Origin of the sequence: Brevibacterium sp. R8603A2, from assembly GCF_023072605.1 — a bacterium.
Classification (GTDB): domain Bacteria; phylum Actinomycetota; class Actinomycetes; order Actinomycetales; family Brevibacteriaceae; genus Brevibacterium; species Brevibacterium pityocampae.
Map to the genome: position 1 here is coordinate 55884 of NZ_JALLGN010000001.1, position 57671 is coordinate 113554.

The window sequence follows — 57671 nt, forward strand, 5'->3', positions numbered from 1 at the left end:
CACAGGAAACCCATGGACGCCGCCGACATCATCGCCGCCGAGGTCCGCGATCTCATCCGGACCCGTGGCATCGACCCGCGCACCGAGCCCTCCCAGACCCGTGAGCTCGTCCTCCAGGTCATTCACGACTACGACGAGCGCACCCTCGCCGGCTCACTCCCCCTGCTGGCGAACCCCGAGGAGACCGGGCGGCGGATATTCGATGAGGTCTCCGGGTTCGGAGTGCTCCAGAAATACCTCGACGACCCCGAGGTCGAAGAGATATGGATCAACGCACCTCAGGGCGTGTTCATCAGCCGGCGCGGCGTCAGCGAACTCACCCCGACACTGCTCACCGAGGCCGAGGTCACCGACCTCATCGAGCGCATGCTCCGCACCTCCGGGCGGCGCGTCGACCTGTCGAGCCCCTTCGTCGACGCCACCCTCCCCGACGGATCCCGGCTCCACGTCGTCCTCCCCGACATCACGCGCACGCACCCGGCGGTGAACATCCGCAAGTTCATCACCCGTACGCGCAGCCTGCACGACCTGGTGGCCAACGGCACACTGCCGGCCAATGCAGCCGCCTTCCTCGACGCGGCAGTGATCGCGGGGGCCAACATCGTGGTCTCGGGTGCGACCCAGGCGGGCAAGACCACCATGCTCAATGCGCTCACCGGGTCGATCCCGGCCCGCGAGCGCGTCATCACCTGCGAGGAGGTGTTCGAGCTCGCTGTCCCCGCCCGCGACTGGGTGGCGATGCAATGCCGCCAGCCCTCCCTCGAGGGCACGGGTGAGATCACTCTCCGCCAGCTCGTCAAGGAGGCGCTGCGGATGCGGCCCAGCCGCCTCATCGTCGGCGAGGTCCGCGAGGCCGAATGCTTCGACCTGCTCGTCGCGATGAACAGCGGCCTGCCCGGAATGGGGTCGATCCACGCGAACTCGGCCCGCTCCGCGGTCACCAAGCTCTGCACCCTGCCGCTCCTCGCCGGGCCGAACATCGGCTCGACGTTCGTCACCCCGACCGTCGCCGGCAGCATCGACCTCGTCGTCCACCTCCGCCTCGACCGCGACGGGCAACGACGCGTCGAGGAGATCGCCGCGATCCCCGGCGGACTCGAGGCCGGGGTCGTCGAGCTCGAGAACGTCTTCCACACCGATCACGACGGTGCGCTCGTCCGCGGGCCCGGCTTCACCCACCTCGGCGACCGCTTCGCCGCCGTCGGCAAGGACATCCATAGCATCCTGGAAGCCGCATGAGCACCTCGCTGGCGGCGGCGCTGTGCGGACTCGGCATCGGCTGCGGACTGTTCCTCATCTGGTGGTCGATGTGGGTCACCCCACCCCGCACGACTCCTCGGCCCCGGTTCCTCGTCGAGCTCGACGAGGCGCTCACCGTCGCCGGCTTCCCGCGCGCCTCCCCCGGTCACCTCCTCGTCGTCTCGCTCGCCACCGGCGGCGCGGTGCTCCTCCTCGCCCACCTCTTCACGGGTGCGGTGAGCATCAGCGCCTGCTTCGGCCTGTTCGCCGGGCTCGCACCGCTCATGATCGTGCGCCAGCGGGCCCGCGCCCGCCAGGTCGAGCGGCGGACGCTGTGGCCGGAGGCCATCGACCACCTCCACTCCGGGATCCGCGCCGGCCTGTCGCTGCCGGAGGCCATCAGCGGCTTGAGCGTCCGCGGTCCCGAACAGCTGCGCCCGCTGTTCACCGTGTTCGCCCAGGAGTACCGGGCCACCGGGTCGTTCGCCCTCTCGCTCGATCGCTTCAAGATCGCGTGCGCGGACCCCGTGGCGGACCGCATCGTCGCCGCCCTCGCCGTCACCCGTGAGGTCGGCGGCACCGATCTCGGAGTCATGCTCAAGACGCTGAGCCAGTTCGTCCGGGACGACTCCCGCACCCGCGCGGAGCTCCAGGCGCGGCAGAGCTGGACCGTCACCGGGGCACGTCTGGCCGTCGCCGCGCCGTGGGTCGTGCTCGCGCTCCTCGCCAGCCGCCCGCAGACCACCGCCGCATACAACACGCCGGCAGGGGCGACGCTGCTCCTCGTCGGCCTCGTCGTCTCCCTGGCCGCCTACACCGTGATGAAGCGGATCGGTCGCCTCCCGGCCGAACCGCGGGTCCTGAGGTGACTGATGGAGCACCTCAACCCCTTCAATCCCGCAGCCGTCATCGGCACCGGCCTGGTGCTCGGCCTGTCGCTCGCGTTCTTCGTGCTCAATCTTCCCGTGTTCCGCAGGCCGACCCTCGATGACCGCGTGGGCCCCTATCTGCGCGACCGCCCCCGCGTCGCCGAGCTCTACGGTCCCCCTGTCCCCACCGACGCCGGGATCCGGGGTGTCGCCCGCTCCGCCGTGCGGCGCCTCGGCCGCTGGCTGTCATCGCGACTGACCGTGGACGCGAGCGTCACTGCCCGCCTCGCTCGACTGGGCCGGAACGAGACGGTCGAGCGGTTCCGGGCGCTGCAGCTGCTCCTCGTCGCGGCCGGTCTGGTCGTCGGATCGGGGCTCGCGACCGTCGTCGCCGTCGGACGCGGATTCAATCCCGTGGCCTTCATCCTCATCGTCGCCATCTGCGGGTTGGGTGGGCACTTCGCCAACGACTGGCTTCTCACCCGCCGCGTCCAGCAGCGCGAGGCCCGGATCCTCGCCGAGTTCCCGACGATCGCCGAGCTCCTCGCCCTGTCGATCACCGCCGGCGAGGGCACCGTCGACGCGCTCGAGCGCTCGTGCCGGAGCACGACCGGGGAGCTCAGCGAGGAGCTCCGACTCACCCTCGCCGAGGCGCGGACCGGCACCCCGCTCGTCGAGGCTCTCGACAACCTCGGCAAGCGCACGAGCATCCCGAGCATCGTCCAGTTCGTCGATGGCATCGCCGTCGCGATCTCCCGCGGCACCCCACTCGCCGAGGTGCTCCGGGCGCAGGCAGCCGACGTCCGGGACGAGGGCCGCCGACACCTCATGGAGCTCAGTGGGAAGAAGGAGGTCGGGATGCTCGTGCCGGTTGTCCTCTTCGTCCTCCCGATCACCGTCCTGTTCGCCGTGTTCCCCTCCCTCGCCGTTCTCGAGCTCACGGGATGAGGTGACCTGTTCCTCTGCACACGCCCGCGACCCGATCGACTGAGCCCAGAGCAACTGAAACTGCGCCACCCGAGAACCGACCATCTGAGACCCGGTCGCCGCAGACCGGTCCCCCCCTTGAGAAAGGTACCCACCATGACCACGAGGATCTTCACCCGTCTGTTCCTGTTCCTCACTGCCCTCGTCGCGCTCGATGATCGCGCGCCCGGCTCCCGCCGAGCGGCACGCAGCGATCGCGGCGACGTGCCCGGTTGGGTTCTCATCACGATGATGACCGCCGCTCTCGTGGTCGCCCTCTGGGCGCTCGCCGGCGAAGCGTTCACCTCGATGTTCCAGGACTCCATGGACAAGGTCCGCAGCGCCGGCTGAACCATGAAGAACCTCAGTTCCTGCCCACTGACCCGGTGGCAGCGGTGGCCGGGCAGCGGCAATTCCCGAACAGCCGGCATTCCGCGAACAGTCGACAGTTCCCGAGCAGCCAGCAAAGCCCGGGCCGCCGGCTCGGCCCGAACCCCCGGCATACCCCGACCTGCCGGCACCTGCCGCGAACGCCACCGGGCCGGTTCGGGGATCCGACTCGCTGTGCGTCCCGAGTTCGGTCCGGAGTCCCGTCCCGAGCCCCGTCGCGGTTCCCGCTCGGCCGCGCGCCCCGATGCCGGTTCCGCCGTTGCGGAGTTCGTCATGGTGAGCGGATTGCTGAGCCTGGTCTTCGTCTCGGTGCTCCAGCTGTGCATCGCCGTGCACGTGCGCAACACGGTGACGGACTCCGCCGTCGCGGGGGCACGCCAGGCTGCTCTCGCCGACCAGGAGCCGGCCGACGGCGCACGCCTCGCCCGGGCCCTCATCACCGCGGGGATCGGGGATGGCTATGCACAGGACATCGAGGTCACCGAGTCCGCAGTCTCCGGGACGAACATCGTCACCGTCACGGTGACGACCCCGATCCCGGTGCTCGGACTCCTTGGACCGCAGGGCGTGTGGGAGCTCAGCGGCCGCGCGATCGCCGAGGACATCGAGGGCTGAGACGTGCCGACACAGCGACTCCCCCGGACCCGTGCGGCAGTGGTATCCGACCGCGGGTCGGCGCCCATCGAGTTCATCTTCGCCTCGGTCGTCCTCCTCATTCCCCTCGTCTACCTCGTGCTCTCGCTCGGCCAGGTGCAGGCCGGGTCCTACGCCACCCAGACGACGGCGATCAATGCCGCCCGGGCCGCCGCGCGCTACCCCGATTCCGCTGGCGCCCGGGCCGAGGCGATGGCGCGCCTCCATTTCGAGGACTTCGGTGTCGAGGATGCGCGCTGGGCGATCCGCCTCGAATGCAGCGGACCCTGTGACGAGGCCGGCTCGACGGTCACCGCGCACGTCGAGACCCGGGTCCCGGTCCTCGGTCTGCCCGCACTGTTCGGCCGCGATTCGGCCCCGCACGTCACCGTGCGCGCCGCGCACTCCGACATCGTGTCCCCGTATACGGCGTCTCCGAACGCTGCGTCTCCGAACACTGAGTCACCGAACACTGAGTCACCGAATGCTGGGTCCCCCAGTGCTGGGTTCGCGAAAGCTGGGTTCGCGAACGCTGGGTCGCCGAGCTCCGTGGATGCGGACCGGTGATCGCAATGCGCCGGTGGAGGAACTTTTCCGGGTTGCGTTCCCGTGGGCTGCGCACATCCGGGCAGGCTGTTCGCAGGCACGCCGGTGCAGTGCGGAAGCAGCGGCTCGGGACCGCGCTGTGCTCCGATGAGGGTTCGATCATGCCGCTGGCCGTGGGATTCACGACGATCGCGCTCGTCCTCGTCATCCTCGGCGCCGTGATCACCGACATCTACCTCGCGCATCGCAAGCTCTACGCGCTCGCGGACTCGGCGGCGCTCGCGGCCGCCGACTCGTTCGAGCCGGACTACGGTTCGGACCCGGCGATCATCTTCACCGATGTAGCCGTGCAGCGAGAAGCCGAGAGCTACCTCGACCGCGCGCAGGTGTCGTCCCGCTTCCGCGGTCTCGACGTCCAGGGCGAATCGCCGGACGACCGCAGTGTGGAGATCGTGCTCTCCGCGCGCTATCGCCCCGCGCTCGTCTCCCCGTTCGTGCCCCGCGGTATCGAGCTGACCGCCACCGCTCGCGCCCGAGGCGCCCTCCGGGAGGGATGACGACCGACCTCGTCGGCTCGAGCCCACCTCGGCGTACGAAAGTGTGGACGGCCCGAGCCGCATCGGGGTCATTCCGCTGTGGACAGCGTGCCGCTGTCCACAGGCTCTTCTTCGGCCTGGCCGCTGCAGGACCCCGACCATAGCCTCGGCGTATGCCCTCTTTGCTCGTCCACCTGCTCACCGGTTTCGATGCCCGAATCCTTCGAGTGGCTGCCCCCGGAGAGCATTCGGCACGGGCCGTGCTCTCGGCCCTGCTCGCCGCGGTCGACGATGCGACGGAGCCGGGCGCACACGCACCCGGCACATCGGGAGCCGGCGCCCATCCGCCCGCAGAGGAACACTTCCTACCCGCGCATCCGAACCCCGAGGCCGCGCCCTTCGCCCGCCCATCCACCATCATCGACGTCTCCGACTGCCGCCCGCGCGGGTGCACGGGCGACCCGCCGACCCTCGACGACACCTGGCAGACTTGGTGTGCACGCGCCACCGCAGTCCTCATCGATCCCGAACCCGGAAGCCGAGGCGACCGGCTGGCGGGCACCGGCGGAAACAGCGGCACTCTCGTGGAATACTCGGCAGGTCCCGATTCAGGGTTCGCCCACGCGCTCCCGCCCGGCACCTGGAGCCTCGGGCGGACGTGCGACGCCGACCGCCCTCTTGCCGACCCCTTCCTCAGCCGCACCCCGCTGCTCATGGGAAACGGCCCCGGCGGGATCACGCTGGGCACGTGCGGCGGGGTCGAACGAACCGTCGCCGTCGACCCCGCCGGCCCGCAGTCGTTCCGACTCGGCAGCACCCGGGTGTCGATCCATCCCTCCGGCCCACCGTCTCCGCCGGGACCAGTGACCCTGCACGGACCCGAGCCGCCGGAGGTCCGACCTCCCGAGCCGCCCTCGTGGATCTTCTACCTCCTGCCGCTCGTCCTGGGAATCGTCCTCGTCCTCGTCACCGGAATGTGGTGGTTCCTGCTGTTCACCCTGTCCGGCCCGCTCACCGCCGGCGTGCGCTGGCGCATGGAGACCCGCCGGTGGAAGCGGGAATCGGCAGAATCCGTCGTGAAGTTCCGCCGAGCGCTCACCGATCACGCGGCCGAGGTGACTGCGAGGATCGACATTGCGACCAGCACCGCTGCAGCGACGCCCCTGGAATCCGGGCTCGTCGTCCTCGGTTACGGTCGGGCTCTGAGCCCTGACACCCTGGCCGGTCTCCCCGGCGTCGACAGGGCCGACCGCAGAACTGATCGCCGGTCCACGCCGCCGGGGATCGCGCGTCTCCTCGACCGGTTGTCGGTGCCGGTCGCCGTGATCGACGGGTCCACGGGAGCCGTCACCGAGGCTGTCGGTTCACAGGTCGATCGACGGTCCCGCGACCGCCACGCGGACACGACATTCGACCGTGATACGGCCGGCAAGGGCGCGGAGAACACAGTGCCGGGCCGAAACCGTGCGGGTCGCCGCCGCGCGGACCATGGAGCGACAGGCAGAGATGCGGCGGGCGATGATTCGGCGGCCGTTGGCTCAGTCGGCAGTCCCCCGGTGGGCCGGGGATCGGTGCACCCCGTCCTCGAGGACTGTGCACTGCTGTTCGACCCGAGCGCAGTCGACCTCGACGTCAGCGGAGTGCCGGAGGTCGTCGGCGACGTCGTACGCGCCGTCGTCGCGAGTGCCCGCGCTCTCGGACTGCCGGTGGCGTTCGCCGACAGCTCGGTCGCCGAGGTGTTCCCCGAGCTCACCGGGTACGGCGTCGACGTAGCCGCAGCCGATGGCTCGGCAGATCGGGTCGCCGGTTCCGGCATTACCATCGAGTTGGCGCCACGGATTCCTGCAGCGGTGCCGTCGGGATCCTCGACGGACCCCCTTGCGCCTGATGACCGAGCCAGGCGACCTCGCGTAACGGGCACCCGAGCCGGCTCCCCCACAGCGATGCTCGACGAAGCCCGCATGACATCGCTAGACAGCACAGAATCGCCTGTGCTTCCTGCGGTTCCCGCTCCGGTTCCGGCCCCGGCTCCGGTTCCGCACCGCCGAGATGATGACGACGGCCAGATCACCGTGTCCATCCGCTGCCCCGCTTCCACGGCGAGCCTCGGTGAGTCCGGGCGGTTCACCTCTCGTGCGACACCGCCTGGTGAGGTGGTGCCGCGATGGCGGATCGACTGCACGACTCCCCTGTCGACCGCCGAACTCTCCCTGGTCGATGCGCCGCGTCCGCGCCGCCACCCGGTCCCGCTCGGCGGAGCCATCGAGCTGCGACGCCTGCGCCCCGAGCGATTCCTCCAGCTCGTTCCCCCGCCCGCGGCTCCGGTCGGAGCTGTTCCCGCGTCCCGCACCCTCGACGAACTCCTTGCCGAGCTCTCTGCAGACCATGGCCACGAGCAATCGGATCCGGAGGCCGGCGCCTCAGGAGCCGGCGGGAGGCCGGCCATCGCCGACACATTCCTCATTCGCGGTCCGCGTGGGTCGACGGATTCCCGCGCCGGCCTCAGATCGTCACCCAGCGACTGGAGAAGCGCTTGGGGCTCGGTCCACGACTCCACGGCACGCAGAGATACGGCACGCAGCGGTACCGTGCCCAGGGGTTCCGTACCCGGAGGTTCCGTGCCCAGTGGGCCATCATCCACCGGATCGGCACCCACCGGGGCGACGCGGGTGCCGCTGGGATCCACGTCGACCGGAGCCCTGCTCGTCGACCTCGTCGAGGACGGCCCGCATGCACTCGTGGCCGGGACGACCGGCAGCGGCAAGTCGGTGCTGCTCCAGACCTGGGTCGCCGCGCTGTCCGCCGTGCTCTCCCCGGACGAACTGCGTTTCGTCCTCATCGACTTCAAGGGCGGAGCGGCGTTCGCACCGTTCGCCGAGCTCGCCCACGTCGATGCCGTCGTCGACAATCTCGAACCGACCCAGGCGATGCGTGCGCTCCGAAGTCTGCGGGCGGAGATCCTGCGACGAGAGGCCCTGCTCGCCGAGCAGCGGTGCCCCGACATCGATGCCCTCAACGCTGCGATCCAGCACTCCGACGACCGCACCGCGCTGCCCCGCATCGTCGTCGTCATCGATGAGTTCCAGGCTCTCATCCAGGACAATCCCGCCGGAGTGGAGATGATCGAATCGCTCACCGCGCTCGGCCGTTCCCTGGGCATCCACCTCATCCTCGCCACTCAACGGCCCTCCGGCATCGTCACCTCACGCATGAAGGCCAACATCTCCCTGCGCCTCGCCCTGCGCGTGCGCGACTCCGCCGACTCGATCGAGGTGATCGGAACCGACGCCGCCGCGCACCTGCGGCCCGACGACCCCGGTGCTGCACTCCTCAGCCGCACGGGGCCGCCCGAGCTGTTCAGGGCCGCGCAGGTCACCGTGTCCCCGGCTCAGCACCCGCCGGCCCCGCCGAGGGTGGATTGGACTGCTCTGCTCGGCCGGCGGGCGACGACCCGCAGCCCGGCGCCGCGCGACACGATGTCCGGTTCCGCCGCGCTGCCCGCCCCCGGACCGACGACGGGAGCCGCGCTCACCGTCCCTGCGCTCGTCTCGGTCTCGCAGCACTTCATCGCCGGATCCACCGGCCGCACTCGGCGGCGGATCGTCCTGCCGCCGATGCCCGTATCGCATGCCGCGCTGTCATCCACCGACCTCGGACTCCTCGACTTCCCGGACGAGAACCGGACGGCGCGCTGGATATGGGATCCCGTTCGGGACGGATCCGTGATCATCACCGGCGGGCGCGGTCGCGGCACGAGCACGGCGGTGCAGTCGTTCGCTGCGGCAGCGGTGAGCACCGGCAGCCGCGTCGTGCTCCTCACCCGGGGCCGTCGCGACCGGACCGTCGAGGAGATCCTCGACACCAGGAACCACGAAGACGGCGCGGAGCCCGGTGAGCTCATCGTGGCCGATCACGCCGAGGTGTGGGCCGTCGAGTACCTCCTGGGGCTCCTCGAGACCGATGACGACCCGCGGCCCAGGATGATCTGCATCGACGATTTCGATGCGCTGCTCCGGACGCTCGAGGGCACCCGCAGGCTCTCGCGCCTGGAAGCGCTGCTGACGTCGGGTGCCGGGCGGTCCCCGACGGCGTTCGTCATCGCGGCCGGCCGGCGGATCCTCCATTCACCCATCGCCGCGCGGGCCCGAACGCGTGTGATCTTCCCGCCGGCCGATCCGCAGGAGACCGCGCACCTCGGACTCCAGACTCGGAGGTTCTCCGGAGCCTGGCCTCCCGGGCGCGCAGTCGTCCTGGGTCCCGTTTCGTCCTCAACCGGCCCGCAGGGGGCCGATGTCCAGCTCTCGCACACATGCTCTGACCGCGTTCCGCCTGTCCCGGGCACCTCGATCGGGGCGGAGGGACACCACCGCGACGACACGGAGTGCCGCGGGGCCGGGTGCGATGCCGATCGAGCAGTGCCGATCCGCAGTGGCTCGCCTCGTGTTCGGGTGTCGGTGATCGATGCAGGTGACTTCGGTCGCAACAGCGACGTGGACCACTGGGTGCACCGGTCGGCACGACGCCGTACGAGCGGTGCCGATCCGCATCGATCTGAGAGTTCGGCGACCGGGGCTGCTGGGATCATCGGCGCAGAGCCGGGCCGCGCCGCGAGCAGCGGTGTGGAGATCGGCGTCGGGCCGTGCGGTGAGGCCGTGACGTGGGTCCCGGACATCGATGGTCCGGTGCTCAGTGTGCGCACCACCGCGGCCCTGACGCCGTTGCTCGTCACCGGTGTGGAGCAGGCGTGGCACGCAGCCGAGGTGAGGCAGACGCTCCTCGCCGTGCTCGAGGCGCACCTCACGGATCCATCGGACCTCACCACAGCCCTGACGGCTCCGGCATGCGTCATCGGCTGGCCGCTCCAGCACACGCCGGGCTACTCGTCACCGCTCGCACGGGTCCCGGGGCTCGGCCCGATGCTCGTCATCGGTGCCCGCACCGCCGGGGAGCTCGCCGAGGTCGGATTGCGCGACCTCCCAGCGGGCCCCGGCGGTCAGACGCGCGGCTGGTACGTCACGGCAGAGCGCGCGATCCCCGTCGATGTCACCCGTCTGCTCGACCGCACCTGAACCGGGGTGTTCCGTACCCGGATCGGCCGGTGATCGAGCTCACTCCGACCCGAGGGTCACGTACGTCTGCAGGACCCGTGCCTGGCCCGCCTCGAGCAGGCCGTCGACGAGGGCGCTGAGCACCGGCATCTCGCTCGTCACCTCGAGTGCGACCGGGGTGTCGACGCTGAGCCGGGCGAGCAGCACCGCCGCATCCCCGAGCGCCGCCTGGAAGGCTGGGTCATCGGACGCATCCATGGAACCGTCGCCCACTGTGTCGGCCTGGGCGTCGTACATCGATCCGAGCGTGAGCTCGGTGGGCGGCAGCTCGGCAGTCGGCGACTCGGAGACCGGTGCCCCCGCATCCGCGGCAGTGTCGGTCTCCGGCCGGGCGTAGGACACCGCGAAGGTCGTCACCTCGCGGTCCTTCCCCGACTCTGCCTTCCCGGAACCCGCCGCGCGCAGCAGCGCCGCCCCGTGGGCGCCGGCGGCCTCGGAGAGGAACCGGGTATTGACCTGGCCGATCGTCATCTCGGCCGCGGGATCCGCGCGATTGACACCCGTGTACCACTCGCCGAACGCCCGGGTCAGCGCCACCGAACCGGTCGCCGTGACTTCGAAGTCCTCGAGCCGGTCCGCACCCAGGCTGCCGAGCGCACCCGGCGCCACCTCGACCACGCGCGTGGTGAACAGCGGCGAGAACCCGACTGCCTGCGCCGCCGCCTCGCCCGCGGCTCCGGGTTCCACCCGGGCGCGCAGCGGCAGGTCCGCGACCACGGTGCCGGCGGCCCGCTCCCGCACGGCGGCGAGCAGATCCCGGCCCACACCTCGGCGGCGCTCTGATTCCGCGACCTCGACATGCACCCAGGCGCGCTCCGGGTGGGCCGGTGATTCGGCGATCGCGGCGGCCCCGACGAGGATGTCGCTCGCACCGTCGGACGGGCCGGAGCCGGAACCCGCCCGCGAACCGGAACCCTCTCCCGCCTCGGAGTCGGCCAGCGTCGCGACGACGCAGCGCGAGACCGGGGATTCGGAGTCGGCGCGGAAGAGATTGCGCACCACGTGGCCGGCCGGGGTCGAGGCGTCGTGGAACACCTCGTTGAGGGCGAGGTCGTCGCCGGGCGCGAACGGACGGATCGTCATCGAGTCACCTTCATCGTGGCGGGTGTGGAGTGGATCAGCAGTGGGCCGCCGACCTTTCGGTAGTGTCGTCCCATGACCGAATCTCAGCTTAGCGATTCCGCGCCCACCGAGCGCACAGACATCGAGTCCACCGGCATCGGGCCCGACGATGCCGGATCCGATGCCACCGGGTCCGATGCCACCGAGCCCAGCGCCCTCGCGGCCCGCGCCGCCGCCGTCATCAATGAGGCAGCTGGGGTCGACTCCCATGACATCGCGCTCGTGCTCGGCTCCGGGTGGGGCCAGGCCGCCGACCTCATCGGCGAGACGATCTCCGAGCTCCCCGCCGCCGAGGTCCCCGGCTTCCACTCCCCCGTCGTCGCCGGCCACGGCGGCACGCTGCGCAGCGTGCGAGTGGGCGACACCGGGAAGACCGCGCTCGTGCTCGGCGCCCGCACCCACTTCTACGAGGACCGCGGCGTCCGCGCCGTCGCCCATGGAGTGCGCACCGCCGCCGCAGCCGGCTGCTCCACTCTCGTCCTCACCAACGGGTGCGGCGGGCTCAACCCCGACTGGGCACCCGGCACCCCGGTCCTCATCTCCGACCACCTCAACCTCACCGCGGCGAGCCCACTCGAGGGCGCGACCTTCGTCGACCTCACCGACCTCTACTCCTCCCGCCTGCGCGGAGTCGCCCGTGAGATCGACCCGAGCCTCGACGAGGGCGTGTACGCCCAGTTCCGCGGCCCCCACTACGAGACCCCGGCCGAGGTGCGCATGGCGCGCATCATGGGCGCCGACCTGGTGGGCATGTCGACCGCGCTCGAGGCGATCGCCGCCCGTGAGGCCGGACTCGAGATCCTCGGCATCTCGCTCGTGACAAACCTCGCGGCCGGTGTGTCCGATGAGCCGCTGTCCCACGCCGAGGTCATCGAGGCCGGGCAGGCTGCCGGTCCGCGCATCTCCGATCTGCTCGCTCGGATCGTCGAGCGGATCGCCCGTGAGCAGGCCGCACACACGGCCGACGGTGATGCCTGAGATGGCGCGGGTGGCCGACCGCTTCAGCAGCGGCTTCGACGCACAGGTGGTGCGCGACTGGATCGCCGACGACCCGGACCCCGTCACGCGCGCCGAGCTGCAGGACCTCCTCGAGGCGGCCGTCGGGACCGCGGGGACGACGACGGCCGACGCCGGAGACGGGCCTGCTCCTTCGGAACCCGTCTCCTCGGATTCTGCTGACCCGGCCGCCGAGGCTCCGGGCCCAGGTGCTCCGGGCCCAGGTGCTCCCGACGCCGCCACCCAGGCCCGCGCCGAGCTCGAGGACCGGTTCCTCGCTCCGCTGAGCTTCGGCACCGCCGGCCTGCGCGGCGCGATCGCCGCCGGACCCAACCGAATGAACCGCGCCGTGGTGATCCGGGCTGCCGCCGGCGTGTCCCACTTCCTCCGCGACACACTGGGCGAGGGCTTCACCGTCGTCATCGGTTGCGACGCCCGCCACGGCTCCGCAGATTTCGCGCGCGACACCGCCGCCGTGGTGACTGCGGCCGGCGGGCGCGCGATCCTGCTCCCCGCCCAGCTGCCCACTCCCGTGCTCGCACTCGCCGTCAACCACCTCGGCGCCGATGCCGGCGTCATGGTCACCGCGAGCCACAACCCGCCGGCCGACAACGGCTACAAGGTGTACCTCGGCGAAGCGCCGCTGGCCGCGGTGCTCAGCGGCACCGAGGACCCGGAGGTCATCCGGGCGGGCGCCGGAGCGCAGATCGTGCCGCCCTTCGACGCACTCATCGCCGAGGCGATCGCAGCGGTCCCGTCGGTCGCCGAGACGCCGCGCGCGGAGTCCGGGTGGGAGATGGCCGGAGAGGAGATCGTCGAGGAGTACCTGGCGCACATCGACGCGCTCGGCGAGCGCCGGCAGACGCCGGTGCGGATCGTCATGACATCGCTCCACGGTGTCGGCGGGCAGACCGCGCTGAGGGCCCTCGAACGCTGCGGCTTCACCGATGTCCACGTCGTCGGATCCCAGGCGGACCCCGATCCCGAGTTCCCGACAGTCGCGTTCCCCAACCCCGAGGAGCACGGTGCGCTCGACGCGGCGCTCGACCTCGCAGCGCAGGTCGACGCCGACCTCATCATCGCCCACGACCCGGATGCCGACCGGTTCAGCGCCGCGATCCCGGTCGCAGAGCACGCACAGCACACAGGCTCGTCGCCGGGCCCAGCGCACGGAGACCCGACGACTCCGGCGCCGCTGCCGGCAGATTCCTCACCTACGGCCCCGAACGCTCCGGAGACCGCTGTGCGGACGTACCGGCAGCTCACCGGGGACGAGGTGGGACTCCTGCTCGGCGAACGGATCGCCTCGCGGGTCGACGTGGGTGGAGCCGCGGCGGTGCTGGCGAACTCGATCGTGAGCTCACAGGCGCTCAGCGCCGTCGCCGCAGCCCACGGACTCACGCATGCCAACACCCTGACCGGTTTCAAGTGGATCTCGCGGGTGCCCGGACTGGTGTTCGGCTACGAGGAGGCACTCGGGTACTGCGTCGCCCCACAGGCCGTGCGCGACAAGGACGGCATCTCGGCCTCGATCGTGTTCGCCGGACTGGTCTCCGAACTCGCCGGTGCAGGCTCCACGGTGGAGGCGGAGCTCGCTCGGATCCGACAGCGCGATGGCGTCTTCCTCACCGCCCCGGTCACCTTCCGCATGCAGGACACGGTGCTCATCGCCGAGGCGATGGAGCGGGTCCGCACGTCTCCGCCCGAGGTGCTCGCAGACTCACCCGTGACGCGCGTGGTCGATATGGCCGAAGGACTCGACGCGCTGCCGCCGACCGACGGGGTCGCGATCTTCACCGCCTCCGGAGGCCGCGTGATCATCCGCCCCTCCGGGACCGAGCCCAAGCTCAAGTGCTATCTCGAGGTCACCGGCAGCGGTGGGGCTCGTGAAGGCGCCGAGGGTGGTGCCGATCCCGTGGCGCACGCCCGTTCCGCGCTCGATGAGCTCATCACCGCCGTGCAGGAGTACCTCGGGCTCTGACACGCCGGGGGGGGCTCCTGTATACCTGCGGCCCGGTCATATTCTGCGCCGCTGTTGCACGTGGGGCTCTGTTGCACCTGGGGCTCTGTCGCACCTGGGGCTCTGTCGCACCTGGGATTCTGTCGCACCTGGGGCGCTGCCACAGTCGGGACTCTGTCGAGTCGCTCCGGTAGGGAGACGCCTCGGCAGGAAGCCGCGCGCCCGGTTACGTTCGGAGATCCACCGGCCGTGCCTGCGGGCGCCCGGCCACGCACCATCACTGTGCCCATCACCGCATACACTGTACCCAGGAGGAATTCGAACATCATTGCCCATACCCCCTTCACTTCTGGTATACGTTCTATTATGATTAGAACATAGCGAAAGGAACGAGGCAATGGCGATCGGATCAACCCACGGGTTCGACTACCGTCTTTTCGCCGCGTGCGCGGCAGCCGACACTGAGGACCGTCCATCGGAATACTCGGTCTCCGCCGACCCTGCTCGCTTCGCCGCGCCCGGAGACCTCCGCGACCTCCAGGCACTGCTCGCTGGTGACGCGATGTTCGAGGGTCCTGACCTGTTCGAGGGATCTGGTCCAGTCGACTCCGGCTCTCCGCACGCGCCTTGGCAGGAGGACGTCCACTCTCCGTGGCAGCCTGAGGACGGCCGCAGCGGTGCAGCTCTGTTCGCGGAGTCTGCTGTCCATTTCGACCGGCTCCACGAGCGCGTGGCCCAGGTGTCCCGGTTGCGGGATGTCGCTGCTCTCGAAGAGCTCGTCGCGGTCGCCCAGGCCTCGCTCGGATACCTCGCGACGACGCACAACCCGGACGAGGTACGCACGCTGTTCGGACTGCTCGGCGATCGGCGCCGCCGCCCCGCCACTGCAGCGACCGGGTCTGTCCCGGGATCGGCTCAGCACCCTGGATCGGAAGTGCACCCGGAATCAGCATGGACTCCCGGCTCGGCCCAGCATCCGGAATCAACTTGGTCTCCGGAGCCGTCGCAAGGTGCGGCTTCATCGCAGCACGCGTCATCGCCGTTCCGGGCGGAGGTGCGTGCGGCGCTCAAGGACGGGTTCGATATCGCACTTGCACAGCGCCTGAGCATGACGACCGCGCAGGCGACCAGCGCCGCCGCGGACAGCCTCCTCGCCTATTTCGGTCTGCCGCTCATGCGCCATGCCGTTCTCGTCGGCGAGTCGACGTGGGTCAAGCTGCGCACCACGATGAAGAAGGCGCGCGATCTGCCGCTGGCGCTCGTCCGTCGTCTCGATGAGTACGCAGTCGGCCGCCCACACGACCTCACACCGCATCGGCTGGGGATCCTCCTCGACAGGCAGGCCGCGCTGCTCGCCGGGCGCGACCACCTCGAGAAGGAGCGTGCGCGCCACCGGACAGTGCGGATCGACCGGTGGCGCGACGGGACCGCCAGACTCACGCTCACCGGACCCGTCACCGCCCTCGATGCCCTGTACCAGCGCACACGCGCAATGGCGAAGGCGATCTCGCTCAATCACGCCGATGCGTTCGGCCTCGACCGCAGTCGCCAGGCGATCGTCGACGCTCGCGCGCTCCACGAACTCATGTTCGACATCATCACGCGGGCCACCCCGACCATCGATGTCACCGTCGTCGAACTCGATGGCCCGGCGCCGAACGTCACCCCGCCCGTCACCGTTTCGTCTGCTGACACGTCGTCTTCACAATCGTCTTCGCAGTCGTCCAATGCACATGCGTCGTTCGGGGGTACCTCGGGTTCCAGCGCCTCGGGTTCCAGCACCTCTGGTTCTAGGACCGCAGGTTCCGGCGCCACGGATTCCAACACCGCAGGTTCCAGCACCTCGGGTTCCAGCACCACCTCGGCAGAGCCGACGTTCGCAGGCACCTCGCGTTCCGGCTCCTCAGGTTCCGGCGCCACGGATTCCAACACAGCGGGTTCCGGCACCTCGCCTGCCAGCGGCGCCCGAACCGGTCCGGCGCTTTCCGGGGACGCACCCGCTGATTGCGCGCGCGACATCCCTCAGTCCAGCCATGCACCATCGAATGATTCCCCGTCGTCGAGCGATACGAACGACTCGGATCACTCGCCGCCGACGGCAGATGAAGCGCGCACGCACCGCCATACGGCCTCGAGAACTCGACGGATGAAGCGCTTGCGCGGGCTCAGTGAGATCCCCGACCTCGGTGAGACCGAGAACGCCTACATCTACTCCGTCACCCTCACGTGCCCCACACATGAGGAATGGCTGCGCCGACAGGCTGCGGTCACCGTCACCGTGCCCGTGATGTCCCTGCTGGACGAATGGAGCTCGGTCGACGAGTCGAACCTGCCCGCGGAGCTCGACGGTACGTGCCCGATCCCGGCGGAGACCGCCCGAGACATCGTTGCTCGCGCTCCCCACCTCGAGCGGCTGCTCACCGACCCCGTCGACGGCACCGTGCTGCCGATCGCCGCCACGAAGTACTGCATCCCGGATGCTCTCCGCCGCACCACCCGGTCGCGTTGGCGGACGTGCGCGGCACCCGGTTGCGATGTGTCCGCCCAGCACTGCGAGATTGACCATGTGGTTCCGTTCGATCACGACGACCCCGGTTCCGGTGGACTCACGGTGGTCGAGAACCTCCAGCCGCTGTGCAAGCACCATCACGACATGAAGACCCGCAGCCGGCTCCTCGCCGAAGCCCATGTGGACCGAACGGTGTGGCGAGCGTCCGGCGCGGACACGACGGCCACCCGTCCTCTGCCCGACCCGGTCGGGTCCGAACACGCAGCCCACTTCGAGGCGCACGATCCATGGACCTGGATCGACGACTATGAGTGGCCCGGATGAGCCCCTCCCGCCTGCGACCTCATGACTACCGCGCAGCTCGGGAGGATTCGGGTGAGCTGGAAAGGGGGCCCGACACAACGCCTCGACTGAGCACCCCGACAAAGTGCTCGGCCAGCCCCTGATACCGTGTGGTCCGCCTGCCGGGTACGCGAACTACCGGGTACCCGAACTGCCGCGTCGAGAATCTACTCCGACTGCCGCGGGATCACTCCATCCCATCGAGCACCGCCCTCGAACCGGACAGACCCAGCCGGGAGGCTCCCGCCGCGATCATCGCCTCGGCGGCTTCCGCATCGCGGATGCCTCCGGAGGCCTTGACCCCCAGGCGGTCTCCCACAGTCTTCCGCATGAGTTCGACGGCGTGCACGCTCGCACCCCCGGCCGGGTGGAACCCGGTCGAGGTCTTGACGAAGTCGGCTCCCGCAGCCTCGGACCGACGGCACGCCTCGACGATCTCCTCGTCAGTGAGCGCCGCCGACTCGATGATGACCTTGACGAGCGCTCCACCGGAGGCCTCGACGACGGCCCGGATGTCCGCCTCGACCCCGTCGAAGCCCCCGGCCTTCGCCAGGCCCAGGTTGATCACCATGTCGACCTCGTCGGCGCCGTCGGCCACGGCCCGCTTCGCTTCTGCCGCTTTGACCTCGGACGCGTGCGCACCGGATGGGAAACCGCACACCGTCGCGACCACGAGGTCACCGGTGTCTGCGAGCGGCAGCCGGCTCGGCGACACGCACACTGCCAGAACGCCGAGGTCACGGGCCTCGGCGACGAGCGCGGCGACGTCCGCAGCCGTGCTCTCCGGCTTGAGCAGCGTGTGGTCGATGAGGGCGGCGGCATCAGCGCGAGAGGTCATGGTGTTCTCCATTCGGTTCGGTTCTCAGTGGTGAAGTTCATGGGGTGAAGCTCGGGCCGTCCAGCTCGAGCAGGTGTTCGGAAGGAGCCGTTCAGCAGGCGGGACTCGTCAGGAACCGTCCAGCTCGAGCAGGTGTTCGGCAGGAGCCGTTCGGCAGGCGGGACTCGGCAGAAGAGTTTCGACAGGCTGTACTCGGTAGCCGGCATTCGGCAGGAGACGTTCGGCAATACGCGTTCGACAGCCGGCGTTCACCGGAGCGACGCTCGACGAGCGGCGTCCGCCAGGTGCATCCGCCTGTCGCCCACAACGGAGCTTGCAGCTCATCAGCCCTGCCCGTCCGTCCTGTTCATGCGTCCTGCTCATGCGCCCTGCTGCCCGTCCGCTCAGCTCATGCGCTCAACTCATCCGCCCTGCCCGTTCGCTCAGCCGATGCGCTCGAGGACGATCGATGCGGCTGCGGCGTCGGCACCCTCCGCAGCCGGTTCGACGACGATCGCCCCGGCGAGCGATTCCTCGGCGCGGGCGAAGCGGGCCGGTTCGTCGGTATGGAGGGTGAGGATCGGCTGCCCCTTGCGCACGGCCTCGCCCGGCTTCACGTGGATCTCGATGCCGGCTCCGGCCTGCACCGGGTCCTCCTTCTTCGCGCGTCCGGCTCCCAGGCGCCACGACGCCATCCCGACGGCCAGCGCATCGAGCTCCATGAGGACCCCGTCGGACTCGGCAACCACCTCCGAGGTCTCCTTCGCCCGCGGCAGATCGGCATCCGGATCGCCGCCCTGGCGCTCGATCATCGTCTTCCACACATCCATCGCGCGGCCGTCCGTGAGCGCGGCGCGCACATCGACATCGTTCGCCCCCGCCAGGCGGAGCATCTCCTCGGCGAGCGCCACGGTGAGGTCGACGACATCGGCGGGCCCGCCGCCGGCGAGCACCTCGACGGCTTCTCGCACCTCGAGTGCGTTGCCCACCGTCAGACCGAGCGGCGTGGACATGTCGGTGAGCAACGCGCTCGTCCGCACCCCGGCGTTGCGGCCGAGCGTCACCATGGTCTCGGCCAGGCGCTTCGCCGAGGCGTGATCCTTCATGAATGCCCCGGAACCGACTTTGACGTCGAGGACGAGGGAACCGGTGCCCTCGGCGATCTTCTTCGACATGATCGACGAGGCGATGAGCGGGATCGCCTCCACCGTCGAGGTGATGTCGCGCAGGGCGTAGAGCTTCTTGTCGGCCGGAGCCAGACCCGCGCCGGCCGCGCAGATCACTGCTCCCGGATCGCGCAGCATCGCGAGCATCTCGTCATTGCTCAGGTCGGCGCGCCAGCCGGGGATCGCCCCGAGCTTGTCGAGCGTGCCGCCGGTGTGGCCGAGACCGCGGCCGGAGAGCTGCGGCACCGCCACCCCGAACACGGCGACGAGGGGTGCGAGCGGCAGGGTGATCTTGTCGCCGACCCCGCCGGTGGAATGCTTGTCGGCGGTGGGGCGGTCGAGCCCGGAGAAGTCCATGGTCTCCCCCGAGGCGATCATCGCGTGGGTCCAGGCGCCGATCTCCTCGTCGGTCATGCCGTTGAGGAAGATCGCCATCGCGAGCGCGGACATCTGCTCATCGGCGACGACGCCGCGGGTGTAGGCGTCGATCACCCAGTCGATCTGAGCGGGGCTCAGCACCTGGTCGTCGCGCTTGGTCCGAATGACATCGACGGCGTCGAAGGCCTCGAGCGGGGTGGAGTTCGGCATGCTTCCTTCCGTGGTGCGTGGTGATGGCAGGTGTCGGTCCGGCGGATCCTCAGCCGCGGCGGCCGGTGAGCGGCGTGTCCGGTTGATCGTGATGGTCGGCGGGCTGTGATGGTCCGGTCTCCGGGTCGGCCCCGGGTCGGAGACCGGCTGGCCTCGGGTGGGTCCGCGTCACAGACCCTCGTGCCCCGAACGGGGCCGCGGCACCGAGGCCGAGGTGGCACTGGCACCAGTCTGCCCCATCGCCTGGCCGCGAGTCGTGCAGGACGTCTGCGAGTGCGGTCATCACCGGTTCGGATCGCACCTCACCCGCTGGTTCCTGCGCGTCGCGCTATACCTCCGCGAGCACAGCACCGCACATCCTGCACGTCATTCTGCACGTCACTTCCGGCGCAGCTCGTAGTCGGTGAGGTGGTCCGGGCCGAACGCCTCGGGCAGCACTGCGGACATCGGCAGGTGCCCGCTCGGCATCGCGAGCACGAGGTCCGGGCCGCCGAACTCGTAGAGGAGCTGGCGGCAGCGACCGCACGGCACGAGCTTCTCCCCCGCGCCGTCGACGCACGCGAACGCGACGAGCCGTCCGCCCCCCGAGCGCGCGAGGTCGGACACGAGCCCGCACTCGGCGCACAGCCCTACGCCGTAGGACGCGTTCTCGACGTTGCAGCCGGTCACCACGCGCCCATCGTCGACGAGTGCCGCCGCACCCACCGGGTAGCCGGAGTACGGCACGTACGCCCGGGTGACGGCGTCGCGCGCCGCGTCCTGCAGACGGGCCCACACCTCGGCGGGGAACTCACGCATCAGATGCCTCCTTCGATGTCATTGGCTGAAGCCACCGGCTGTAGTCACCGGCTGTAGCCACCAGCTGAAGTCATTGGCTTAAGCCACCAGCTGAAGTCATTGGCTGTAGTCACCAGCTCAAGTCACTGGCTGATGTACGGCTTGCCCTCGGCGGCGGGTGCGCGGACGCGGCCGACGAAGCCGGCGACGGCGAGCACCGTGACGACGTAGGGCAGCATGAGCAGCAGCTGCGAGGGCACCGGGGTGCCGATCGCGGACAGCACGTTCGCGAGGTTCTTCGAGAAGCCGAACAGGAGCGCTGCGAACAGCGCGCCCATCGGGTTCCACTTGCCCAGGATCATCGCGGCGAGCGCGATGTACCCCTGCCCGGCCGACATTTCCTTGCCGAACGCCAGCCCGGAGCCGATGGTGAAGAACGCACCGCCCAGACCGGCGATCGCGCCGGCGAGCAGAGTGTTGAGCACGCGGTTGCGGTTGACGTTGATGCCCACGGTGTCCGCGGCCTTGGGGTGCTCGCCGATCGCCCGCATCCGCAGCCCCCACTTCGAGCGGAAGATGAAGATCTGCAGCGCGACGACGACGACGTACATGAGGTAGACGAGGATGTTCTGGTTGAACAGCACCGGCCCGATCACCGGGATGTCCGACAGCAGCGGGATCGGCAGGTTGGGCAGCTGCTGGCGCGCGTTCCACGTCGCCGGATCCTGCGTGAGCACGGTGGAGAACAGGAAGCTCGTCACACCGACGACGAGCACGTTGAGCACGACGCCGATGATGATCTGGTCCACCCAGTAGCGCACCGCGAAGAACGTCAGCACCACGGCCACCAGAGCGCCCGCGATCGGTGCGGCGAACAACCCCGCGTACGGGTTCTGCAGCGCCGAGGCGACGACCGCTGCGAGGAATGCGCCGGCGAGCAGCTGGCCCTCGATCGCGATGTTGATGATGCCCGAGCGCTCCCCCACGAGACCGCACATCGCGCCGAAGATCAGCGGCACCGACAGCGCGAGCGCCCCGGCGAGGAGCGCCGTCACCGGCATCCGCCCCGCCCCGGCGGCGGACCAGGTGAGGAACGCGAACACGAACACGATGCCGAACAGGAGCGGGAACCATACGCCGAGGCGCCGGCGGGTGAACGTCGCCCAGATCGACACCGCCGCCAAGACGACGAGCACGAGGCCGAGCGCCACGCAGGTCGCCCTCGACGGCACCGGGAGCGGCGGGATGGTGAAGAAGTCGTTGCGCGAGGCGAAGGTGAACGTCGTCTGCTTGCCGCCGCCGGCGAGCAGGCCGAACACCAGGAGCGAGGCGAGGGCGAGCACCGAGTAGACGACGGGGTACTTCCACGCCCGCTGCTTCACGGGTGCTGCTGCCGGTGCCGCCGCGCCGCCCGGGCCGGAGCTCGGGTCGGGGGGCTGCGGGGTCCTGTCGGGTGCGACGGTGCTCATGCTGCCACCTTCTTCGCCGGGGTCGGGAGTCGGAAGATCGTACGGACGAGGGGCGGGGCCGCGATGAGCAGCACGATGATCGACTGCACGACGAGCACGATGTCGATCGGGGTGCCGGTCTGCGACTGCATGAGGTAGCCGCCGGCCTTGAACGCGCCGAACAGCAGGCCGGCGAGGAACGTGCCGAGCGGCCGTGACCGGCCGAGCAGCGCCACCGTGATCGCGTCGAAGCCGATGGTGCCGGCCACACCCCCGGTGAGCTTGCCCTCGGTGCCGAGCACCTGGGCGGCCCCGCCGAGGCCGGCGAGCGCGCCGGCGATGATCATCACGAGGATCGTCACCCGGCTCACGGAGATGCCCGCGGTCCGGGCGGCGTCCGGGTTCTCGCCGACGGCCCGGAACTCGAACCCGAGCGTCGAGCGCTCGAGCAGCCACCACACGAACAGCGTGGCGAGGATCGCGACGACGAATCCCAGGTGGAGGCGGAACGGATCGGGCAGCAGCGGCGGCAGCGCTGCGGTGTCGAATATCGTACGCGAGGCCGGGTTCGCCGAGCTCGTCGCCTTGAACCAGCTCTGCGTGAGCAGGTACGACAGCAGGTAGCCCGCGATCGAGTTGAGCATGATCGTGACGATGACCTCGTTCGCGCCGGTGCGCGCCTTGAGGACACCGGCGATGCCGGCCCAGATCGCCCCGCCGAGCGCGGCCATGACGAGCGCGAACAGGAAGTGGATGACCGGCGGCAGGCCGAGCGCGTAGCCGAAGTAGCCGGCGAACATCGCGCCGAGCACCACCTGGCCCTGGCCACCGATGTTGAACAGGCCCGAGCGGAAGCCGAGTGCGATGCCGAGGCCGGCGAGGATGAGCGGGGTCGCGGCGACGAGCGACTCGGTGAACGGGCGCACCGCCCGCACCAGGCTGCGCGCCTCCCAGTCGAAGATCGAGCCGCGCAGCAGCGCCATGTACGCCTCGGACACCGTCTGCCAGGCCACGATGAAGAAGTCTCCGGGCCGGGCGAAGAAGTAGCCGAGCGTGGCCTGCACGTCGGGATCCGCTGCGGCGATGAGCACGCCGCCGAGCGCGAGCGCCACGACCACCGACAGCACGGAGACGAGCCAGGACCCGGACATGATGTCGCGCAGCACCGAGTTCGCCGCAGGGGTTCCCCCCGCAGCCGGGGTCCCGCCCGCGGCGGGGGTGCCGCCCGCAGCCGAGGTGTCGGCCGGCTGCTCCTGCCCCGTCACCGAGGTCTCCGTTCCGGGAGCCTCGCTCGGGTTCGTGCCGTTCGTCATGGAAGATCTCCCTCGGCTGCCTGGGATACGGTCGTCACGGCCGAGCCGTCGGCCACGCGGGCGAGCGCCTCGTCCTCGGGCACACCGGCCATCATGAGGCCGAGCGCGTCGCGCGGGGTGTCGGCCGGCACGATGCCGACGATCCTCCCGCGGTACATCACGGCGATCCGGTCGGCGAGGTTGAGCACCTCGTCGAGCTCGGTCGACACGATGATGCACGGGGTGCCGGCGTCGCGCTCGGCGATGATGCGCTTGTGGACGAACTCGATCGATCCGACGTCGAGTCCGCGGGTGGGCTGGCTGGCGACGAGCAGGCTGAGCTCGCGGCCGAGCTCCCGGCTGAGCACGACCTTCTGCTGGTTGCCGCCGGACAGGGTGGAGATCGGGTCGTCGATGCTCGTGAGCCGGATGTCGAACTCCTCGACCTTCTCGAGCGCCTTCTCACGGATCACCGCGGGCTTGAGCGCCAGGCCGCTGGCATAGGGAGGGCGGTCGTACTGGTCGAGGATCATGTTCTCCCGGATCGAGAACCCGGCGATCACGCCGTCGCTCGACCGGTCCTCGGGCACGAATCCGATCCCGGAGGCCAGGCGCGCTTTCACGGAATCGCCGCCGAGCCTGCGGCCGTCGAGCGAGATCGTGCCGGAGTGCGGTTCACGCAGGCCGATGATCGCCTCGGCGAGCTCCGTCTGACCGTTGCCCTGGACGCCGGCGACAGCGAGGATCTCCCCCTGCCGGACCCCGAAGCTCAGATCGTCGACGACGACGAACCCGGCTTTGTCGAGCACGGTGAGGCCCTCGACGCGGAAGGTCTCGTCCTGGGGCCGGGCGGGCTCCTTGTCGGTGGTGAGGTGGACGTCGCGGCCGACCATGAGCCCGGCGAGCTCGGACTCGCTCGACTCCGGGGACGCCTCGCCCACCACGGCTCCGCGGCGGATCACGGTGATCTTGTCGGCCACCGCGCGGACCTCGCGGAGCTTGTGGGTGATGAAGACGATCGAGGTGCCCTGTTCGCGCAGCTGCTTCATGATCTCGATGAGCTCGTCGGTCTCCTGCGGGGTGAGCACGGCGGTGGGCTCGTCGAGGATGAGGATCTCCGCGTCTCGGGAGAGCGCCTTGATGATCTCCACCCGCTGCTGGGCGCCGACGGGCAGGTCCTCGATGATCGCGTCGGGGTCGATGTCGAACCCGAAGCGCTCGGAGATCGTGCGCACCGTCTCCCGGGCCGAGGCGAGATCGAGCAGACCCATGCCCTTCGTGGGCTCGTAGCCGAGCGCCAGGGATTCGGCGACAGTGAACACCGGGACGAGCATGAAGTGCTGGTGGACCATGCCGATGCCGGCGGCCACGGCATCGCCGGGGCCGGAGAAGGTCACGGGCCGGTCGTCGATGAGGATCTGTCCGCCGTCGGGCCGGTAGAGGCCGTAGAGGACGTTCATCAGCGTCGACTTGCCCGCGCCGTTCTCGCCCAGGAGGGCGTGGATCTCACCGGGTTCGACGACGAGGCCGATGTCGCGGTTGGCCACCAGCGGCCCGAACCGCTTGGTGATCCCGGAAAGCTCGAGCTTCACGTCAGCGTCTCCTCATGCAGGCCCCCGAGGACCGTCTCTCTCGTCCGGCAGCGCTCGTGCGCTGCGTCTCTCTCATGTGCACCAGTTCTCGGAACCAGCAGTCCGCACGTCCCGCCTGTCCATCCGCCTGCCCATGCTCGCCGCACAGGACTCACGGCAGCGGACTCACGGCAGCGAACTCACTGCGGTGCCCTGAACTGCATAGGCGTGTACCCGGAACTGCAGCACCCGAATTCTGCCACGAACACGGCGGGCACCGTGGCATTCATCACCACGGTACCCGCCCTGGTCGTCAGGTCGAACCCGCCGCTGCGAGCTCCGCCGGCTCAGGCCTGCGGGGCGTTCGGCGACTCGACGGTGATCTCGCCGTCGATGATCTGCTGCTTGAGCTCCTCGACCTTCTGCTTGACCTCCTCGGGCACCTCGCCCTCGAAGTCGTGGTACGGAGCCAGGCCGACTCCCTCGTTCGACAGGTCTCCGACGTACGGCGCGGCCTCGAACTCGTCGTTCATGGCCTGTTCGACGGTGTCGTGGACGGCCTGCGAGATCTGCTTCATCACCGAGGTGAGGATGATGTCGCCGTACTCCGTGGACTCGTATCCGTCGGAGTCGACCCAGATGATCTTCGTGCCCTCGGACTCCTTGGCCGCGGCGGCGGCGCCGAGTCCCACGGGACCGGCCACCGGCATGATGATGTCGGCGTCCTGGGAGATGAACTGCTCGGTCAGGGTCTGGCCCTGGCCCTGGTTCTCGAAGTCGCCGGAGAACGAGCCCTCCTGGCCCTCCTTGTCCCAGCCGAGCAGGGTGACCTGCTCGTCCTCGCCGGCCTCCTCGTTGTACTTGTCGACGCCGTCGGCGAAGCCGTCCATGAACACGGTGACGGACGGGATCTGGATGCCGCCGAAGGTCGCGACGGTCTTGGACTCGGAGGTCGCCGCTGCGAGGTAGCCGGCCAGGTAGGCCGCCTCGGCGGTGTTGAAGACGAGCGGCTTGGCGTTCTCGAGCTCGACCGGGTTGCCGTCGGCGTCGGCGAAGGTCGAGTCGATGAGGCCGAAGTGCAGGTCCGGGTTGGCCTCCGCGGCCTCCTGGATCGCATCCTCGAGGAGGAAGCCGACACCGAAGGTCAGGCTGCAGTTCTGCTGGACCATGTTGTCGACGTTCGGTCCGAAGTCGGAGTCGGACTGCGATTCGGCGAGCGCCTCCTCGATCCCGAACTCCTCCACGGCGCTGTCGAGGCCCTCGCGGCCCGACTGGTTGAAGGACTTGTCGTCCCAGCCGCCGGCGTCGGAGACGAGGCATGCTTTGAAATCGGTGTCGCCGCCCTCCCCTCCGGCGGACTCCTCGGGTGCCTGTCCGCAGGCGGACAGCACGAGTGCGGTTGCGGCGGCCATCGCGGCGGCCGGTGCCAGGTAGGTGCGCTTCACGAGAATCTCCCAACGATGAGGCGGAGCCGGAGGGAGCTGGATGCTCCCATGATGCTGCACAGTGCCGCGCGGTGCGCCACGGTGCCGGTTGCTCCGTTACGGTGCTCGAACAGTGCCGCAGGTGCCCCGGACGCCCTCGCAGCAATCCCGATGGGGCGTGCCGGCGGAGCCAGCGGTGATGCCGCCGCTCAGACTACCCGCGTTCATCTGCCGCACCCGAGGGATTCACAGCGGATTCGAATTCCGATATGAAACCGCAATCTGCGGTCCGTGGCTACCATGATCCACATGCTCCCCGATCCCCTTCTCGAACTCTTCGAAGCCGATACCGCAGAGCTTCCCCCGGCACAGCGCGCCCGCCACGCCCGGATCGCCTCGCTCGTCCACGCCGACCAGGTGCAGGCGATGACGGTGCGCACGGCGTCCGCCCGGTTCGCCCACGCCCATCAGCTCAACCTCATCGACTTCCAGGTGCTCCAGACGGTGGTCGCCTCGCGCGGTGCCGACCGCACCGCGACACCCGGCTCGATCTCCGAGCAGCTGTCGCTGTCGGCCTCGACGCTCACCTCGATCCTCGAGCGGCTCGTGGCCCGCGGTCTGCTCGTGCGCGAGCGCGACTCGGCGGATCGCCGTCGCATCTCCGTGTACTACACCGAGGACTCCGCGCGACTCGTCATGGACTACTACCGGCACCTCACCGCGGCCTACGACCAGGCCTACGGCGATCTCGACGATGCGGAGACCCGCTCCAGGGTTGAGTTCCTCTCCGTCCTCACCGAATGCCACGAGCGGGTCGCCGAACAGATCGACACCGAGACACCGGCCCGCAGCGCATGAGCCGCCGAGTGGCCGTGGTGCTCGGTGATTGAGCCGCAGTCGCGCGCCCGGCGCAGGATCGGCCGTTTCGGCCGCTCACTCGCCCGCGGCACCCGCACCGACGCCGCCTCACCTCCCGGGGCCGAGGTGGTCGCCGGCGCCTGCGTGCTCATCACCGGTGCCGCCCGCGGGATGGGTGAGATCTACGCCCGGAAGGCCGTCGCCCAGGGTGCGCGCGCTGTGGCGCTGTGGGACATCGACGGGCCCCGGGCCGAGGCGCTCGCCCGGGAGCTCTCGACCGCGCCCGGCACCGAGGTCCGTGCGTTCGTCGTCGACATCTCCGACCTCGATGCGATCCGCGCCGGCGTCGCCGCCGTCGAGAGCACCCTCGGCGCGCCGGACATCCTCGTCAACAATGCCGGGATCGTGCGCGGCGCGCCGTTCTGGGAGCACGATCCCGAGCGCGACATCGAGGGCACCATGCGCGTCAACGCGCTCGCCCCGATGTGGCTGACCCGGGAGGTGCTGCCGGTGATGATGGCCGATCGGGGACGCGCGAAGCGGATCCTGACCATCGCCTCGGCCGCGGGCACCCTGCCGAATCCGAACATGAGTGTGTACGCCGCCTCGAAGTGGGCGGCGATCGGGTGGAGCGAGTCGATGCGCCTCGAGCTCGCGCGGGCCGGCCACCGGCACATCGCGGTGACGACCTTCTGCCCGAGCTACGTGTCCACCGGAATGTTCGCGGGCGCCCGCGGGCCGCTCCTGACCCCGATCATGACCCCGGAAGAGGCGGCGGCCGCCGCCTGGAACGGGATGCTCGCAGGCACCCCGGTGGTGAACCGGCCGTGGACGGTCAAGCTCGCGATGGCCTACCGCGGGGTGCTGCCGACCCGCGCCTGGGACTTCGTCGCCGACCGCGTCTTCCATGTCTACTCATCGATGGACCGCTTCACCGGCCGCCAGGAGGCGGGTCCGGCGAAGAGTGGCCCGGCACACGGTCCGGAATCACCGAGGATCAGCCGATAGCTCGCGGCTCCTGCTGCGCGCCCGCCCGGGGAGCGCTCGGCACGCCGCTGCTGCCGCCGGTCGAGCAGAGATCCGATGCCGCGGAACCCGAGGTCCCACAGCCATTCCACCGGCCCACGCGCGAAGTGCTTCAGCCACAGCATGCTCAGCCCGATGAGGAAGGCCGAGAGCAGCACGTAGACCACCATCGTCCACAGCGTCATGGAGCCCTCGTCGAGCCGCGCGGCCAGTCCGAAGCTCCAGTCGTAGAAGATGATCGAGGCGAGCAGGTTCTGCAGGATGTAGCAGGTGAGCGCCATCCGCCCCACCGCGGCGAGCGGCGTGCCGATCCACCCGGCCCGCGTGCGGTTGGCGTAGAAGGCGGCGACCGCGGCGAGCAGCCCGAAGGCGACCGCGGTCGAGGTGATGAAGCGGGTGATGCCCGAGGCGTGGTCGGCGGCGAAGATCCGCACCGCCCAGTCGATCGGCAGACCAATGCCGAAGGCGAGCAGCATCGTCCGCTTCCGCAGCCGGTGCCCTTGCTCCTCGAAGATTCCCGCACGGAAGATGTGGGCACCGACGAGGAACAGTCCGATCCCATGAGGAACATCACGGGAATCTCGCCACGGCCGCCGATGAAGCCCACCACCCGCTCGTGGACCATCGCCCAGTAGCTGTCCGTGCTCCCAAGCGCCGATGCGTCGGCACCGCCGCCGGCCTGCTCGAGACCGGCGCGTCCCGCCGGCCCGGCGGCCTCCCGGAGGGACTCGGGGTCGTCGGGATCGACCCCCATGAGGAACGGCAGGCCGGACATGAGCAGCTGGACGGCGAGGATCGCCATCACGTGCGCGGCGAGTCCGGCGTTCATCCAGATCTTCTGCGCCCGAGGGCCGGTGATCATGATCGCCGACACCGCGAGCGCGGTGAGCTCGTAGCCCATGAGGACGTCGAACTCGAAGATGAAGATGTAGTTGAGCAGGCCGTCGAGCACGAGGATGGCGGCGCGCCACGGGTATCGACCGGGCCAGCCGGTGCCGCGGCGGATCGCCGACTGCCGCTGGATCTCGAGTCCGATGCCGAACATGATCGTCAGCAGCCCGATGAACTTCCCGTCGGTGACGAGGGTGATCGTGGTGTCGAAGAACCCGGGCGGGCCGACGGGATCCGCTCAGGCCGGGCCGGCCGCAGAGGGGACCGGATCGTCGAGGCGCGCCCCCGAGCCGGAGAAGATCCAGATGTTGGTGAGCAGCGTGCCGAGGATCGCGATGCCGCGGAGCACGTCGAGCGCCGGGAGCCGCCGCCGCGCTGTGGCGGGGTGGGGAGCTGTGGATTCGGAAGCTGTGGGTTCGGGAGAGGTGTCCGTGGGCGCGGCAGTCGCGGCGGCACGCGCGGAATCACCAGGGCGTCGTGTCATGCCCATATGTTACTCAGCAGTATCTTCGGGAATCCTGTGCACGGGAACCCGCTGCCGAGCTCCGATGACCGCAGTGCAGGCATCCGCGGACACTCCACCTGAGGAACCCGCGCCCCGGGAACCCGTGCCGGCGGCATCGGGGTCCGAGGCGCTCAGGCCTCGAGCTCCTCGGACAGCTCGAGCCATTCGAGCTCGAGCTCGTCCTTCTCCTCGGCCGCAGCACCGCGCTTCGCCGTGAGTTCGGCGAGCCCGGTGAAGTCGCTCTGGTCGTGCGCGGCGAGCTCGGCGTCGAGCGCCTCGATGCTCGCATCGAGCTTGTCGATGCGCCGGCCGAGCGCCTGCACCTCCTTGCCGAGCCGCCGCCGCTCGGCCGCGCTGAGCCCGGACCCACCGCCTCCGGACCCGTTGCCTCCGGACCCGTTGCCCGAGGTCGCTCCCGCGGAACCGCCCGAGGCGCCCGCCACCGCACTCATCACCGAACCCGCGCCCCCGTTCGGGGAACCGCCGTTCGTGGCACCGCTGCCCGTGCCGCCGTCCGGGCGACCGGACAGCGCCGGATCGGCGTCGAGCCGGAGGTACTCGTCGATGCCGCCGGGCAGGTGGCGCACCGTGCGGTTGCGCACCGCGAACTGGTGGTCGGTGACGCGCTCCATGAAGTACCGGTCGTGGGAGATCACCAGGAGGGTGCCCGGCCAGGTGTCGAGGAGGTCCTCGACCGCGGCGAGCATGTCGGTGTCCATGTCGTTGGTCGGCTCGTCGAGGATGAGGACGTTGGGCTCGTCGAGGAGGATGAGGAGGAGCTGGAGGCGGCGCTGCTGGCCGCCGGACAGATCCTTGACCCGTGACTGCAGCACGGTGCCGAGGCCGAGCTTCTCGAGCAGCTGGCTGGGCGTGAGCTCGCCCCCGGCGGCCTGGTAGGTCGAGCGCTTCCGCGCGAGGATCTCCCGCACCCGGTCATCGGCGAGAGCGTCGAGGTCGCGGAGCTGCTGGTCGAGGACCGCGACCTTCACGGTCTTGCCGCGCTTGACCCGCCCCTCGGTCGGCTCGATCTCCCCGGTGAGCACCTTGACGAGGGTCGACTTGCCCGCGCCGTTGGCCCCGAGCAGGCCGTAGCGGTCACCGGGTCCGATGATCCAGTCGAGGCCGGAGAGCACGGGTTCCCCGGCGGACGGATGTTCCCCGGCGGGCCCGGGTTCGCCGGTGGACGCACGTTCCCCGGCGGGCGCATCGTTCCCGGCGGATGCTTCGTCCCCGGTAGATGGCTCGCCCCCACCGGAGACCGGACCGCCGCCCGCGTCCGGGTATGCGACGCCGAGGTCGTGCATCTCGAACACGTCCTTGCCGAGCCGCGAGGTCGCCATCGACACGAGCTCGACGGTGTCGCGCACCGGGGGCTCGGCGGCGATGAGCGCATTGGCCGCATCGATCCGGAACTTCGGCTTCGAGGTGCGCGCCGGCGCCCCGCGTCGCAGCCAGGCGAGCTCCTTGCGCATGAGGTTCTGCCGCTTGGCCTCGACCGCGGCGGCCTGCCGGTCCCGCTCGACGCGCTGGAGGACGTAGGCGGCGTACCCGCCCTCGAAGGCGTCGACCGTCGCGTCGTGGACCTCCCAGGTCATCGTCGAGACCTCGTCGAGGAACCACCGGTCGTGGGTGACGACGAGGAGCGCGCCCTGGCCGGCCGGCCAGCGGCGGCGGATGTGCTCGGCGAGCCAGCGGACACCGGTGATGTCGAGGTGGTTCGTCGGCTCGTCGAGCATGATGATGTCCCACTCCCCGGCGAGCAGGCGGGCGAGCGCCACGCGGCGACGCTGTCCGCCGGACAGCTCGCCCACCGTGGCACCGAGGTCGATGTCGCGCAGCAGCCCGGTCATGACGTCGCGGACCGCCGGCTGCGAGGCCCATTCGTGCTCCTCCGCGTCGCCGACGACGGAGGTCCGCACATCGAGCGTCGGGTCGAGGACGTCGGCCTGCTCGAGGTAGCCCACCCGGGTGCCGCCGCGCGCCGTCACGCGTCCGGAGTCCGGGTCGAGCACGCCGGCGAGGATCCGCATGAGCGTCGACTTGCCGTCGCCGTTGCGGCCGACGATCCCGATCCGGTCGCCGGCGCTGATCCCCAGCGTCACCTCATCGAGGATCGTGCGATTGGGGTACGACAGGCTCACGGACTCGCAGCCGAGCAGGTGCATGGGACTCCTTCTGTGGGGGCGCCTCAAGCTTAGAGGAGGCCCGCGGGCCGGCACTCATTCCCCCGGCCCGGTCCCCAGGGCGGGCGCTCACTCCCGCATGGGCCCTCACTCCAGTGCCGGCCTTCACTCCAGCGCGGCGAGAGCAACGGACCAGGCGTCCTCGAGATGGGCGGTCCCCTGCTCCGCGACGCCGAACCTCTCCCAGGCCTCCCGGTCGACCCGGTAGCGCGCAGGCCCGGTGAACTCGACTCGGCCGTCCTCACCCAGCAGCCCCAGCCCCGAAATCCCGACTCAGAAGTCCCGGCTGAGCCAGTCGATGAGGTCCGGCCAGATCGCCTCGCCGGTGCCGCGTCGCAGCAGCCCGTGGTGGCCCAGGCGCGGCACGCCGAGCTCGGCGGGGGCATAGGTGCGCCGTTCGACGCTCGCTCGGTGCAGCGGTGCGAGGAGCGCGTCCATCTGGTCGGGACTGGCCCACAGGTCGTCGTCGGCACCGATCGCGAGCACCTCGGCCTCGACCGCCCCGGCACGTTCCCGGGCATGCATCGTGGGGTCGTCGTAGAAGTATCCGGGCAGCCGGGTCCAGCGGCCCCATTCGAGCATCGCCCCGGCGGGGATGTCCTCCCCGAGGCCGAGGCGCCTGCCGGGCATGTAGCCGAGCGTCCGGCACAGCACCGGGCCGACGACGGTGAGCAGCGCACCCACGCGGAGCCGCTCGCGCCGCTTCGCGATCCGCTGTGTCGCCGCCACGTGCGCGGACACGACGGCGAAGCGGGACACCGATTCGAGCCCGTGGCCGAGCACCATCGCGTGGCCGCCGATGCTGTGGCCGACGGCTGCGTGCGGCAGGTCCGGGAAGCGCTCCCGGCACCAGGCAGCGGCGGCGGGGACGTCCTCGCTCATCCAGTCGCGCATCCGCATTCCGGGGTGGTCGCGCGGATCCCCGGACTCCCCCGTACCCCGGTAGTCGTAGGCCATGGCGATGATGCCGGAGGCGGCGATGCAGGAGGCGAACGCGCGGTAGTACCGGCGCGGGGTCGCGGTCGCGGGATGGATCATGATGACCCCGCGCGGCGCGCCCACCGGGTGCCAGACGGTGCCGGAGATCCGATCGGGCCCGACGGGGAAGCCGATGTCCTCCGTCGTCTCGGGCCCGCGGATCTCGATATCGCCGCCCTCGGCGGTGCGGTCGCCGGCGGTGCGGTCGTCAGGCGTGCGGTCCATGGCCCCGAACCTATCCCAACCTACCGATGAGTACACATCGTCGCGCGTATCCTCGTGCGCCCGGATATCGCGCGCCCCAGGCTGTCACGCCGCGGCGGGCGGCGGGACGAGGTGGGCGCCGCCGGCCGGGCCGGTGGTGCGCACGACCTGGCGGACGCCGCGGCTCGCCTCGAGGAGAACGGCGATCTCGAGCGCGTGCGTGTGATCACGGGCGAGGAATCCGACCGTCGGGCCGGAGCCGGACACGAGGGCGCGCAGCGCTCCTGCCCGCACTCCGGTCTCCATGATGTCGGCGATGCCGGGCAGGAGGTCGATCGCGGCCTCGGTCATGTCGTTGTGGAGGACTCCGGCGAGCGCCTCGGGATCCGCGGTGCCGAGTGCGCGGAGCACCTCGGCGGGGTCGACGGCGCTGTGGGCGCCCACGCCGGTGACGTCGCCGGTCCTGTCGCCGTCGCCTGCCCCCGCGTGCTCGCCGCACGTCACCGGCCCCGCATCGCCGCGGGCGGCGCGGATCTCATCGAGGCGACGGTACACCTCGGGCGTGGACAGCCGACCGGTGGAGGTGGCGAGCACCCAGTGGAACTCGCCGCGCCCGAGCACCGGGGTCAGCTCGTCGCCGCGGCCGGTGCCGAGCGCGGTGCCGCCGCGCAGCGCGAAGGGCACGTCCGCGCCGAGCTCGCGGGCGACGCTGTGGATGAGCTCCTTGTCGGTGCATCCGACGAGGTGGGCGTAGGCGACGAGGGCGGCCGCTGCATCAGCAGAGCCGCCGCCCATCCCTCCGGCCACCGGCACGTTCTTCTCGATCGCGACCTCGACGGGCACCTCGACCCCGGTCGCCTCGGCGAGGGCGAGGACAGCCGCCAGCCCGAGGTTCGAGGCGTCGAGCGGCACGGTGGTGTCGGCGTACCGCCCGGTCAGGGTCACCGAGTGCTCCGCGGCGGGGATGAGGGTGACGGTCTCCGCGAGGTCGAGGGACTGGAACACCGTGACGAGGGAGTGGTAGCCGTCGTCCTCAAGCGGACCGACGGAGAGGAAGGCGTTGATCTTGCCGTAGGCGCGCGCCCTCACGGGGGCCGGACCGTCGACCGAGCCATCGAACGGGCCATCGAACGGGCCGCCGGCCGACCCGAACGGCGGGCCGGGTCCCGTATCCGGATTCGGGTTCGGGCTCACATCGGGGCTCACACAGTCTCCTTCGCCGCGGCGAGTGCCACGTAGTCGTCGATGTCGAGGACCTCGCCGCGCGCCCGCGGGTCGATCCCGGCCGCGCGCAGGATCTCCTCGGCCCGGGCGGGGCTGCCGGCCCACCCGGAGAGCGCGGCGCGCAGGGTCTTGCGGCGCTGCGCGAAGGCGGCGTCGATCGCGGCGAACACCGACTCGCGGGACGGTGCCCCGCGGTGGGCTCCGTCGGACCCGCGCTGATCCCCGGCTCCGTCTCCACCGGCAGGATCTGCACCTGCAGGATCTGCACCTGCAGGATTCCCGCTAACAGGATCTGCACCTGCTGGATCTCCACCGGTGCGGCGGCCATCGGCGTGGCGCTCGATCCGGACGAGGCCGGAGTCGACGTTGGGGGCCGGCCAGAACACGTTCGTGCCGATCGAGCCGGCGCGGCTCACCGTCCCGTACCAGCGCGCCTTGACGCTCGGCACGCCGTAGGTGCGGGAGCCGGGCTCGGCCGCGAGCCGGTCGGCGACCTCGGCCTGGACCATGACGAGCACGGTGCGGATCGTCGGGAAGGTCTCGAGGAAGTGGAGCAGCACGGGGACGGCGACGTTGTAGGGCAGGTTCGCGACGAGCGCGGCGGGCGGACCGAGCTCCGGGGACTCCGGCAGCTCGGTGACGCGCAGCGCATCGGCGACGACGAGGTCGAAGGGGGCGTCGTCCCCGCAGCGCTCGGCGACGGTCCGCGGCAGCCGCGAGGCGAGGAGCTCGTCGATCTCGACGGCGATGACATGGTGGCCGGCATCGAGCAGGCCGAGCGTGAGCGAACCCAGGCCGGGGCCCACCTCGGCGACGGTGCACGGTTCGCTCAGGCCGGCGGCGGACACGATCATGCGCACGGTGTTGGGGTCGATGACGAAGTTCTGGCCGCGCTGCTTCGTGGGTCGCAGCTGCAGCTCCGCGGCCATGGCCCGGATGTCGCGTGCGCTGAGCAAGGTGGTCACGTCTCCCACCCTAGACGAACGGTCCCGAGGCGCAGCCGAGCGCAGGAGACCGGCGACCGAGGGCACTCGGGCAGAGGCCCTCGGCCGACAGGCGCGGTCCTCTAGGCTGAGGGGATGGATGCACGCACGCTGGCCCGCCTGCTCGAGCCCGAGGTGTTCGCCCGCCTCGCCGAGATCGACTACCGGCCCTCCGACGAGCTCGCGCTCGCCGCGCGCCTGCGCAAGGAGGGCCTGGAACCCGAGGCCGCCACCGCGCTCCTCGCACAGGCGGCCCTGCGGGTCGAGGCGGAGGGGAAGTTCGGGCCGTTCGCCTCGGACATGCTCTTCACCCGCGATGGTCTCGCCCAGGCGACCCGGCTGCCGGTCGCCGCCCACCATGCCCGCCGGATGCTCGCTGTCGAGCCGACCCGGCTCGCCGACCTCGGCTGCGGACTCGGCGCGGACACCATGGCGTTCGCCGGGATGGACAGCACCATCGAAGCCGTCGAGGCGGTCGAGGCCGACGAGGTCACCGCTGCGATCGCGACCTTCAACCTCCGCCACCTCGACACCGTCACGGTGACGCACGGCCTGGCGGAGGACCACGACCTCGAGCACGTCGACGCGCTGTGGCTCGACCCGGCGCGCCGCGTCCTGCCCGGCGGGAAGCCCGGTGGGAAGGCCGGTGGGACGTCCAGTGGGAAGTCCGGTGGGAAGTCGGTCAGCGGCACGGCAGGTGCCGGTGCCGGTGCCGGGAAGGGCACCACGGACGCGCACGGCTCCACCCGCCGGATCTCCGATCCCGAGGCGTTCTCCCCCTCGCTCACCTGGGCGTTCGACGCCGCGTCCCGGGTCAGGGCGGCCGGCATCAAGCTCGGGCCGGCGCTCGACCACGCGCTCGTCCCCGACGGCTGGGAGGCCCAGTGGGTGTCCCACGACGGCGACGTCGTCGAGGTCGCGCTCTACGCCGGGGACGCCGTGCTCCGCCCCGGGCGCAACGCCCTCGTGCTGCACCCGCAGGGCCCGGTCCAGGTGCACGAGTCCGAGGTGCCGGTCGACGACGAGGACGGGATCGGGGACCTCGGCTCCTACCTCTTCGAGCCCGATGGGGCACTCGTGCGCGCCGGGCTCGTCACCGCCCTGTGCGAGCCGCTGGACGCGCGCCGGATCTCGAGGCCGATCGCCTACCTCACCGGGGACCGGGTGCCGACCGGAGCCGCGGCCAAGCTCGTGCGGACCTACCGGATCCGCGAGGTGCTGCCGGCCGGGCTCAAGCCGCTGCGCGCCGCGCTCGTGGCCCGCGGCATCGGCCGCGTGGTCATCAAGAAGCGCGGCGCCGACATCGTCCCCGAACAGGTGCGCCGCCGCCTCAAGCTGCCCACCGGCGAACCCGCCACGCTCGTGTTCACGCGGATCGGCGAGCACCACGTCGTGCTGCTCACCGATCCGGTCGCGCCGAAGCTCTGAAGCATCCGCAGTCCTCAGGCGCCCACGGCAGCCGGCAGATCTGGAGGCCGGCAGATGAGGCCGGCAGATCCGGAGGCCGGCGGCCGATGCGCACGGCTCCACAGGCCCGTGGGGACGGCCGGTGCGGGCATCGGATCCGGAGGCCGCTGCGCACGGCCGGCACAGGCGGCGATCACGATCTGCTGGCCGATCGGCGCGTCGATCCCTCCGCGCAGGGTCCACCGGCCCCATTGCGCTCGGTGCGCGCGTGCGGAATCCTGGCAGTCGTGCGGTCCGAACGACGCTTCTGCCTGTACGACGCCGTTGTCAGTCCTTCATCGTCGTCAGCACTGCACCGTCATCAGAACTGCACCGCACTTCCCATGAGACCGACCGAGGAGACCTGCCGTGGCACGCGAAGACCATCTCATCACCGTCGAGCGACTCGCCGAGGAGCTCATGAGCGCAGCTCCCCCGGTCCTGCTCGACGTCCGGTGGACGCTGCAGCAGCCCGATGGCAGCGCCGACTACGCAGCCGGACATGTGCCCGGCGCGCACTACGTGTCCCTCGACGAGGAGCTCGCCGACCATCGCACCGCTCACCCGGCCGAAGGGAACGCAGCCGGCCCCACGGCCGGACGCCACCCGCTGCCCTCTGCGGCGACCTTCGAGCAGACGGTGCGACACTGGGGCATCGACGCAGGCACGCCGGTGGTGGTCTATGACGACAATGCCGGACTCGGCGCGGCCCGCGCCTGGTGGCTCCTGCGCTGGGCCGGTGTCGGCAACGTCCGGCTCCTCGACGGCGGGTTCGGCGCCTGGCGCGCCGCCGGCCGCCCCGTGAGCACGGACATCCCCGAGCTGCCGGATCCGAGCGCTTTCGACATCGCGCCCGGTTCCCTCCCGGTGCTCGACGCCGATGAGGTGGCCGACCGCGCGCGGACGGGCATCGTCCTCGATGCGCGGGCACCGGAGCGCTATCGCGGCGAGACCGAACCGCTCGACCCGCAGGCCGGGCACATCCCCGGGGCCCGGAACGCACCGGCTGCAGACAACACGGAGGGCGGGTTCTTCCGCCCCGAGGACGAGCTGCGCGCGATCTACCGCGAACTCGGCGTGCTCCCGGGCACGGACCGGGAGGACAGGAGCGGCACCGGCGCGGACAGGACAGATCCGGCCGGCGCGGATGCAGGCGGGTCCGATCCGAGCAGCCCTGTCGGCGTGTACTGCGGCTCCGGCGTCACCGCCTGCCACGACGCCTTCGTCCTCTCGATGCTCGGCGTCGAGGCGGCGCTGTTCCCGCCGAGCTGGTCCGGCTGGTCGAACGACCCGGACCGCCCCGTCGCCACGGGCGCCGAGCGCTGAGCTCGTCCGCTATCGGCAGTCCGGCGCCTCGACCCCGTCGACCTCCACCGGCAGGGCGCCGCCCGCGTCCGTCTCCCCGGTGAGGTACCGCGCGAGCGCGCCGAACCCCGCGTCGTAGTCGTCGTAGCCGGCGAGCACGGTGTCCGCCCGGCTGCCCGCCAGCCGCCACGGCCCGCGGGTGCCGTAGACGACGTCGGCGGAGGCCCCCTCGTCGAGGGCGACCGTCGTGTCCGCGTTCGCCTCGATGCTCAGCCCGTTCTCCTCGGCCTGCGCGGTGAAGGCCGAGATCGCGGCCTGCTCGCCGCTCACCACGGCGACCTCCTCGACCGGTTCGGCGAACGTGCATTCGCCGGCGACCACGGTGAGCGCCGACTCGGCGAGCGCATCGATGCGCGCGGTGTGGTCGTCGACCGTGACGGCGAGCTCCGCGGCGTGCTCCTGCCACAGCTGCATCGCGACGACCCGCTCGGCCGCCTCGACGAGCCGCTCCCGGTCGAGGTCGCCGGAGTCGAGGGCCTCGCGCAGCGCACCCACCGACGCCTGCGCGTCCGGCGGGAGGAGGACGAGGTCGGCGCCGGCGCGGATCGCCTCGACCGATTCGGCCCCGCGCGGACCGGCGGGCACCGCACCCATATTCATCGCGTCGGTGACGACCACACCGTCGTAGTCGAGCACCTCGCGGAGCTCCGCATAGGCGTCGGGGTCGACCGAGGCCGGGGTGTCCTCGGAGCCGGGCAGGCCGATGTGGCCCATCATCACCATCGGGACGCCGGCGGCGACCGCGGCGCGGAACGGCGCGATATCGCGCTCGTCCATGTCCGCGATGCTCTTCTCCGACACCGGCAGGGTGTCGTGCGAGTCGTCGGTGAGCGCTCCGTGGCCCGGGAAGTGCTTGGCCGAGGACAGGATGCCGGCATCGGAGTAGCCCCGGATCGCCGCCTCGACTGTGCCGGACACGAGCGCGGGGTCGTCGCCGGCCGAGCGGACGTTGATCGCGGCGTCCCGGGCGCCGATCGTGACGTCGGCGGTGGGGGCGAAGTCGGCGGTGAGCCCGAGGCCGCGGAGGTCCTCGCCCTGCGCCTGGATCGCCGCGGTGGTCAGGGCCGGGTCGTCGGCTGCGCCGAAGGCCATGAGCGGGGGCATGTCGAGGGCCGCGGTGCCGAGCCGGGACACCGGCCCGCCCTCCTGGTCGACGCCGAGGAACACCGGCGCCTCGCGGTCGGCGCTCGCCTCGGTGATCGCGCCGGTGACCGCTCGGACATCGTCCGGAGTCGGGTTCTCCGGCAGGTTGTAGGCCATGACGATCGCGCCGGCGAGCGCGTTGTCCGCCACGAGCGCGGCCCCGGCGGACGGATCCGTGCCGTCGAAGGAGCCGATGACCACGGCCCCGGCGAGCGCCTCGTCGTCCATCCCGGCGACCACCTCGGCGGCCGGCTCCCGGAAATCCGCGACCTCGACGATCTCCTCGGGCGCATCGGCTCCCGGGGTCGGTTCGACGGTGCTCGGGTCGGAGTGGCCTCCGGGTGCGCCGGCGGGAGCGCTGCCCATGGTGCATCCGGTGAGGGTGAGCAGCGCACAGGCGACGAGGGCGATGATGCGCATCCGGCCATGGTAGCGACTGCGCCTGGGCATCGCGGGCACGGCGGGTGGGAGGACGCCCGGAAGCACCTCGGGCACCGTGCGCGGTGGTCGTCGACGGCTGTCCGGCTCCTGTGCGACCGTCGATGACGACGGCGCGCGGACACGGCGAAGTGCTGGCATAGGATGACGCCCATGGTTGAATTCGCTCGCTCCGACCGCTCCACGCTGGGGGTGGAATGGGAGCTCGCCCTCGTCGATCCCGCGACCCTCGACCTCGTACCCCGGGCGAGCGAGGTGCTCGACGCCGTGGCCGAGGTGCCGGGTCTGGACACGCGGGTGGTCGGCGAGATGCTCACCAACACCGTCGAGATCGTCTCCGGCGTCCACCGCGGAGTCGACGGGATCCGCGAGGACCTCGGCAGCGCGGTGGGCCGGCTGCGGACCATCACCGACGCCCTCGGCATCGGGCTCATGAGCGCCGGCACGCACCCGTTCTCCCGTTGGGCCGATCAGCAGGTCACCGACAAGGAGCGCTACGCAGAGCTCATCAACCGCACCCAGTGGTGGGGGCGGCACATGCTGATCTTCGGCGTCCACACCCACGTGGGGATCGACGACCGCGACAAGGTGCTGCCGATCCTCAGCGCGCTGCTCGCCTACGTGCCGCACCTCCAGGCGGTGAGCGCCTCCTCCCCGTTCTGGGACGGGCAGAACACCGAGTACGCCTCGAACCGGGCGATGCTGTTCCAGCAGCTGCCCACCGCCGGCCTGCCGTATCAGTTCGATACCTGGGCGGGTTACGAGCGCTATGTGGACGACATGCTCACCACCGGTGTCATCGACCATGTCAACGAGATCCGCTGGGACATCCGCCCCTCCCCCGGCTGGGGCACGATCGAGGTCCGCGTGTGCGACGGCATGCCGACCCTGGCCGAGGTGTGCGCAGTGACGGCGTTCGTCCAGTGCCTCGTCGACGACATGTCGGAGCGGCTCGACCGCGGGGAGACCCTGCCGACGATGCCGGACTGGTTCCACTTCGAGAACAAGTGGCGGGCCGCCCGCTACGGCATGGACGCGATCATCATCGAGAACGCCGAGGCGCGCGAGCGGGTCGTCACCACCGTCCTCGCCGAGGAGGTCGAGCGGCTGGCGCCGGTCGCCGAGCGGCTGGGCTGCACGAGCGACCTCCAGGCGATGCTCCGCTTCGCCGAGGCGGGTGCGAGCTACCAGCGGCAGATCGCCGAGTACGAGCGGACGGGCGACCTGCGCTCGGTGGCGCGGCAGCTGTGCGAGGAGTTCACCGGCGAGCGGTCCGTCCTGCAGCGGTGAGCCGAGGTCCGTCTGGAACTGCCGGCTGAGGTCCGGCGGTGCTCAGATGGTCGGAGATCCTCGAATTCCGGCTCGGGATCCTGGTTGTTCGGCCACCTGACCAGGTTGTGCTCTCATGCCCGATCGACGAGCAGCGCCCACTCCTGATAGGTGCTCTGCGGCAGGCCCACGGGCTCGAATCCGTGCCGGAGCAGCAGGTTCTCGCAGGAGACGTTCCGCACGTGCACCTTGCCGTGCACGATCCCGCTCGGCGCTCCGCTCGGATCGATCACTGCACGACAGCGCCGGATCACCCGGTCGACGAGCTCGTCTGCCAGGTGTCCGCCGCAGCCGCGGTGCGCGACGTGCACCCCGCTCGAGGTGATGTAGACGGCCGGCATCCCGACCTCGTGGACTTCGAGTTCGTGGAACTCGAGCCAGGCCCCTGCTGCGATGACGTCCTCGCCCGGGACGCGACCGACGACGAGCTCGTCCCCCGCGCGCATCCGATGGCTCGCGTTCCTCAAGAGCGCCTGCGCCTCCCACTCCCAGGGCACGGGATGCGGCAGCCGCCGACCGGCCGGGGTGCGCGGTCGCTCGACCGTGCAGGTGAATGACTGGAGCACAGCGGCGGAGCGCCGATCGGTGATCGTCGACCACTCGAGGCGCTCGGATGTCATGCCTGCTGCCGCGACTCGAGCCAGGCACCGAGTGCCGGCGTGCTGCGCCTGTGCGCCGGGTCGTCGAGCAGTCGGTCCACCGCCTCGGCCTCGGTCTCCGGTTCCTCTACCTCGAAGGTCGTGAGCACGTCCTCGATGTCGACGCCCAGCACGAAGGCGAGATCCCCGGGGTCGGCCTCCCCGGATTCGACCCGCGCGGTGAGTGCTTCGACGAGCGCGAGAGGGAAGCGCTGGGAAGATGCCTGCTGCTGTCGGTCGGCCACTGCACGGCGGTTCGGGCGCGCACCGTCGAGCGGGTCCGGGGCCCCGCGGAGGAGCGCCGGGGTGCTGCTCTCCAGGGCCGCGCCGGCCTCGGCCGATACCGCGACCTCGAGGAAGCGCAGCCGGGTCAGAAGCGCCCTGGTCGACACCCCGAGCGTCCACAGCACCTGCGTGAGCTCGCTCTCCGACATCGCGGACCAGTCGTGCGCGCGGATCTGTTCAGCGGGAAGCAGCAGCTCGGCGGCGAAGGCGTCCGCGTCGTTCTCCCGGGCCTTCACCGGATGGCGGGAGCCGTCGTGGTGGCCGAGTGCCAGATGAGCCAGTTCGTGGGCCAACGACCAATTGCTGCGGAACCAGCTGGGGTTCGAATTGAGCACGATGATCCCGCGCTCACCGATCCGCAGCGAGTAGTCCGTCGACAGTCCTGCCATGCGGATCACGTCGATCTCGAACGTCGCTTCGATGCTCTCTGCGAACGTGCGGACGAAATCAGGGCCGAGACTCGCGCGCACCCCCTGCGGATCCGCCGGAATCGCTCCGGAGGCCGGCACGGAGCCTGGAAATGCACGCCGGTAGAGATCGGCGATCCGGTCGAGGATCTGCGCATCGTCGCGCGCGCCCGGGTTCGACCGCTCCTTGCGCTGCGGATCCCATGCGTGCCGCGCCGCGAACTCCAGATGGTGAGGGTTCGGAGCACCGGTGAGCAGCCAGGTGAGGTCCGCGTCGAGCGCGCGCGCGATGCGGGTGATCTCGGACAGGGTGAATCCCCGCTGCGCGCTCAGCGCGCGCGACAGCGCATCGGGCTTCATGCCGACAGCCTCAGCGAGACCGCGCTGCGTCATCTCGGCAGGGAGATGGGACCGGATCCGTTGTCCGACCTCGATGAGCTGGGTGTCCATCGCTCCATCCTACCGTGCCGTTGGGAAATTCCCAACGGCACGTCCGGTGGGCCCTGCAGAGGTGAACGGTGCCGCCGGCCGGCAGTGAACTGAGGTCCGGCGGTGCTCAGGTGGCCAGAGATCCTCGATCTCCGGCTCGGGATCGTGGATCTTCGACCACTCGACGCATGTGCGGCGCGCAGGGCCATCGGACGGAGGTGCGGGTCGCCTGACGGAGCGCGGACTCACTCCCCTGCGGGCGGGTTCTCCTCGAGCACGCTGCGCAGGTGGGGCCAGGCGTTCTTGAATCCGGGGTGGAGGAGGTAGCCCTCGACCTCGTCGAGCGGGACCCACGCGAGCTCGACGCTCTCGATGTCGTTGACGAACTCCTCGAGCCGGGTCGTCGCCTGCGCGATCACCGTGGTGTAGCTCCAGCCCTGCTTCTCGAGCACATGGGTGTCGAGCACCTCGACCCCGGTGCCGTCGAGCGCGGGGACCCCGGCCTCCTCGTGGCATTCGCGGATCGCGCCGGCGAGCGCGGTCTCCCCCGCATCGATCGCACCCCCGGGGATGCCCCACGTCCCGCCCTCGGCCGACCACGCGACCCGGTGCTGCAGGAGCACGCCGCGCTCGGGGTCGTGGATGAGCAGACCGGCGGCGCCGAACTTCCCCCAGAACCTCCCCTCGGGCGTCTCCACCCAGCCGTCGCCCGATCGGCGGTGGCGGCGCGGCGGCACGGGGCCGCCTGCGGGGACACCGTGGTGCGGGGTGTCGGAATCCGGGGCGGCGGGCTGCGGCGCATCAGGCGATGAGGACATCGTGGGCCTCCAGGGATGAGGTGACGCCGAAGTCGAACGGCGAAGGGGCGAGGCTGCGGGACACGATCTCAGCGCCGAGCGCTGCGACCATGGCGCCGTTGTCGGTGCACAGCCGCAGCGGCGGAACGCGCAGGGTGACGCCGGCAGCGGCGCAGCGCTCGGTCAGCCGCTCCCGGAGCCGGGTGTTCGCCGCGACTCCCCCGCCGAGCAGCACGTGGTCGATCCCGGTGTCCTCGCAGGCGAACAGGGTCTTGGTGACGAGCACGTCGACGACGGCCTCCTCGAAGCTCGCGGCGACATCGGCGAGCCGGATCCCGCGGTCACCCGCCCCGGCCTCGTGCGCGGTGACGAAGCGCAGCACGGCGGTCTTGAGCCCGGAGAAGGAGAAGGAGTGCCGGCGCGCGGGATTGCGGAGGTCCGGCGCAGTGGACAGCCCGCGCGGGAACCGCACTGCCTGCGGGTCGCCGGGGACGCCGGTGCCGTCGAGCGCTCCGGCCGCGGCGCGGGAGATGTTCGGTCCGCCCGGGTAGTCGAGTCCGAGCAGCCGGGCGGTCTTGTCGAACGCCTCGCCCGCGGCGTCGTCGATCGTCGCGCCGAGCAGCTCGATGTCGTCGACGATGTCTCCGATCCGCAGGATCTCGGTATGCCCGCCGGACACGAGGAGCGCGATCGTCGGCGTGTGGAGGCCGGGCGAGTCCTCGGCGACGAGGTCGACGGCGACGTGCGCGGCGAGGTGGTTGATGCCGTAGAGGGGAAGGCCGGTGGCGGCGGCGAGCCCCTTCGCGGCGGACACCCCGACGAGCAGGGCACCGGACAGCCCGGGGCCGGCCGTGACGGCGATCGCGTCGAGGTCCTCGATGCGCACCTGCGCCTCGGCGAGCGCCTGTGCCACGGCAGGGCCGATCGCCTGCACGTGGGCGCGGCTCGCGACCTCCGGGACGACCCCGCCGTAGCGGACGTGCTCGTCCATCGACGAGGCGATGGTGTTCGTCAGCAGCGTGCGGCCGCGCACGATCCCCACCCCGGTCTCGTCGCACGAGGATTCGATGCCGAGGACGAGCGGCCCGGCGGCGGCGTGGGCGGCGCTGTCGTCGCCGGTCGCGGCACCGCCTGCGGCCCGGCCGCCGTGCGCACGGTCGTTGCGCGCACTGTCGTTGCGCGCACTGTCGCCGCGGGCACGGTCGCCGGTCAGGCCGTCAGCGATCATGGGGTCCGTCGCCGCCGGGTCGGCGCTCCGGGGCTCCGGGGACGCCCGGGTCATGGGAGCCGAAATCGTGGCTCCCGTAGTCGATGCCGGTCGATTCCTCGCCCGGCCGGTCGGTGTCGTCCGGATCATTGCTGTCGGAATCGTCCTGTGCCTGGGCGGCGAGCTGCTCGTAGCGGGCGGTGAGCTCGCTCTCGGGGACGTCCGAGGCACCGGCGCCCACAGCCTCGCGGAGCAGTCTCAGGTGGGTCTCCCACACCGGTCCCACCTCGGGCAGGATCTCGGCGGCCTCCTCCGCTGTGGCGAAGGTGCAGGTCAGGGAGATGCGGGTGCCGTCGTTCGTGGGCCGCAGCGAGATCCCGAGCCGGCCGAGCGCGGCGAACTCGAGGAGGACGTGGGAGTCCTCCTCGCAGCTGAGCACCTCGGCCTCGAGGGAGCCGCCGGCCTCCGGGTCCGCGGGCCCAGCCTCATCCGCTCCGTACGTTCCGGCGCTGTCCGATCCAGGGGTGCCCGATCCAGTGCTGCCCACCCCGGAGCGGTCCGTTCCGGGGGTGCCCGATCCGGGGCTGGATCCAGGGCTGTCCGGCCCGGCCACGTCCTCGCCGTCGTCGAGGCGGAAGCGCACCCGGTCGTCATCGACCCGGGTGAAGGGCGCGAACCACTCGGCGCACTCGTCCGAGTCCGCGATCCGGCGCCAGACCTCGGCCGGCGAGGCGTCGACCTCGGTGTCGATGACGAGGTCGGTGCCGGATTCCCAGACGATGAGCGAGGCATCGATCATCGTGCGCCGTCCTTCCGCTCACGAGGTGCGGCCGCGCGTCCGGCGTCCGGCCAGGCGGCGTCGAGCCGTGCGATCTCCTCGGGACTCAAGGTGAGGTCGGCGCCGGCGAGCAGGTCGCCGAGCTGCTCGGGGACCCGGGCCGAGGCGATCACCGAGGGGATCGTGTCATGGGCGAGCAGCCAGGCGAGGGCGACCGCGGTCGTCTTGGTCACGTGGTCGCAGGCGATGCTCTGGAGCACGCCGAGCGCGTTGACGGCCTGCTGGTCGTCGACGTACTTCGCCACGGCGCCGCCGCGCACGGAGTCGACCTTCGCACCGGGGATGTGCTTGCCGGTGAGGAATCCGCCGGCGAGCGAGGCGAAGGGCAGCAGCGCCATGCGATCGGCCCGGAGGTGCTCCTCGTACTCGCGGGGGTAGTCGTCGCGGGACACGAGGTTGAAGCGGTTCTGGATCACGCGGTACTCGGCCAGGCCGTTCGCCCGCGCGATCTCCTGAGCGCTCCGGAGACGGTCGAGGGAGAAGTTCGAGGCGCCGAGGTGGCGCACCTTGCCCTCGCGCACGAGCGCGTCGAAGGTCTCCGCGACCGCGGTCTGGTCGGCATCCGGATCGTCCTGGTGGGCGTAGTAGAGGTCGATCCGGTCGGTGCGCAGGCGTCGGAGGGAGTCCCCGACGCAGGCGCGGATGTTGGCGGGATCGAGGGTGGCGCGGCCCTCGAGCATGCCGACCTTCGTGGCGATGACCATGTCGTCGCGGTTGCCGCGCTCGGCCATCCACGCACCGATGATCGACTCGCTCTCTCCACCGGAGTTGCCCTCGACCCAGCACGAATACATGTCTGCGGTGTCGATGAAGTTCCCGCCGGCGGCGGCGTAGGCGTCGAGGACGGCGAAGCTCTGCTCCCGGTCCGCGCCCCAGCCGAACGGATTGCCGCCGAGGTTGAGCGGATGGACGCGGAGGTCGGTGTCTGCGAGGGGGATGAGGTCCATGTCGCCAGGCTATCAAGCGACCCTGCGAGATCTCGCGGTCTGACGGACACTCCCAGAATCCCGGCACCCCGCGGGACGCTCATGTCGGCCCACGGGTCTCCGGGGTCGTTCCGGACCATGGACGTCAGACCTCTCGAGATCGCTCCGGGTGCCCAGGGTCAGAGGAAGGCGCGCATGACGACGGCGTCGGCGCCGGTGTAATAGCCCGGGCGGCGGTCGAGCTCGGTGAAGCCGTGCGCGGTATAGAGGCCGTGGGCTGCGGTGTTGTCGCTGCGGACGTCGAGGTGGATGACCTCGCATCCGGCTTCCCGGGCGGCGTCCAGGAGGTGGGTGAGCAGGGCGCGTCCGATCCCCCGGCCACGGGCTGCCGGGTGGGCGGCGAGGGTGAGGACATCGGCCTGCGGCCCGGAGATGCCGAGCCCGGCGAAGCCGAGGATCGCACCCGGGTCCCAGGACGCCGGCACGGGGCCTGCCTGACGCTGCGTGGCATCGGATCCCGGCGCATCTCCGCCGGCGGCTCCGGCGGATGCCTCGATGACCACGAACGACTGGCCGGGCGTCGCCACCGCCGCCCAGTAGTACTCGGTCGACCAGGCATCGGGGCCGAAGATCTCCGCGTCGAGGGCGGCGACGGCGGGGATGTCGAACCAGCGCAGCCGCCGGATCCGGTGAGCGCCGCTTCCCGCCGCGGCGCCGGACTCCGGCATCACCGGAGGCTCGTCGTGCGCCGTGCGGATGGCTGGGCGTCGGGTTCGCGGAGGTACAGCGGGACCGGCGGGAGCAGCGGACGTCCGGCGGCGATCATCCGGGCGGCGACGATCCCGAGGTCGCCGGCGGTCGGTTCGAGGTCGGCCGGTGCGGTGCTCGTGGGATCGCCGAGCTCCTCCGGGAAGAGGAGGAACCCACGCCCGTACCGGAGCATCGTGCGGTCCGGCACAGTGTTCTGATCCTGCACGACGCGCAGATCCGCAGGGAGGCTGACGGCGGGACCGGCGAGCACCTCGGGCACGCCTGCGGCGTCGAGTCCTGCGTACTCGGTCCAGTAGACCTCCTTGCGGCGCGCGTCGGTGGCGACGCGCAGCTGCGGCGCCGGGCCGACCGGGGAGACCGGCGCATGGGTGCGGAGGGCGCGCAGTGCGAGAGCGTCGTGGCTCGGCAGGCCGTCGACGGGGATGCCCGCGCCGAGTGCGAACCCGATCCCGGTGGCGATCCCGGCGCGCAGACCGGTGAAGGGACCGGGCCCCACGCCGACGACCACCCGGCCCGGGGCCGGCCGGCGTTCGAGGAGGGTGCGGATCGCAGGCCCGAGGAGCTCGGCGTGCTTCCGGGCGGAGAACTCGGTCCACTCGGCGAGCACCTCCTCGGTGTCCGCGTCGACGAGCGCGGCGCTCGCCGCGGCCGAGGTATCGAGCGCGAGGATGATCATCGGGTCTCCGTTCCGGGGTCGGGTTCCCCGTGCTGCTCGGCGACGAGGGCCAGGCGGGCGTCCCAGCCGGGGCCGGTGGATTCGAGGACGAGCAGCCGGCTCTCGTCCTCCTCGGCGAGGTCGAGTTCGAGCGGCTCGGGTGCGATAGGCGCACCGGCAGCGGGATCACCGGGACCAGTATCCGTGGAGTCGGGCCCGGCAGTGCCGGATCCGTCCTCCTCGAAGGCGCGCACGAGGGTGATCTCGAGGCGTTCGGCGGAGAGCTCCTCGGCGATCCCGTGGCCCCATTCGATGACGGTGACCGATTCCGCGAGGTCGGCGCCGAGGTCGAGGTCGGCGAACTCGGCGGAGTCGTCGAGGCGGTAGGCGTCGACGTGGACGAGGCCCGGCCCCGCGCCGGCCGGGGCGTGCTCGCGGGCGATGACGAAGGTCGGCGAGGACACCCGGCCACGGACGCCGAGATGCCCGGCGAGGAACTGGGTGAAGGTCGTCTTCCCGGCGCCGAGGTCACCGGTGAGGATGATGACGTCACCCGGACGGAGGACGGCGGCGAGGCGCGCGGCGAAGGCGTCGATCTCCTCCAGGCCGGCGATGCGCAGCTCAACCCTCATCGACGTTGCCCTCGTCCCCGGGACCGGTCGTCGACACACTCGGCCGCGGATGCCGGGGCCCGCTCTGCCGCACCGCCGGCGTGGCGTTCCGCCCGGCGCCGATGACGACCCGCTCGACGCGCGGGCCGATCCGGGTGACGATCTCGTAGTTCACGGTGTCGGCCCAGGAGGCCCACTCCTCGGCGCCGGGACCCGTGGTGCCGTCGCCGATGATGACGACCTCGTCGCCGATCTCGACGGACCCCGGTCCGATGTCGAGGATCATCTGGTCCATCGCGACCCGCCCGACCACGGGGTACCGGCGGCCGCGGATCGACACCTGCGCGCGGTTCGAGGCCGCGCGCGGGATCCCGTCGGCGTAGCCGCCGGCGACGAGGGCGAACCGGGTGGGTTCGGCGCACGTGTAGGTGAGGCCGTAGCTCGCGCCGTGCCCGGCAGGCACGTCCTTGACGGCGAGCACGCGGGAGACGAGGGTCAACGCCGGCCGGAGGCCGAGCTCGGCGGCGGTCCGTCCCTCGAAGGGGCTGAGGCCGTAGGTGCTCAGGCCGACGCGGGCGAGCCCGCCCGGCACGGGGTCGAGCGAGAGCGCCGCCGGGGAGTTCGCGGCGTGGACGAGCAGGGCGGCAGGGTCGCCGAGCGCTCCGCCGGCGGACTCGAGCACGGAGACGAGCTGCTCACGCGCCCGGTCGAGGACCGCGAGCTGGTTCCCGGTCTCCGGGTCACCCACGACGTCGGCGTTCGCGAGGTGGGTCATGATGCCGACGACCTCGACCGGGCCCGCGGCGTGTGCTGCGGCCTCCGCGAGCTCGGGCAGGAACGCGGTGAATGCCTCGGGGGTGAAGCCGTTGCGGCCCAGTCCGGTGTCGATCTTGAGATGCACCCGCACAGTGCGTCCGGAGGCCTCTGCGGCGCGGATCACCTGGCGCAGCGCGCCGGCGGTCGACACCCCAAGCTCGATGCCCGCCCGCGCGCAGGCGGTGAGGTCCGTGCGGTCGTCGTAGAGCCAGCACAGGATCCGCTCGCGGCGCACCGCGGGATCCTCACCGAGCAGGGCGGCGAGCTGAAGCGCCTCGGGCACCGTGGCCACACCGAAGTCGGCGACGCCGGCGGCGCGGCAGGCGTCGACGACTGCGGCGAGGCCGTGGCCGTAGGCGTCGGCCTTGACGACGCTGAGCAGGGTCGCCGGGGCGACCCGGGCCGCGATCGTCGCCGCGTTGTGGGTGATGGCTCCGGTGTCGATCCGCGCCTGCACCACGGTCCCCGGGAAGGAGACCACCGGCGGTCCGGCCGGCGGCCGTGCTGCATCGGGTGCGGTCATTCGCCCCTCCGGCCGTCGATCTGCTCGGCTCCCGCGCCGGCGCTTCCGGTCATGAGACCGAGCACGATGTCCTCCACGGCCGCCGGGAGCCCTGATGCGTGCGTGGTCCGGTGGCCGGCGAGCCCGTGCACGGTGACTGCGAGCCCGGCGAGGATCGCGATGTCGGTGGCCGGGCCGCTCCTGTCCGCCGTCTGGTCGCACGGACCGCGGTACTCGGCAGTGCGGTGTTCCGCGGTGGTGGCGAGCAGCGCACCGAGGATCCCGGTGAGCACGTCGCCGGATCCGGCCGTGGCGAGCGCCGCCGGTCCCGGCGGCGGGGCGACGACGCTGCCGTCGGGCCGGGCGACGATCGTGCGCCGCCCCTTGAGGGCGATGACGCCTTCGAACGCCTGCGCGGCCCTCACGGCGTGGGTCACCGGATCCGCTTCGACCTCCGCGCGGGTGGGCACGCCGGTGGTGAGGCGGCCGAGGAGGTCGACGAGCTCGCCGGCGTGCGGCGTCACGATGCACGTGGTCTCGAGCGGGCGGGTGAGGAGTCCGAGGCCGCCGGCGTCGATGACGAGGGGCAGGGACCGGTTCTCCGCCTCGATGATGGCGCGGCGCATGAGGAGGGTGTCGGGGGCGCCGGGGCCGACGGCCCACGCCTGGACCCGCCCCGGTTCGGTGACGACCTCGGGGCAGCGGTCGAGCACGGCCGCGGTGACCTCGTCGGGGGCGAGCAGGCGGAGCATGCCGAGCCCGGTGGACACGGCCGCAGCGGTGGTGAGCAGCCCTGCGCCGGGGTAGCGGTGGGATCCGGCGACGAGGCCGAGGACGCCGCGGGTGTACTTGTGCATGTCCGGCTGCGGGAACGGCCAGCCGACGGCGAGGTCGGCGGGCTCGGGCGCCTCGACGGTGGGACGGAACGGGGCGAGGTCGAGTCCGATGTCGACGAGGGCGAGCTCTCCCGCGGCGTCGGCGCCGCCGGGCAGCAGCAGTCCGGCCTTGTGCCCGCCGAAGGTCACCGTGCGATCGGCGCGCACGTGGACGGCGCCGACCGCTCCGGTGGTGGCGTCGACCCCGGTGGGGACGTCGACGGCGATGACACGCTGCCGCCGGGCGCTCCCGGTGCCGGAGGCCGCAGCCTGCCAGTCGGCGATGAACGTGTCGAGCGGTGCGCGCAGCGATCCCGAGGCACCGGTGCCGAGGATCCCGTCGATGACGAGCTCGGCCCGCGCGGTCAGGGGCGCGGATTCGGCGCCGAGCGGTTCGATGTCGCCTCCTGCCGCACGCAGTGCGGCCGCTCCCTCGGGGTGGAGGCGCCCGAGGACGTCGACGACGGTGACGCGGGCGCCGCGGCGGCTGAGGTCCGCGCCGGCGAACAGCGCGTCTCCCCCGTTGTTGCCGGCTCCGGCGAGGACGACGACGCGGGCGCCGGTGACGCACCCGCGCGCCTCGATCAGATCGCGGCGGCAGACCGCGGCGAGGCCGGCGGCGGCGGTGCGCATGAGCACCGGTCCGCGGCCGGCGTCGAGCAGCGGGGCCTCGGCGGCGCGGATCGCCGCTGCGGGATAGCCGAGTCTCATCCCCGCACCTCGGCAGCTCCGTCCCGGGCAGCACCCTCCAGTGAAGCTCCGTCCCGCGCGGTGTCGTCTCCGGCGGCTCTCTCCAGCCGGGCGGCGGCGAGGCGGGCGAGGAACAGTGCGTGGTCGGCGAGCGCGTCCTCGCTGTGGCGGGCGCGCGGGGAGTGGTTGGAGTCCTGCTCCTCGGGCACGGTGCCGGGCATCGCCGCACCCAGGTGTCCGTACGATCCGGGGACGGCCATGAGGACGCGGGAGAAGTCCTCGGAGCCGGCCTTGGGGTGCTCGACGAGGGTGACGCGGTCGGCGCCGAAGAGCTCGGCGAAGGTCTCGCGGTAGAACGCGTTCTCCGCCTCGTCGTTGATCGTCGGCGGCAGCACGGTGTCGTACTCGACCTCGGCGCTCAGCCCGTGGGAGGCGGCGAGCTCACGGACGAGGGCGGGCAGCTCGGCGGCGGCGCGGGTGGTGGTCGTCTCCGAGAAGGTCCGCACGCCGACGGCGAGCGAGGCGGTGTCGGGGACGACGTTCGCCGCGGTCCCGCCGGTGAACTTGCCGACGGTGACGACGATCGGGTCGAACACGTCGAAGCGGCGGGAGACGTACTCTTGGAGCTGTCCGATGATCGCGGCCCCGGTCTGGATCGGGTCGTAGGTGGTGTGCGGGCGCGAGGCGTGCCCGCCCTTGCCGCGGAGGACGACGTCCATCAGGCTGAACGCGGCCATGTAGGAACCCGGCTTCGAGTACAGCCGGCCGATCTCCTGATCCGCGGACACGTGGACACCGTAGGCGGCGACGACCGGGACCCCGGCGGCGTCGAGCACACCCTCGTCGAGCATCATCCCGGCGCCGTCCCAGCCCTCCTCGCCGGGCTGGAACATGAACACGACGTCACCGGCGAGGGAGTCGCGGATGTCGTGGAGGAGCCGGACCGCGCCGACGAGACCGGTGGTGTGGAGGTCGTGGCCGCATGCGTGCATGGCGCCGTTCGTCGCGGCGAAGTCGAAGCCGGTCGCCTCCTCGACGGGCAGGGCGTCCATGTCGCCGCGCAGGAGCACGGCCACGGGCGAGGCGCCGCCCGCGTCACGGCGACCGCCGCGCAGCACCACGGTGAGCGAGCTCAGGCCCTCGCCGCGGGTGATCTCGACGTCGAGGCCCGCGAGCGCCTCCTCGACCCGGCGCTGCGTCTGCGGCAGCTCGAGCCCGATCTCCGGGGACCGGTGCAGATCCCGGCGCAGATCCCGCAGCTCGGGGAGCAGCGCTTGCGCGGACTCGTGCGTGGGCAGGGAGGTTCCGGCGATCGATCCGGAGGAGGTCGTCTCGGAGGTGGGAGCGGCGGTATCGGTCATGGCTCCAGGGTAGTCGGTGGGGCGGACGCGCCCTGCGGCCGGTGCTCCGGGCCGCGGCTACGCGTGCTTCCGGCGGGCGGCCTCGCGCTGGGCACGGCGGGCATCCCGGCTCGCCCGCGACTTCTCCCGCGCCGCGGCGAGCTCGGCGAGCGCCTCGGGCGATCCCGGCAGCAGCGGTGCGGGCTGATCCGGGGGCGGGGCGAGCGCGGGGCCGGAGCCCTCGACGACGACGAAGGTCATGGTCCGCTCCCCGTCATGGGTGATGGAGAGGTGGACGCGCTCCCCGCCGAGGGACCGGAAGTGCTCGAGCACCCAGCCGGAGAGCCGGAAGCTCGGCGCACCGGAGAAGGCGGAGACGACCTCGGCCTCGTGCCAGGGGATGATCTGCGGCAGCTGGAGGGCCTTGACGAGCGCCTCCTTCGCGGAGAAGCGTGCGGCGAGCGACTCCGGGGTGCGCCGCTTGCCGTTCTTCTTCAGCTGTTCTGCAGGCGTGAGGAGGCGGTCGAGGAGCTCGGGCACCCGCTCGATGTGCTCAGCGAAGCGCGGCACGTCGGCCAGGTCGAGGCCGATCCCGATGATCCCCATGCTCACTCCCCTGCTGCTCACTCCCCCAGGCGGGCCGCTGCGGGCCCGGTTCGGGTCACTCGACGGTGACGGACTTCGCGAGGTTGCGCGGCTGGTCGACGTCGAGGCCCTTGGCGGTGGCGAGCTCCATCGCGAAGATCTGCAGCGGCACCGTGGTGAGCAGCGGCGCGAGGAGCGTGGTGGTCTGCGGCACGTAGATCACCTCGGAGGCGTAGTCGGCGGCGACCTCGTCGCCCTCTTCTGCGATGACGACGGTGTTCGCCCCGCGCGCCCGGACCTCCTGGATGTTGGAGATGACCTTGGCGTGGAGCGAGTCGCGACCCTTCTGGCTCGGGAGCACGACGAACACGAGCTGACCGGAGTCGATGAGCGCGATCGGTCCGTGCTTGAGCTCGCCGGCGGCGAACCCCTCGGCGTGGATGTAGGCGAGCTCCTTGAGCTTGAGCGCGCCCTCCATCGCCACCGGATAGCCGACGTGACGGCCGAGGAACAGCACCGACTGCGTGTCCTGCTGACTTCGGGCGAGGTCGAGGACCTGCTGCTTCCGCTCGAGGAGAGCGCTGATCTTCGCCGGGATCTGCTGGAGCTCGGAGAGGATGACCTCGACCTCGTCGGCGAACTTGTTGCCGCGCAGCTGGGCGAGGTAGAGACCGAGCAGGTAGCAGGCGACGACCTGTGACAGGAACGCCTTGGTCGAGGCCACCGCGATCTCAGGGCCGGCGTGGGTGTAGAGAGCGGCGTCGGACTCGCGCGGGATCGTCGAGCCGAAGGTGTTGCAGATCGCGATGACCTTCGCACCCTGCTCGCGGGCGTGGCGCACGGCCATGATCGTGTCCATGGTCTCCCCGGACTGGGAGACGGCGACGACGAGGGTCTTCTCGGTGACGACGGGGTCCCGGTACCGGAACTCGTGGGCGAGCTCGACCTCGGTGGGGATCCGGCACCAGTGCTCGATCGCGTACTTCGCGACCTGGCCGGCGTAGGCGGCGGTGCCGCAGGCGATGACGACGATCTTGTCGATCGACTTGAGGACGGTCTCGTCGACGTGCATCTCGTCGAGGACGAGCTTGCCGGAGGCGTCCATCCGGCCGAGCAGGGTGTCGTGGACGGCCTGCGGCTGGTCGTGGATCTCCTTGTCCATGAAGGAGTCGAAGCCGCCCTTCTCCGCCGCCGCGGTGTCCCAGTCGACCTCGAAGGGCTCGCCGGCGACCTCGCTGCCCTCGAGGTCGGTGATGAGGACGGAGTCCGGGGTGATGGTGACGACCTCGTCCTGGCCGATCTCGAGCGCCTTGCGGGTGTAGTCGATGAACGCGGCGACGTCGGAGCCGAGGAAGTTCTCCCCCTCGCCCAGGCCGATGACGAGCGGGGAGTTGCGGCGCGCGGCGACGACGGTGCCGGGCAGGTCGGCGTGCACGGCGAGCAGCGTGAAGGCGCCCTCGAGCTGCTTCGCGGTCTCGCGCATCGCCTGGGCGAGGTCGCCGCTGGCGCGGTAGTTCTTGGCGAGCTGGTGGGCTGCGACCTCGGTGTCGGTCTCCGACTCGAACTCCACGCCTTCATCCTTGAGTGCGGCCTTGAGGCTCGCGAAGTTCTCGATGATGCCGTTGTGGATGAGCGCAAGCTTCCCGCCGTCGGCGAGGTGCGGGTGGGCGTTGGCGTCGGTGGGCCCGCCGTGGGTGGCCCAGCGGGTGTGACCGATGCCGGTCATCGCCTCGGGCAGCGGGTGCGCCTCGAGCTCATCGCGCAGGGCACTGAGCTTGCCGGCCTTCTTGGCGCTCGCGAGCGCGTGGTCGGCAGTCACCAGGGCGACGCCTGCGGAGTCGTATCCGCGGTATTCGAGCCGGGTGAGTCCGGCCATGACGACGTCGAGGGCGCCGTGCCCTGCGGTCTCAGGGGTGGACGACGAGACAAAACCTACGATTCCGCACATGGGGAGTACTCTACCGAGTCATCGCCGAATCGAGCATGAGCGCGCTCACTGCGCGTCGTCAGCGGCGCGCGAGCTCGATGATGTCCGCGGTCCGGTCCCCGCCGCGGAGCACGGCCTGGGACAGGGCGGCGGCGCGGTCGTCGCCGAGCCGCATGCCCCAGCCAGTGGCCTCGCCGAGCACGACCTCCGCGGTCGGCGTCGAGGTCGCCGGCGATGAACCGCTGGGAGGCGATGGGTTCGCGGACCTGCCCGACGAGGACACCGGTGGAGGGGGGTGATCTGGAAGGCGGGGGCCGGGGCGGCGTGCCCCTGGGCCGGGTTCTGGGCCGAGGTGGCGGCGAGGTCCTGCTCGGCCGGCACGATCTCGGCGAGGATCGCGCCGGCGAGTACGCGCAGACGCTCAGGGTCGGCGAGCGTGAGCAGGCCGGCTTCCCTGCACCGCGGAGTTCGACAGGTGGGCCTGTCGGCGAGGACCGGAGTGGCCCGTGACACAATGGCACAATGTCCCAGGAGACCGAATCCGCGCCTGACAGCCACTCCGCCGGGTCCGCGCGCGCCGCCGACACAGGCGAGCGCTCCGCGGACACCGACCGGCCGGACAGCGGCGACCGACTCGACGGCGTCGGTCACCCGGACCGCACCTCGCAGTCGGGCATTGCAGTGCAGCTCGGCAGTGCCGCGCAGCCGGACCGCACCGCGCAGTCGAGCGACCGCTCCGCCGGGTCCCGCAGCGGCGACAGCCCCGACCTCGATCCGGCGCGTCGGCTAGCGGGCCTCCACACCGCCCGCCCGCGCGCGGACCTCGAATCCTTCGCCTCGCCGTTCCGCGAGTTCGACCGGGAGTCGTGGTCGAAGCTCGCGGAGACCATGCCGCTGCCGCTCACCGCGCAGGACATCGAGCGGCTCCGCGGCCTCGGCGAGACGATCGACCTCGACGAGGTCGCCACGATCTACCTCCCGGTCTCCCGCCTCCTCAACCTCTACGTCTCCGCACGAGGCCAGAAGCACGAGGCGACCCGTGAGTTCTTCGCCCCGCTCCGCGCCGACGGCCGGGACCCGGCACCGCGGCGCACGCCTTTCGTCATCGGCGTCGCCGGCTCCGTGGCGGTGGGCAAGTCGACGACGGCGCGCGTGCTGCGCGAGATGCTCGCCCGCTGGCCCGACACCCCGCGCGTCGAGCTCCTCACCACCGACGGCTTCCTGTTCCCCAACGCAGAGCTCGAGCGCCGCGGGCTCAGCGGCCGCAAGGGCTTCCCGGAGTCCTACGACCGTCGCGCGCTGCTCCGCTTCCTGTCCGCGGTGAAGTCCGGGGCGCCCGAGGTGCGGGCACCGGTCTACTCCCACCACACCTACGACATCGTGCCCGGCGCGCAGATCACCGTGCGCTCCCCCGACGTCCTCATCGTCGAGGGCCTCAACGTCCTGCAGCCGGCGCGCCCCCGCCCCGACGGCCGGGTGGGCATGTCGGTGAGCGACTACTTCGACTTCTCGATCTACGTCGACGCACGGACCTCGGACATCCGCGACTGGTACATCGCGCGCTTCATGAAGCTCAAGCACGGCGCGTTCCAGGACCCCGACTCGTACTTCCACCGCTACAGCCGGCTGAGCGAGGAGGAGGGGCGGACCCTCGCCGGGGAGATCTGGGGCTCGATCAACGCCCCGAACCTCCGGGAGAACGTGCTGCCCAGCCGCGGCCGCGCCGACCTCATCATGCACAAGGCCGCCGACCACGAGATCCGCCGGATCCGCCTCCGCAAGCTCTGAGCACCCCCGCACGCGAGCCGCGGCACCCCGTCCGACGACTGCCGCCCGGTTCCGAGGCCGCTCCAGTGCGGTCTGCCCGGTCCGGGCGCGATCCAGTGCGGTTCTCTGACTGCGGGGTCACCTCAGTGCGGATACCCGCCGGTATCCGCACTGATGCGGCACCGGAACGACGGCGCGTGGACGGCCGGACACCTCTCTGGTGCCCGGTTCCGGAGCGCCTGCCGCCGCGGTGCACAGCACCGACACGCACAGCACCGACACGCACAGTGCCGAGGTATGCAGTGCCGAGGTGTGCAGTGCTGACGAGTGCAAATCCATCGAGCGCAACCCATCGAGCACAGTGCAGTCGAGCACAGCCCGGGCAGTCGAGCACAGTGCAGTCGAGCACAGCCCGGGGAACAAATCCGCGGAGCCGCCGGTTGATACCGATGTCGTGCTCGGCCCGCCGCGAGTCCAGCCTCGCACGCCGGCCGTCCCGCCACGGGTCGCGCCGCCCGGCGGGCCGCGCGCCACACCCCCGGCACCAGCACCTTCGGAGCCATCAGCCCCGGCACCAGCACGTCCGGAGCCGGCAGCCGCGGGACCAGCACTTCCGGCACCGGCATTCCCGGCCTCGGTACTCCCAGTGCCGGAACCACGACACTCGGAACCACGACCCCCGGCACCACCGACTCCCCTCTGCACCCCAGGAGGCTCCAATGAGCATGCCCTC

At 71.2% G+C, this 57671-nt stretch carries 49 protein-coding genes (1 of these 49 only partly in view); 19 read left to right on the forward strand and 30 right to left on the reverse strand.

Annotation, left to right across the window (positions count from 1 at the left end; all coding sequences use genetic code 11):
• Positions 1–12: 12 nt before the first annotated feature.
• From MTQ12_RS00280 to MTQ12_RS15110, 8 genes are all read left to right on the forward strand, one after another.
• Positions 13–1239, forward strand: coding sequence for an ATPase, T2SS/T4P/T4SS family (locus MTQ12_RS00280; RefSeq protein ID WP_247422995.1), 1227 nt, complete (start codon positions 13–15; stop codon positions 1237–1239).
• Complete coding sequence (locus MTQ12_RS00285; RefSeq protein WP_247422997.1) at positions 1236–2108, forward strand: type II secretion system F family protein; 873 nt, start codon at positions 1236–1238, stop codon at positions 2106–2108. The genes MTQ12_RS00280 and MTQ12_RS00285 overlap by 4 nt, the downstream gene beginning before the upstream one ends.
• Before the next feature lie 3 nt (positions 2109–2111).
• Positions 2112–3056 (forward strand): type II secretion system F family protein, encoded by a 945-nt coding sequence (locus MTQ12_RS00290; RefSeq protein WP_137319068.1) that lies wholly within the window; start codon positions 2112–2114, stop codon positions 3054–3056.
• A 135-nt stretch (positions 3057–3191) separates the two neighbouring features.
• Positions 3192–3425 (forward strand): hypothetical protein, encoded by a 234-nt coding sequence (locus tag MTQ12_RS00295; RefSeq protein ID WP_247422998.1) that lies wholly within the window; start codon positions 3192–3194, stop codon positions 3423–3425.
• Positions 3426–3638: 213 nt separating this feature from the next.
• The gene (locus tag MTQ12_RS00300; protein WP_247423001.1) at positions 3639–4079 is read left to right on the forward strand and encodes a TadE family protein; all 441 of its coding nucleotides are present in this window, start codon (positions 3639–3641) and stop codon (positions 4077–4079) included.
• Positions 4080–4118: 39 nt separating this feature from the next.
• Positions 4119–4664 carry a hypothetical protein gene (locus MTQ12_RS00305; RefSeq protein WP_247423002.1) on the forward strand — a complete coding sequence of 182 codons (546 nt, stop codon included), beginning with the start codon at positions 4119–4121 and terminating at the stop codon, positions 4662–4664.
• 89 nt (positions 4665–4753) lie between these two features.
• Positions 4754–5200: a pilus assembly protein TadG-related protein gene (locus MTQ12_RS00310; protein WP_247423004.1), complete on the forward strand. Its 447-nt coding sequence runs from the start codon at positions 4754–4756 to the stop codon at positions 5198–5200.
• 206 nt (positions 5201–5406) lie between these two features.
• Positions 5407–10248 (forward strand): FtsK/SpoIIIE domain-containing protein, encoded by a 4842-nt coding sequence (locus tag MTQ12_RS15110; RefSeq protein ID WP_247423006.1) that lies wholly within the window; start codon positions 5407–5409, stop codon positions 10246–10248.
• 39 nt (positions 10249–10287) lie between these two features.
• On the opposite strand, the gene MTQ12_RS00320 is transcribed toward MTQ12_RS15110, so the two are convergent.
• On the reverse strand, positions 10288–11370 hold the full coding sequence (locus MTQ12_RS00320; protein ID WP_247423008.1) for a GNAT family N-acetyltransferase: 1083 nt from the start codon (positions 11368–11370) through the stop codon (positions 10288–10290).
• 72 nt (positions 11371–11442) lie between these two features.
• Between MTQ12_RS00320 and MTQ12_RS00325 the strand changes: the two genes are divergently transcribed.
• The 3 genes from MTQ12_RS00325 to MTQ12_RS15115 all read left to right on the forward strand — a co-directional run bounded on the left by MTQ12_RS00325 (position 11443) and on the right by MTQ12_RS15115 (position 17198).
• Positions 11443–12387 carry a purine-nucleoside phosphorylase gene (locus tag MTQ12_RS00325; RefSeq protein WP_247423010.1) on the forward strand — a complete coding sequence of 315 codons (945 nt, stop codon included), beginning with the start codon at positions 11443–11445 and terminating at the stop codon, positions 12385–12387.
• Entirely contained in the window at positions 12380–14386 is a 2007-nt protein-coding gene (locus MTQ12_RS00330; RefSeq protein ID WP_247423013.1) for a phospho-sugar mutase, read from the forward strand. The genes MTQ12_RS00325 and MTQ12_RS00330 overlap by 8 nt, the downstream gene beginning before the upstream one ends.
• A 913-nt stretch (positions 14387–15299) precedes the next feature.
• Positions 15300–17198 carry an HNH endonuclease signature motif containing protein gene (locus tag MTQ12_RS15115; protein WP_247423015.1) on the forward strand — a complete coding sequence of 633 codons (1899 nt, stop codon included), beginning with the start codon at positions 15300–15302 and terminating at the stop codon, positions 17196–17198.
• Between the two features lie 205 nt (positions 17199–17403).
• Here MTQ12_RS15115 and deoC read toward each other — a convergent pair whose 3' ends face one another.
• The 7 genes from deoC to MTQ12_RS00370 all read right to left on the reverse strand — a co-directional run bounded on the left by deoC (position 17404) and on the right by MTQ12_RS00370 (position 26320).
• A complete protein-coding gene (gene deoC / locus MTQ12_RS00340; protein WP_247423017.1) occupies positions 17404–18054 on the reverse strand; it encodes a deoxyribose-phosphate aldolase in 651 nt (216 codons plus the stop codon).
• Between the two features lie 422 nt (positions 18055–18476).
• Positions 18477–19787 carry a thymidine phosphorylase gene (locus MTQ12_RS00345; protein WP_247423019.1) on the reverse strand — a complete coding sequence of 437 codons (1311 nt, stop codon included), beginning with the start codon at positions 19785–19787 and terminating at the stop codon, positions 18477–18479.
• A gap of 378 nt (positions 19788–20165) precedes the next feature.
• The gene (locus MTQ12_RS00350) at positions 20166–20585 is read right to left on the reverse strand and encodes a cytidine deaminase (RefSeq protein WP_247423021.1); all 420 of its coding nucleotides are present in this window, start codon (positions 20583–20585) and stop codon (positions 20166–20168) included.
• Between the two features lie 122 nt (positions 20586–20707).
• Positions 20708–22033, reverse strand: a complete 1326-nt coding sequence (locus tag MTQ12_RS00355; protein ID WP_247423023.1) for an ABC transporter permease — start codon at positions 22031–22033, stop codon at positions 20708–20710.
• On the reverse strand, positions 22030–23325 hold the full coding sequence (locus MTQ12_RS00360) for an ABC transporter permease (RefSeq protein WP_247423025.1): 1296 nt from the start codon (positions 23323–23325) through the stop codon (positions 22030–22032). The genes MTQ12_RS00355 and MTQ12_RS00360 overlap by 4 nt, the downstream gene beginning before the upstream one ends.
• Positions 23322–24896: an ABC transporter ATP-binding protein gene (locus MTQ12_RS00365; protein WP_247423027.1), complete on the reverse strand. Its 1575-nt coding sequence runs from the start codon at positions 24894–24896 to the stop codon at positions 23322–23324. Before MTQ12_RS00365 ends, MTQ12_RS00360 begins: the two co-directional genes overlap by 4 nt.
• Before the next feature lie 326 nt (positions 24897–25222).
• Complete coding sequence (locus tag MTQ12_RS00370; protein ID WP_247423029.1) at positions 25223–26320, reverse strand: BMP family ABC transporter substrate-binding protein; 1098 nt, start codon at positions 26318–26320, stop codon at positions 25223–25225.
• A gap of 288 nt (positions 26321–26608) precedes the next feature.
• Between MTQ12_RS00370 and MTQ12_RS00375 the strand changes: the two genes are divergently transcribed.
• Both MTQ12_RS00375 and MTQ12_RS00380 read left to right on the forward strand, forming a co-directional pair.
• Positions 26609–27157 (forward strand): MarR family winged helix-turn-helix transcriptional regulator, encoded by a 549-nt coding sequence (locus MTQ12_RS00375; protein ID WP_175406898.1) that lies wholly within the window; start codon positions 26609–26611, stop codon positions 27155–27157.
• 126 nt (positions 27158–27283) lie between these two features.
• Complete coding sequence (locus MTQ12_RS00380) at positions 27284–28165, forward strand: SDR family NAD(P)-dependent oxidoreductase (protein WP_265808424.1); 882 nt, start codon at positions 27284–27286, stop codon at positions 28163–28165.
• Here MTQ12_RS00380 and MTQ12_RS00385 read toward each other — a convergent pair.
• The gene (locus MTQ12_RS00385) at positions 28069–28842 is read right to left on the reverse strand and encodes a DUF418 domain-containing protein (protein ID WP_348983833.1); all 774 of its coding nucleotides are present in this window, start codon (positions 28840–28842) and stop codon (positions 28069–28071) included. The genes MTQ12_RS00380 and MTQ12_RS00385 overlap by 97 nt on opposite strands.
• A 114-nt stretch (positions 28843–28956) precedes the next feature.
• On the opposite strand from MTQ12_RS00385, the gene MTQ12_RS14910 reads away from it, so the two are divergent.
• Entirely contained in the window at positions 28957–29079 is a 123-nt protein-coding gene (locus tag MTQ12_RS14910) for a hypothetical protein (protein WP_282599124.1), read from the forward strand.
• 233 nt (positions 29080–29312) lie between these two features.
• Here the strand turns inward: MTQ12_RS14910 and MTQ12_RS00390 are convergent, their stop codons facing one another.
• The 5 genes from MTQ12_RS00390 to rsmA form a co-directional block, all read right to left on the reverse strand.
• Positions 29313–29558 carry a hypothetical protein gene (locus MTQ12_RS00390; protein ID WP_247423033.1) on the reverse strand — a complete coding sequence of 82 codons (246 nt, stop codon included), beginning with the start codon at positions 29556–29558 and terminating at the stop codon, positions 29313–29315.
• Positions 29559–29710: 152 nt separating this feature from the next.
• Positions 29711–31744, reverse strand: a complete 2034-nt coding sequence (locus MTQ12_RS00395; RefSeq protein ID WP_247423036.1) for an ABC-F family ATP-binding cassette domain-containing protein — start codon at positions 31742–31744, stop codon at positions 29711–29713.
• A 291-nt stretch (positions 31745–32035) separates the two neighbouring features.
• The gene (locus MTQ12_RS00400) at positions 32036–32965 is read right to left on the reverse strand and encodes an alpha/beta hydrolase (RefSeq protein WP_247423037.1); all 930 of its coding nucleotides are present in this window, start codon (positions 32963–32965) and stop codon (positions 32036–32038) included.
• An 84-nt stretch (positions 32966–33049) separates the two neighbouring features.
• Complete coding sequence (locus MTQ12_RS00405; RefSeq protein WP_247423039.1) at positions 33050–34150, reverse strand: 4-(cytidine 5'-diphospho)-2-C-methyl-D-erythritol kinase; 1101 nt, start codon at positions 34148–34150, stop codon at positions 33050–33052.
• A complete protein-coding gene (rsmA, locus tag MTQ12_RS00410) occupies positions 34147–35097 on the reverse strand; it encodes a 16S rRNA (adenine(1518)-N(6)/adenine(1519)-N(6))-dimethyltransferase RsmA (RefSeq protein ID WP_247423624.1) in 951 nt (316 codons plus the stop codon). Before rsmA ends, MTQ12_RS00405 begins: the two co-directional genes overlap by 4 nt.
• A gap of 150 nt (positions 35098–35247) precedes the next feature.
• Here rsmA and MTQ12_RS00415 point away from each other — a divergent pair, with 150 nt between their 5' ends.
• Together MTQ12_RS00415 and MTQ12_RS00420 are read left to right on the forward strand one after the other, a co-directional pair.
• Positions 35248–36579 carry a class I SAM-dependent methyltransferase gene (locus MTQ12_RS00415; RefSeq protein ID WP_247423041.1) on the forward strand — a complete coding sequence of 444 codons (1332 nt, stop codon included), beginning with the start codon at positions 35248–35250 and terminating at the stop codon, positions 36577–36579.
• 387 nt (positions 36580–36966) lie between these two features.
• The gene (locus MTQ12_RS00420) at positions 36967–37923 is read left to right on the forward strand and encodes a sulfurtransferase (RefSeq protein WP_247423045.1); all 957 of its coding nucleotides are present in this window, start codon (positions 36967–36969) and stop codon (positions 37921–37923) included.
• 9 nt (positions 37924–37932) lie between these two features.
• Here the strand turns inward: MTQ12_RS00420 and MTQ12_RS00425 are convergent, their stop codons facing one another.
• Positions 37933–39525, reverse strand: a complete 1593-nt coding sequence (locus MTQ12_RS00425) for a glycoside hydrolase family 3 N-terminal domain-containing protein (RefSeq protein WP_247423047.1) — start codon at positions 39523–39525, stop codon at positions 37933–37935.
• Between the two features lie 171 nt (positions 39526–39696).
• On the opposite strand from MTQ12_RS00425, the gene MTQ12_RS00430 reads away from it, so the two are divergent.
• Complete coding sequence (locus tag MTQ12_RS00430; protein ID WP_137319046.1) at positions 39697–40833, forward strand: glutamate--cysteine ligase; 1137 nt, start codon at positions 39697–39699, stop codon at positions 40831–40833.
• A gap of 113 nt (positions 40834–40946) precedes the next feature.
• On the opposite strand, the gene MTQ12_RS00435 is transcribed toward MTQ12_RS00430, so the two are convergent.
• From MTQ12_RS00435 to MTQ12_RS14915, 15 genes are all read right to left on the reverse strand, one after another.
• Positions 40947–41492: a hypothetical protein gene (locus tag MTQ12_RS00435; RefSeq protein ID WP_247423050.1), complete on the reverse strand. Its 546-nt coding sequence runs from the start codon at positions 41490–41492 to the stop codon at positions 40947–40949.
• Positions 41489–42652 carry an XRE family transcriptional regulator gene (locus MTQ12_RS00440; protein WP_247423052.1) on the reverse strand — a complete coding sequence of 388 codons (1164 nt, stop codon included), beginning with the start codon at positions 42650–42652 and terminating at the stop codon, positions 41489–41491. The genes MTQ12_RS00435 and MTQ12_RS00440 overlap by 4 nt, the downstream gene beginning before the upstream one ends.
• A gap of 224 nt (positions 42653–42876) precedes the next feature.
• Entirely contained in the window at positions 42877–43449 is a 573-nt protein-coding gene (locus MTQ12_RS00445) for an NUDIX hydrolase (RefSeq protein WP_247423054.1), read from the reverse strand.
• Positions 43433–44656, reverse strand: a complete 1224-nt coding sequence (gene tsaD / locus MTQ12_RS00450; protein WP_247423056.1) for a tRNA (adenosine(37)-N6)-threonylcarbamoyltransferase complex transferase subunit TsaD — start codon at positions 44654–44656, stop codon at positions 43433–43435. The genes MTQ12_RS00445 and tsaD overlap by 17 nt, the downstream gene beginning before the upstream one ends.
• The gene (locus MTQ12_RS00455) at positions 44646–45434 is read right to left on the reverse strand and encodes a hypothetical protein (protein WP_247423058.1); all 789 of its coding nucleotides are present in this window, start codon (positions 45432–45434) and stop codon (positions 44646–44648) included. The genes tsaD and MTQ12_RS00455 overlap by 11 nt, the downstream gene beginning before the upstream one ends.
• Entirely contained in the window at positions 45431–46420 is a 990-nt protein-coding gene (locus MTQ12_RS00460; RefSeq protein WP_247423060.1) for an aldo/keto reductase, read from the reverse strand. Before MTQ12_RS00460 ends, MTQ12_RS00455 begins: the two co-directional genes overlap by 4 nt.
• A gap of 158 nt (positions 46421–46578) precedes the next feature.
• Positions 46579–47127: a GNAT family N-acetyltransferase gene (locus MTQ12_RS00465; RefSeq protein ID WP_247423062.1), complete on the reverse strand. Its 549-nt coding sequence runs from the start codon at positions 47125–47127 to the stop codon at positions 46579–46581.
• Positions 47127–47846 carry a tRNA (adenosine(37)-N6)-threonylcarbamoyltransferase complex dimerization subunit type 1 TsaB gene (gene tsaB / locus MTQ12_RS00470; RefSeq protein WP_247423064.1) on the reverse strand — a complete coding sequence of 240 codons (720 nt, stop codon included), beginning with the start codon at positions 47844–47846 and terminating at the stop codon, positions 47127–47129. The genes MTQ12_RS00465 and tsaB overlap by 1 nt, the downstream gene beginning before the upstream one ends.
• Positions 47843–48457: a tRNA (adenosine(37)-N6)-threonylcarbamoyltransferase complex ATPase subunit type 1 TsaE gene (gene tsaE / locus MTQ12_RS00475; protein WP_247423066.1), complete on the reverse strand. Its 615-nt coding sequence runs from the start codon at positions 48455–48457 to the stop codon at positions 47843–47845. The genes tsaB and tsaE overlap by 4 nt, the downstream gene beginning before the upstream one ends.
• The gene (gene alr, locus MTQ12_RS00480) at positions 48447–49775 is read right to left on the reverse strand and encodes an alanine racemase (protein WP_247423068.1); all 1329 of its coding nucleotides are present in this window, start codon (positions 49773–49775) and stop codon (positions 48447–48449) included. Before alr ends, tsaE begins: the two co-directional genes overlap by 11 nt.
• On the reverse strand, positions 49772–51340 hold the full coding sequence (locus tag MTQ12_RS00485) for an NAD(P)H-hydrate dehydratase (RefSeq protein ID WP_247423070.1): 1569 nt from the start codon (positions 51338–51340) through the stop codon (positions 49772–49774). The genes alr and MTQ12_RS00485 overlap by 4 nt, the downstream gene beginning before the upstream one ends.
• Positions 51337–52680: a M20 family metallopeptidase gene (locus tag MTQ12_RS00490; protein WP_247423072.1), complete on the reverse strand. Its 1344-nt coding sequence runs from the start codon at positions 52678–52680 to the stop codon at positions 51337–51339. The genes MTQ12_RS00485 and MTQ12_RS00490 overlap by 4 nt, the downstream gene beginning before the upstream one ends.
• A gap of 57 nt (positions 52681–52737) precedes the next feature.
• Complete coding sequence (locus tag MTQ12_RS00495; RefSeq protein ID WP_247423074.1) at positions 52738–53265, reverse strand: holo-ACP synthase; 528 nt, start codon at positions 53263–53265, stop codon at positions 52738–52740.
• Positions 53266–53320: 55 nt separating this feature from the next.
• Positions 53321–55192, reverse strand: coding sequence for a glutamine--fructose-6-phosphate transaminase (isomerizing) (glmS, locus tag MTQ12_RS00500; RefSeq protein ID WP_247423076.1), 1872 nt, complete (start codon positions 55190–55192; stop codon positions 53321–53323).
• Between the two features lie 58 nt (positions 55193–55250).
• Positions 55251–55373 (reverse strand): hypothetical protein, encoded by a 123-nt coding sequence (locus MTQ12_RS14915; protein WP_282599068.1) that lies wholly within the window; start codon positions 55371–55373, stop codon positions 55251–55253.
• Positions 55374–55693: 320 nt separating this feature from the next.
• On the opposite strand from MTQ12_RS14915, the gene coaA reads away from it, so the two are divergent.
• On the forward strand, positions 55694–56959 hold the full coding sequence (coaA, locus tag MTQ12_RS00505; RefSeq protein ID WP_247423078.1) for a type I pantothenate kinase: 1266 nt from the start codon (positions 55694–55696) through the stop codon (positions 56957–56959).
• A 698-nt stretch (positions 56960–57657) separates the two neighbouring features.
• On the forward strand, positions 57658–57671 hold the 5' end (the start) of the coding sequence (locus MTQ12_RS00510) for an ABC transporter ATP-binding protein (protein ID WP_247423080.1). The gene runs 1861 nt beyond the window's last position; only the first 14 of its 1875 coding nucleotides appear in the window; it begins with the start codon at positions 57658–57660; its stop codon lies beyond the right edge, outside the window.

Coding starts and splice junctions, on each gene's coding strand:
- MTQ12_RS00425 (WP_247423047.1), bottom strand. CDS start 39,525: ATGCGCATCATCGCCCTCGTCGCCTGTGCGCTGCTCACCCTCACCGGA.
- tsaD (WP_247423056.1), bottom strand. CDS start 44,656: ATGATCGCTGACGGCCTGACCGGCGACCGTGCCCGCGGCGACAGTGCG.
- MTQ12_RS00465 (WP_247423062.1), bottom strand. CDS start 47,127: ATGCCGGAGTCCGGCGCCGCGGCGGGAAGCGGCGCTCACCGGATCCGG.
- MTQ12_RS00445 (WP_247423054.1), bottom strand. CDS start 43,449: ATGTCCTCATCGCCTGATGCGCCGCAGCCCGCCGCCCCGGATTCCGAC.
- glmS (WP_247423076.1), bottom strand. CDS start 55,192: ATGTGCGGAATCGTAGGTTTTGTCTCGTCGTCCACCCCTGAGACCGCA.
- MTQ12_RS14910 (WP_282599124.1), top strand. CDS start 28,957: ATGAGCAGCTGGACGGCGAGGATCGCCATCACGTGCGCGGCGAGTCCG.
- MTQ12_RS00360 (WP_247423025.1), bottom strand. CDS start 23,325: ATGACGAACGGCACGAACCCGAGCGAGGCTCCCGGAACGGAGACCTCG.
- tsaB (WP_247423064.1), bottom strand. CDS start 47,846: ATGATCATCCTCGCGCTCGATACCTCGGCCGCGGCGAGCGCCGCGCTC.
- MTQ12_RS00285 (WP_247422997.1), top strand. CDS start 1,236: ATGAGCACCTCGCTGGCGGCGGCGCTGTGCGGACTCGGCATCGGCTGC.
- MTQ12_RS00440 (WP_247423052.1), bottom strand. CDS start 42,652: ATGGACACCCAGCTCATCGAGGTCGGACAACGGATCCGGTCCCATCTC.
- MTQ12_RS00290 (WP_137319068.1), top strand. CDS start 2,112: ATGGAGCACCTCAACCCCTTCAATCCCGCAGCCGTCATCGGCACCGGC.
- MTQ12_RS00485 (WP_247423070.1), bottom strand. CDS start 51,340: ATGAGACTCGGCTATCCCGCAGCGGCGATCCGCGCCGCCGAGGCCCCG.
- MTQ12_RS00320 (WP_247423008.1), bottom strand. CDS start 11,370: ATGACGATCCGTCCGTTCGCGCCCGGCGACGACCTCGCCCTCAACGAG.
- MTQ12_RS00355 (WP_247423023.1), bottom strand. CDS start 22,033: ATGAGCACCGTCGCACCCGACAGGACCCCGCAGCCCCCCGACCCGAGC.
- MTQ12_RS00495 (WP_247423074.1), bottom strand. CDS start 53,265: ATGGGGATCATCGGGATCGGCCTCGACCTGGCCGACGTGCCGCGCTTC.
- MTQ12_RS00390 (WP_247423033.1), bottom strand. CDS start 29,558: ATGACACGACGCCCTGGTGATTCCGCGCGTGCCGCCGCGACTGCCGCG.
- MTQ12_RS00325 (WP_247423010.1), top strand. CDS start 11,443: ATGACCGAATCTCAGCTTAGCGATTCCGCGCCCACCGAGCGCACAGAC.
- MTQ12_RS00415 (WP_247423041.1), top strand. CDS start 35,248: ATGGATGCACGCACGCTGGCCCGCCTGCTCGAGCCCGAGGTGTTCGCC.
- MTQ12_RS00400 (WP_247423037.1), bottom strand. CDS start 32,965: ATGGACCGCACGCCTGACGACCGCACCGCCGGCGACCGCACCGCCGAG.
- deoC (WP_247423017.1), bottom strand. CDS start 18,054: ATGACCTCTCGCGCTGATGCCGCCGCCCTCATCGACCACACGCTGCTC.
- alr (WP_247423068.1), bottom strand. CDS start 49,775: ATGACCGCACCCGATGCAGCACGGCCGCCGGCCGGACCGCCGGTGGTC.
- MTQ12_RS00345 (WP_247423019.1), bottom strand. CDS start 19,787: ATGCCGAACTCCACCCCGCTCGAGGCCTTCGACGCCGTCGATGTCATT.
- coaA (WP_247423078.1), top strand. CDS start 55,694: ATGTCCCAGGAGACCGAATCCGCGCCTGACAGCCACTCCGCCGGGTCC.
- MTQ12_RS00295 (WP_247422998.1), top strand. CDS start 3,192: ATGACCACGAGGATCTTCACCCGTCTGTTCCTGTTCCTCACTGCCCTC.
- MTQ12_RS00435 (WP_247423050.1), bottom strand. CDS start 41,492: ATGACATCCGAGCGCCTCGAGTGGTCGACGATCACCGATCGGCGCTCC.
- MTQ12_RS00375 (WP_175406898.1), top strand. CDS start 26,609: ATGCTCCCCGATCCCCTTCTCGAACTCTTCGAAGCCGATACCGCAGAG.
- MTQ12_RS00460 (WP_247423060.1), bottom strand. CDS start 46,420: ATGGACCTCATCCCCCTCGCAGACACCGACCTCCGCGTCCATCCGCTC.
- rsmA (WP_247423624.1), bottom strand. CDS start 35,097: ATGGCCGCGGAGCTGCAGCTGCGACCCACGAAGCAGCGCGGCCAGAAC.
- MTQ12_RS00330 (WP_247423013.1), top strand. CDS start 12,380: ATGCCTGAGATGGCGCGGGTGGCCGACCGCTTCAGCAGCGGCTTCGAC.
- MTQ12_RS00430 (WP_137319046.1), top strand. CDS start 39,697: ATGGTTGAATTCGCTCGCTCCGACCGCTCCACGCTGGGGGTGGAATGG.
- MTQ12_RS00350 (WP_247423021.1), bottom strand. CDS start 20,585: ATGCGTGAGTTCCCCGCCGAGGTGTGGGCCCGTCTGCAGGACGCGGCG.
- MTQ12_RS00490 (WP_247423072.1), bottom strand. CDS start 52,680: ATGACCGATACCGCCGCTCCCACCTCCGAGACGACCTCCTCCGGATCG.
- MTQ12_RS00395 (WP_247423036.1), bottom strand. CDS start 31,744: ATGCACCTGCTCGGCTGCGAGTCCGTGAGCCTGTCGTACCCCAATCGC.
- tsaE (WP_247423066.1), bottom strand. CDS start 48,457: ATGAGGGTTGAGCTGCGCATCGCCGGCCTGGAGGAGATCGACGCCTTC.
- MTQ12_RS00280 (WP_247422995.1), top strand. CDS start 13: ATGGACGCCGCCGACATCATCGCCGCCGAGGTCCGCGATCTCATCCGG.
- MTQ12_RS00455 (WP_247423058.1), bottom strand. CDS start 45,434: ATGATCGATGCCTCGCTCATCGTCTGGGAATCCGGCACCGACCTCGTC.